This window comes from Oceanobacillus halophilus (assembly GCF_003628505.1).
Lineage (GTDB): Bacteria > Bacillota > Bacilli > Bacillales > Amphibacillaceae > Oceanobacillus > Oceanobacillus halophilus.
In genome coordinates this window covers 346,029-403,699 of record NZ_RBZP01000001.1, presented here as the reverse complement: position 1 = coordinate 403,699, position 57,671 = coordinate 346,029, and the positions used below count along the sequence as shown (strand labels likewise).

Here is a 57,671-nt window from a genome sequence, read left to right as displayed (position 1 = left end):
ACGGAACCTACCGAAATCACTGGCTTATTCGTAATTCGTTTCGTCCAGCCAGCTAAGTTTAGTGATTTATCTTCATCTATAAATTCAGGCTCCCATATTCGTCTAGTGGAGCAATGGAAAATATCTACTCCAGCCTCAACCAAGGGGGTGAGCAATTGTTCAAGCTCATTCGAATTCTGAGCTAGTTTCGCCTTGTAATCGGTTCCTTTCCATTGTGAGTAGCGAAAGACAATTGGAAATTCTGGTCCGACTTGTTTCCGACATGCACGTACAATTTCTGCCGCAAATTTTGCTCGCTCTCCTATATCTCCGCCATACACATCCTTACGCTTGTTTGTTAACTCCCATAAAAATTGATCTATTAAGTAGCCATGTGCTCCATGTAATTCAATTCCATCGAAACCGATGCCCTTTGCATTTGCTGCAGCTTCGGCGTATGTATCAATCATTTCCGTTACTTCATTTTCCGTCAATGCATGTATTTTTTCATTTCTTTTGCCTCTTAAAGTAAAACCGGACGGACTCACAGGAGGAGCGTCAATATTTGGTACACTGCCAGCTTTTCGTGCGGCACCTACATGCCATAATTGTGGAATGATTTTTCCACCTGCTTCATGGACTTCCTTCACTACATTCGCCCAACCATTTAAGGCGTCCTCGCCATAAAAGTGAGGAATATTTTCACTCGCTACTGCAGCTGGATGGTTGATTGCTGTCCCTTCCGTTATAATGAGTCCAATCCCATTTTCTGCACGATTGCGGTAATACTGAGCAACATCTTCTCCTGGGACACCATCTGGTGAAAACATTCTTGTCATAGGAGCCATCACTAACCTGCTCTTCAACATTTCCTTTCCAAACGGTACAGAGTGTATTAAGGTATGACCTGCAAATTTTTGATCCAATGCGAACCCTTCTTTCTATAAATATATTTATTGTGTAACCTTTATTCTACAATTCTACTATACAAAGATAAACAAATAAGTCTTTTATATTTATAAAATTATTAACATTCCGTTATTTCTAATGAAATTATCGCAATATACACAGCTGAAGATGGAGAAGTAATGTTTCCATCATGAAAATTATTAGGGAGTGCTAGGGAATGAATATGCCAAAAGAAGTTAACTTATTTTGGCAATGGATGATGTTAAACGATATGTCAAGCGGTGCTGTATCCTTATGGTACAGCTTGCAGGTGATGAAAATGAAGGTTGGACCAAGTAGTAGATTTAATGCTCCGAACAAGCCGTTAATGCAGTTGTCCGGGTCATCGAAGACAGAAATTTGGGATGTAAGAAAAGTGGTTGGACTGACACCTTTTTTGGGTCCTATTAAAAAAATTCATAATTGGTCATAGTCAAGTGTAAGTCTTGCGGAATTGGCAGGCACGACTCAAAATCGTGTTCCTTCTGGAGTGCCGGTTCGACCCCGACCACCGGTATCAAATCTAATCCAACAAACAAAATAATTGCTTATCGCTTAAACAAGACAGGATATAAAACCCTGTCTTGTTTTGCTTTTAAAGAAAGATTAATTTATTAAAAAGATGTCACTTTATACGAAAGGTCCTTATTGCAGTATCTAATTATGGGTAGTAAGGGTGTTTTAGTATAGAATTTTCTGAAATCAATATTTACTAATCGAAATATTGTAGTATAATTAACGATATATATCATATGATTTATATCAAGAAAGGAAGTAAAAATGGCTCCAAAGAAGAAATTTTCTAGAGAACAAATTATAGAAGCTGCATTCAAAATAGCTAAGAAAGAGGGGATGTCTAATATTACGATTAGAAAAGTAGCGGAGCATTTAGGAAGTTCGATAGCCCCTATCTATGTCAATTTTAATAATATTGAAGAATTATCGGAAGCTGTTATGGAAAGAATCATTACATTAAGTTATCAATTATTAGAAGAAGTGAGCTCAGGTCAGCCATTCCATGATATTGGGATAGCTAGCCTCCGTTTTGCAAAAGAATATCCCGTTCTCTTTCAGGATCTTGTCCTGAAGCAAAATAATTTCACTCAAAACTATGATCAAGATATGGGGCAGGGGTTGTTAGAGCAAATGAAAGGGGATAAATATTTGGAAGGCTTTTCTGAGGAAGAGTTACAGTCGATTTTCTTGAAAATGCGAATCTTTACTACCGGTCTTTCTGTCATGGTTGCTGGTGGAATGCTTCCAGAAGCGTTTCATGAAGAAAAAGGAGTAGAACTGTTAGATAGTATGGCTAAAGATGTGATTTCATCGGCATATTTACAAAAGAAGGAGAAATGATTTCAATAGGTTACTAATTGCTGCTCACTTTTGTGTACTTATGATACTTCTATATACGCTAAATCGAACACTTCCAACACTTAGTGGTCTTCTAAAAAAAGGGGGGACTCACCTGTTTTGAGAATGTTTAAGACAATCATTGTTGTTTTTATTTTATTGGTTTTTGTCATGGTTGATAGTCGCTCTGCCATTGCAGCTGAAGCTAGTAACTTATCAGATATGGAACATTTTATGAATGAATTTTTAAGGGATAAAGTCGACGAAGAACATATTCCAAATTTGGCTGTTTCCGTTGTTTCTAATGGGGAAATCATATTTGAAAAGGGATATGGTTTTGCCGATATCAGGGAGGGAGTAAAGGTAGATCCAGAAACAACGATGTTTCGAATAGGATCTGTATCCAAGCTCTTCACTTGGACGGCAATCATGCAGCTTGTCGAGCAAGGTAAACTTAGTTTGAATACAGATATTAATCAATATCTAGACGTTGAAATTCCGGAGAAACTTGCAGTGGGCTCTAATCAGACAAAACCAAAGCCAATCACGCTAATGGATTTAATGACTCACACACCCGGTTTTGAGGATTATTCAAGTTCTATCTTTAGACTTTCCGCTGAAGAGATGCCTCCACTTTCTCAATATGTTCGTGAATATAGGCCAGAACGTATATTTCCTGCTGGTGAAGTACTGGCTTATTCAAATTATGGTACGGCTTTAGCTGGGTATATTGTAGAACATGTTTCCGGAATGCCCTATGCTGAATACGTGAAGGAGAATATTTTTAAGCCACTGGAAATGGACTACAGTACCTTCCGTCAACCATTACCAAAAGATTTTTCTACGAATCTAGCACAGGCCTACAGATATATCGATGGGGAATTCAAAGAAGGTAATTTTGAGTTTGTTCCTGCGCCTGCAGGGGGAATGAGCAGCACGGCTACTGATATGGCTACGTTTATGCAAGTTTATCTTGAAGGTGGAAGTTTACATGGAGAAAAGATTCTAGAAAAAGATACCGTTCAACAAATGTTTCAACAACAATTTACCCATCATACGCTTTTAGATGGGGTGGCATTAGGGTTTATGGAAAAGACAGTGAATGGAAAAAGAATTCTTCATCATGCTGGAAGTACGGCATTGTTTGATACCGGACTTTATTTATTACCTCAAGAGAATATCGGTCTATTTATCTCCTATAGCGGTCATAACTATCTCACTCATACAGAGCTTTTCCAGGCTTTTATGGATCATTATTTCCCTATCGAGAAAAACGTAAGCATCCCTTCTACAAATGGGGAGAATACAGCACAATATGTTGGTGAATATCATCAAAATCGTAAAAGCATTACCAATGCTGATAGGATTACCAGCCTCATTATGGGAACTATTCAGGTTCAACTAGATAAGGATGGTTATTTATTAGTAACTCAGAATGGCGTAAACAATCAATTTGTTGAAATTGAACCAGGAATTTATCAAAACACAAGACAAGAACCACCAATGGATGCTTATGGTGAATTTAATATGATTGTCTTTCAAACAGATTCCCATGGGAATACGATGATAACAACCGATGGCCCAATGACATATTCAAAAGCACCCTGGTATGCTTCAAGTGGCTTTACGTTTTCATCTCTAATCCTGGTTATTCTATTTTTTTTGGGAAGTATCGTATCTTGGGGAATCAAAGCATTAATCAGAAGAAAAACATCTCCATGTAAACGAACCATTTTAGGGAAGGGATTGGCCATTGCAACTGGGCTCCTACTTTTATTGTTAGTAGTAGGGGTTGCAATATCTGGAGAAGTAGATCCAATTTATCAACTACCCAAAGAAGCACTAGGTATTACACCTGTATGGATGCCCATTTTAGATAGTATTCCTTATCTTTTAACTATCCTAGGAATTACTATGCTCATCTTAACCATTAGTCTTTGGCGAAGAAGATATTGGAGTATTTTTGGTCGTCTTTACTATTCTTTATTAAGTATTCTCAACTTGTATTTGATTTGGATTTTTTGGTATTGGAATTTGTATTAGCATAGGGATAGGATTATCGATATGTAAAATGATTCGTAAGTCAATCCAATAAGCACAGCATATATATACATGCTGTGCTTTATGAGTTGATTTCTTAATCACGCGTAAATAATAAAAGAAACGCTTCAATTTTTTATAGGATGGAAGATTATTTTGAAGATATAAATAGTGGATACCTTCATAAAAATTTTGCTATAAGGCTATGTGGAGTTGAAAAGAAGCAAACGATTTAATTTGTAAATTTTTACCACCTATAAGCACCCTCACATGTGTTCGCTTGTGGTTCATAATAGCAATGTTCCTTATATTGGCCTGCAAATGGTTGATCGTACCATGTAGGTGGACAAGGGGCATAGGGATTAAAGTACCAAAGTGAATATTTGGATGGATGTTCTCGCCAATAGTCTAATGTTTGTTTGGCCAATCTTTTTTCTGCCGTTCTTGCTCTGTTATAAAAAACGTTTCCCTTTTGTACCGCTTCAAAGGAGTAGTTTCCACCTTGCACTTGATAGATGACATCCGATACGGTCTTTAAGTCTTGAAAATCCAAACAATCTGCTTTTAAACGATTAACGATAACATTACCTACCATGAGCATCCCTTGTTGTCCTTCACCTTCTGCTTCTGCTCTCATCATCCTTGCCATTAAAGCAACGTCACTGTCTGTATATTTGACTCTCGCCACTTTTCATCACCTCTACAAGAATTGTATGAGAAAATACAATAAAGATGTAGATTATCTTAAATTACTTAAGATGATTTTTAAAGGGACTTGCAGTTATTTTATGATATATTCGTCTTTGTAAATACATAAAAGGGCTTATTACGGTTAATCTAATATTGCCTATTGTTGTTATCATTTAAGTGAAACAACAATATCTAATTCAACCTAGTGAGACGGAGGGAATCAAATGGTTAAAGATTCTTATGCCCCAAAAGAAAAGAATAACAAAGCCAAACGCCCAGATGAACAGAGAAGAGCAAAAGGTAAATCCAGTGCTCGAAATACACGAAACTAATAGTAGCATATTACAGTAAAGATATGGCCTATCAATCAAAGAAAATTGATAGGCCATTTTTATTTTGTCATAAACTACCGGTGGCTACTGTAAGGTACTTCGATTATAAATTTTCCTTCTTATGGAAACAATAAAATTAACAATTGAAGAAGGGATGATACTGTCGTGACCGATTTTCAACTACCGAAATTCCCAGAACCTTCCTGGCGTGATACTGTCAAATTACCATCTTTTCCATCTATCAAGGAAAATGTAGAAGCGGATGTTGGTATTGTCGGTGGAGGGATTACAGGAATAACAGCAGCCTATTTACTTTCCAAACAAAATAAAAAAGTAGTTTTATTAGATGCAGGAGAGCTTTTAAATGGAACTACTGGCCATACTACTGCAAAGATCACAGCTCAACATGGATTAATTTATGATGAGTTTATTTCCCATTTTGGCATTGAAAAAGCTTCCTTATATTATGAAGCTGCAACAGAAGCTAAAAAATTCATCGAAGAGACTGTTAGCGAATTGGGAATTGAATGTGATTTTAATCAAGAAGATGCCTACATATATACGAATTCTGACTCCTATATCCTTCAGCTGCAAAAGGAGAAAAAGGCCTATGATGAAATAGGCATTAAGAGTGAATTAGTTGATGAAATCCCACTGAATATTCCTGTAAAGTCAGCATTAATTATGAAGAACCAAGCACAATTTCATCCATTAAAGTTCCTAAAGGCACTTGTAGAAGCGTGTGTGAAAAATGGGGTACAATTTTTTGAAAATACGACAGCGGTTGATATCGAATATAATAAAGAGCCAGCTATCTTAACAAGAGAAGGGAAGCGGATTACTTGCAATCACATTATTGTTGCATCACATTTTCCATTTTATGACAAACAGAGCTTCTATTTTTCCCGAATGTACCCTGAACGTTCTTATGTGGTAGCGGTAACTAGTGATGAAAAATATCCCGGAGGAATGTATATTAACGCCGAGTCCCCAACGAGGTCTATTCGATCAACCAAGGATGATGGAAAGGAACTTTGGTTAATTGGTGGGGAAAATCATAAAACTGGTCAAGGAAAATCTACCATGGATCATTATGAGGCACTTCAGAAATTCGCAGAGGATCACTTCCATGTTCAACAGATGGAGTATAGGTGGTCAGCCCAAGATCTAACAACATTAGATAAAATGCCATATATCGGGCCAATTACAGAAAACGAAGAGGCTGTATTGGTTGCAACAGGTTTCAGAAAATGGGGGATGACCAATGGAACGATTGCTGCAAAGGTTTTAACCGATAGAATCTTAAATGAAGAGAATAAATACCAGGAATTATATAGCCCTTCTAGATTCCAGGCAGATCCTGCTGTGAAGAAATTCATGGAAATAAATGCCGATGTAGCCAAACATTTAATTAAAGGTAAGTTGGAATATACGGGTAGCAATATAGATAATCTGAAGGCAGATGATGCTACGGTAATCCGCGTTAAAGGAAAAAGAACAGGTGTATACAAAGATAGCGAAGAAAAGCTCCATATGGTAGATACAACCTGCACCCATTTGGGATGTGAAGTCAAATGGAACTCAGGAGACAGAACATGGGATTGTCCATGTCATGGATCTAGATTCTCTTATACTGGAGATGTTATTGAAGGACCTGCAAAAAAGCCATTACCTAAACGAGAAATAAATTAAAGGCTGAGTGACTTAAGTAGTGAGCATAGATGAGTCTACAAAATGCAGTATGAGGTAGTAGGCTCATCTACTACATTGAACTCTCGTATATTGGGATACATCTTTTCACAAAGATTGTTGCTATGGAGTAGGGGATGCTTCATGTAAAGTTTAGGTTAAAAATCACCTTTTAATTTTGTAATAATAAAATATGTACTATAATAGAATCAGTTTATTCTTGAGAGGTTATGAGATTTACCTCAAGGTAAAAATAGATTCTAGAAATAAGAAGGTGTCAAAATCGTTTTGAGAATAGCAATCGTTACAGAAACTTTTTTACCTTCCACAGATGGGGTAGTTACTAGACTTACCCAAGCAATTAAATATTTTCGAACAATCGGTCACGAAGTATTAGTCATTGCTCCAGATTTAGGTGTTACTGAATACGAGGGAGCGCGCGTGGAAGGGATTAAACCGATTACATTACCATTTTATCAATATAAAAAATTTGCTTTGCCATCTAAAAAGGTAAAAACATTGTTAGAAGAGTTCCAACCGAATATTATTCATGCAGCAAACCCTGTATTAATTGCAGCATCTGCTGTTAATTACGCAAGAAAACTAAACGTCCCATTACTTGCTTCATACCATACTCATATACCCAAATATTTGGACTATTATAAGATTTATAAACCTGGGAAACCAATCTTATGGAAATATATACGAAAGCTTCATAATGCTGCGGATTTAAACCTGTGTACATCCGAAACAATCGAAAAAGAGTTAGTAGAGCAAGGGATTCAAAAACTCCATGTTCTCCAGCGTGGAGTAGATACTGTGAATCATCATCCAGAGTTTTACAGTAAAAAAATGCGAAATCGTTTAACACGAGGAGATCAATCAAAGAAATTATTATTATTCGTAGGTAGACTAGCTATTGAAAAAGAAATACATAAAATAAAACCCTTGTTAGAAGAAAGAGATGATATAGCCTTAGCTATTATCGGAGATGGCCCCGCACGCAATTCTTTAATGCAACAATTCAAGGGAACGAATACCATTTTTACAGGATTTTTACATGGGAAGGAATTATCCCAAGCCTTTGCTTCAGCGGATGCTTTCGTTTTTCCGTCTGTCACAGAGACGTTAGGTTTGGTTATTCTTGAGGCGATGGCTTCTGGATTACCAGTCATTGCAGCTAAAAGCGGTCCTACCATGGAACAAATCAGAGATGGTGAAACCGGCGTGCTTTTTGAAAATGAAAACATAGAAAGTTTGATGAAAGCGGTCAGTGTCATAGAAGATGATGAAACGTTACAACAAATGAAGAAACATGCGAGGGAAGAAGCTGAGAAATACGCTTGGGATAATGCGTCACAACAACTTCTAGAGTTTTACGAAGCGACAATCGACGCCCATTAAACTAAACACAGTCTTGCTAAGAACTTAGTAAGGCTGTGTTTTTGTTTCATAATCTAGTTTTAGGGGGGAAGAATAAGTCTGTAAAGTAATAGAAGGAGTGATACGTCGATGCTTGATGACAAGACAGTAGAAATTGTTCAATCAACCGCCCCTGTATTAAAAGAGCATAGCAAAGAGATCGGATTAAAATTTTATGAACTGCTTTTTTCTAAAGCTCCTGAACTATATAATTTGTTTAATCAAACTAACCAAAAGCTCGGCATTCAGCAAGAAGCATTAGCATATTCGGTGTATGCAGCCGGGGAACATATTACCAATCTCGACGCAATCATGCCTGTAATAACGAGAGTTACCGAAAAACATCGAGCCATCGGTGTTCGTGCCGATCAATATCCTTTAGTTGGAGAAACGCTACTGGAAGCAGTAAAAGATGTTCTAGGAGAAACAGCGACAGATGAAACTATGGATGCATGGGGCAAAGCATACAATTATATTGCTGATGCTTTTATTGAGATTGAGAACAAATTATATGAAGAAGCACGCGAACAACCTGGTGGTTGGGATGGTTTTCGAGCATTCACCGTACAGAAAAAGGAACCAGAAAGTAAAGAAGTAACCTCTTTTTATCTAGTGCCTGCAGATGGGAAGAAGATTGCTACTTATCAACCTGGGCAATATATTACAGTAAAGGCGCGTATACCAGGAGAAGAGTATACCCATATTAGACACTACAGCATATCTGACGCACCTGGAAAGAATTATTATCGAATAAGTGTAAAAAGAGAGGATGCAAGTAATAATGCACCGGAAGGCATAGTATCCAATTTCTTGCATGAACAAATAAATGAAGGTGATTCCATTGATATTTCTGCACCAGCTGGAGACTTTGTGCAAGATAATCAGGAACAGGATTTTCCCTTGGTTCTTATCAGTGGAGGAATTGGAATTACACCGTTAATAAGCATGTTAAATACAGTTACAGTGGAACAACCTGAGCGTGAAGTCATATTCATCCATGCAACCACAAACAGTCAAACACACGCGTTTAAGGATCATGTAAAGCAATTAGCTGAAAGTCATTCTACATTAAAATCTATCGTTTGTTACGATGCACCAACAGATGTTGATCGAAACAATGGCAATTTTGACAAAGAAGGTTTTATTGATTTAGATCTAATAAGAACATTTGTTCCTAATAAAGATGCGATGTTTTATTTTTGCGGGCCAATACCATTTATGAAAGCTATTAACGGCGCGTTACAACAATGGGATGTTAATGAAGAACATATTCATTTTGAAGTCTTTAATCCGATAGCAATACTTGGAACGGAATAGAACGACATACATAAGCAGCAAAGTCAATTTGATTTTGCTGTATTTTTCTAATCGATTTAATTTAGCGCTGAAATTGTAAAACTACCAAATATAAAGAATCGTATCGATAAGTTAAAAATTCCATTCAACTAAATATATCAGTTAAAATTTTAATTTTGTCTCACTATCACAAGTATACTTTAATTATGAGATATTTTTAATTGTTATTGCTACAACTTCTTATAATAAAGATTATGTAAACTAGGAAATTCATAATAAATAACAGTGGATTATTAAACCATCTATTTATCCCTATCTCCTTTCAACTAAGGGTTAAATCACATTCCAGAAGTAAAAAAGCTCCGCTACCTTTTCTGATAACGGAGTAACCCGATTGAATTTAGTATTTAAAATGCTGCTGTCCAGCCACCATCTACTGTGACCACCGTACCGTTCACAAAACTAGCTTCTTCAGTAGCTAAGAATAAAGCAACTTTTGCAATTTCTTCAGGTTCACCCATTCGTGGCATAACATCTTGAGCCAATTTGGTGCGACTTGCTCCAAATTCATTAATATTTAGCATTGTCGAACCAATGTTTGTTTTTACACCGCCTGGAGCAATTGCGTTACAGCGGATTCCTTTGTTCGCGTACATAAAGCCAGTATTTTTCGTCAAACCAACAACAGCATGTTTTGATGCTGCATATGTTGCCCCCGCATGAGCACCATTAAGCCCACCTGTTGAAGCAGTATTAATAATTACTCCTTTTTCTTTTTCCAAGAATATTGGCAATGCCTTGCGAATGCCGCGCATGACAGCTTTTGTGTTTATATCAAAAATCAAATCCCATTTTTCATCAACAATGTCACCAGCCGGTTCCATGTTGTCCATAATTCCAGCGTTATTTACAAGGATGTCTAGTGTTCCATATTCACTAACTGCTGTATCAATCATATTTTCTATATCCGATAATTCTGCTAGATTTACTTTAAGAGCTTTAGCTTTACCACCATGACTGATAATATCTTTTGTAACCGCTTCTGCACCTTCTATATTAATATCAGCCAAGAGAACTTTTGCCCCTTCTTTTGCATACAATTCTACAATTGCTTTACCCATACCGGATGCTGCTCCTGTAACTACCGCTACTTTTCCTTCTAGTTTCATTGTATATTCCCCTTTTATATCTATTTTTTTTTAACATTAAAGAAAGCGTTATCATAGTATAATTTAAGTGTAATACTCTGAAGTAATAAAATCAACCTACAAAACTAGAAGCAGTATTCTAAAAACATATACCGAACTATATGGCTGAACATTTAACCGAGATTCTAACTTATCATTCCGATAAAGCTATGTTAGATACTTCTAACCTTTTAATGTAACTATTTGAGTTTCTAATACCTTGTTCTAAGACAAGTATGACTTGGATAATTTATATTAAGGAGGTTTGAGATGAGACATTTAGATTGGCAACTATTACTTTTTACTGGAGGATCTTTACTACAAGAGGCGTGGATTTATTGGGGATTGCCAAAACTATATTATTGGAACACGAATCAACTCATTTATAACAAGGATGATGATGAAACTACTCCTGCTGCTTAAACTATTTGTTTTTTAATTATTCATCATAGAAAAGTCCAGGATGGTACGTTTCCAACTTGGACTTTTCTCTGTTAATGCTGTTAAGAACCGGTGAACATTTGTACCCAGGCACCTTGATAGTAACCGACACCAATTGAATCAAATTCAGGCTTTAAAATATTTGCCCGGTGTCCGGATGAATTCATCCAGGCATTCATTACTTCTTGCGGTGATTTTTGTCCTTTTGCAATGTTCTCTCCTGCTGTTCGATAACTGATTCCAAATGTCTTTAACATATTAAAAGGTGAACCATAATTTGGGCTATTATGGGAGAAGTAATTGGAATTGATTAAATCCATTGCCTTTTTCTCTGCTACATTCTTAATATCAGCTCGATGCATTAATGGGGATAAGCCATGCTTTGCCCTTTCTTCATTTACCAAATCTGCTACCTGCTGTTCAAAGGATGCTGGGCTTTGCGCATTCCCTCTTAGACGTATGGTTGATCCAATCTGCATATTTGTCGGCTGCACGTTAGGATTCAAGCGCATTAGCTCTCGGTAATCTAATCCATAACGTTTCGCGATAAACCAAAAGGAATCTCCTTTAGACACCTTATAATAATCAAATGGTGGTTCATTAAACATTTTTATTTCTGCTTGTGCACTTACTGGAAAAGCAAGGGTCACTGCAAACAGCAATATTAGAAGCTTTTTACGCATTTTAACTCCTCCAGGTAATTAATTAATCACGTTTATTTTCTTCTTAAAACCTGTAAGGATGTACGGAGAATAATGGAATAACTGGAAATCACTTGGTTGTCGGTTATACAAGGTAAATTGAAAATGCTTATCTTTCCTATTTGGAAGAAATAAATGAGTTGAAAAAGAGGAATTTTATGAGTGGAGTTTAGGGGCAGATGCATGAGTAAAAGCTTTTAAAGTTTTGGTGCATCCTTTTGTTACATAGAACGCCTATGACCGTCAGTATAGTTGACGTCCATAGGCGTTTGGACATGGTTAATACATATTTATATTCAATGATTGAATGAAAATGCATAATTTTAAATCTAGTTTAAATGGAGAATTTCTTTAATATCTGATCAACGGAACTACCATATATTTCACCGAATAGGTTAAGATGGACTAGTAAATAATAGAGTTGGTATAATTCTTTTCTATCTTCATAATCGGTCGTTAACGGGAATGTTGATTGATATGCTTCATAGAACTGTCTGGAGAAACCACCAAATAATTCTGTAAAAGCAATTTCAAATTCATGATCTCCATAAAGTATAGAAGGATCAATTAGAAATGGATAACCACCCTTTAATCAGCCTCTTCTCCCTATTTCCCCTTATGGTTCCCCTATTCCTACCGATACTTAATTGTCCCTTTAATCGATAGTCTCGATAATATGTTATCCAGCTATGAACTATTTTGTTATTCTGTTTTAGTTTACCGATATAACTTTCTTTGTTATACCCATAACCAGGTCCTTCACATTGATGAAGCTTTGCTACCTGTTCTCCAAGTAATGTTTCTGTATGGTTCTCTTTTTCTCCTTCTATCCATTCCATCCATAACATTGGAACCTGGGACACTTCATATACTCCGTAAACTTTGGGCACACGAATGGATTTTGTTTCTCTAATTTTATTTAACCCTTCCGCTTCAAAGTTAAAAAACGCAGGACTTACCTCTCTATTCAATTTAACAAAGTATTGGTCGTTATCTATTGGAACATAAAAAGTTTCATTTATATCTCCACCAGAAACTTTCATTACTTGAATATCTTCTCCATGGTATCCCATTTTCCTAAGTCCTTGTTGAATAACCCTTTTCATATAACCACCTATCAATTATATATTATGCCTGAATTCATCATGATTTAGTGTGACAAATCCAGGCATAATGCTCATCATGTATTAAATATATTTACTACCCTCACGTACACTTAATTTAGAAAGGGAATGGTTATTAATAAATTGTTGTACGGAACTCGGATTTGTTTTTGAGTACTCTCTTAAAGCCCAGCCAATAGCCTTTTGAATAAAAAACTCTTTCCTATCGGCAAAATGTTTAATGTATCGATATAACAATTCTTCATCTGTATCTTCTTTGTATTTCAGTTGGAATAAAAGAGAAGTTCTTTGGCCATAAATGATTACCATATGCCCATCCTTCTATTCTGTCATCTATGATAGCTGAATTATCTTTAGCTATTTTTCCAACAGCCTTTTGAGCAAGGTTATCAACGGTATCCCACCATGATTTAGTTGTGATTAGTTTTTCCATTAGTGAAATATGTTCTTCATCCAATTTTTTCAAAGAACGATTGATATAATCGAGTGCTGCAAGTTGGTATTCTCTTTCCTTTACATCCCATAAAGAAAGAACAAATTCATTAGAGAATGGTTCGTTTAAGATGCCAGTTTCGTTATAAAATTGTTTCATTAACTGACTTCTTAGTGGTGATTTAATACCTAAAAATGAAAATTGATTTCGCATGTATTTTTCCATAGGTACTGCATTCTCATTGTTACGGTGCCTTTCGAATAAGGAAACAATAAGGGATACTCTATTATCATTCATGATGTTATTTACCCCTCATCAAAAAGATTCATGCTTAAATAACGTTCACCTGTATCTGGCGCGAGACAGACTACTTGTTTTCCACGTCCAAGTTTTTTAGCAACTTCCATTGCAGCGTATACAGAAGCTGCTCCAGAGGGACCAATAAATACCCCCTCTAATCTCGCTAATTTTTTTAGCGTATTAATTGCATCATCATCTTCAATTTGAATAATTTCATCGTAAATATGTGTATTTAATATTTTAGGTACGAATCCTGGGCTTGTACCGACCAACTTATGTTTTCCAGGCTTTCCTCCAGAAAGTACTGCTGACCCCTTAGGTTCTACTACTGCGACATGTATGTCTGGAAGTTTTTCTTTTAAGGTTTCTCCAGTTCCCGTTACTGTCCCACCTGTTCCTGCTGTACATACGAATGCGTCTAATTTTCCATTCATTTGATCGTATATTTCAATTGCAGTTGTTGTTCTATGAATATCCGGATTTGCTTCATTCTCAAACTGCTGTGGAATAAAGCTTCCGGGAATGTCTTTTTGCAGTTCTAAAGCTTTCTTGATACAACCAGGCATTTTCTCTTCACTCGGGGTTAATACTATCTCAGCCCCGTATGCCTGGAGAATATTTCTTCGTTCCATCGTACTATTATCCGGCATGACTAAAATTGCTTTATATCCTCTTGCAGCTGCATTCATTGCTAATCCGATACCAGTATTACCGCTTGTGGGTTCTATTATTGTATCACCTGGTTTAATCAAACCTTTTTCCTCAGCTGCTCTTATCATATTAAAAGCGGCACGATCTTTTACACTTTTACTAGGGTTAAACATTTCTAATTTTACATATACATCTGCTGCATCCTTTGGCACAATCTTATTTAATTTTACAATTGGAGTTTCACCAATTAATTCCGACACATTGTCTACAACTTTCATAAACTCCCTACTTTCTATAACTGTTTTCGTGGTTCTATTTTTCAGTGAGGTTTGTTCTCAAATGGAAATTATTAGTAATCCTAGCTTCAGTCATTTTAGAAAAAGACAGATAACCTCTTCCATATAAATAAACATATTTAAGTATAATTATAAAGATATATATTTGGCATTTCCATCATTTGCTTTTATCTTTGAAGATAAATCTAACTTGTATAGGATATTGACTCCTTCTTCGTCGCATATTTTCGGACTGTTGACGAATTATAATGGTATATCGTTTTTAGGAGGAAAGATAATGAAAGCAGTCACATATCAAGGGAAATACAATGTAGGTGTAAAAAAGGTGGCAGATCCTGTTATAAAAGCACCAGACGATGTTATAGTTAAGATCACTTCCACAGCTATTTGTGGTTCAGATTTGCATATATATCAAGGGAATTTCCCCATACCAATGGATTACATTATTGGACACGAACCAATGGGTATTATAGAAGAAGTTGGTCCTGATGTAACCAAGGTAAAAAAAGGAGACCGAGTAGTGATCCCTTTCACAGTAGCTTGTGGAAATTGTCCATACTGTAATCATCATCTAGAAAGTCAGTGTGATAATGCAAATCCACACTATGACTCAGGAGGTTATTTTGGTTATACAGAAAAATTCGGTAACTATCCAGGTGGGCAAGCCGAATATCTTCGTGTCCCTTTTGGGAATTACACTCCTTTTCTCATACCAGAAGATTGTGAATTAGAGGATGAACAATTATTATTTATATCAGATGTATTACCAACAGCTCTTTGGAGTGTGGAAAATGCTGGGGTAAAAAAAGGAGATACAGTGATTGTCCTAGGATGCGGCCCGATTGGACTAATGGCACAGAAGTTTGCATGGCAGAAAGGTGCCGAAAGAGTGATTGCTGTAGATTATATAGATTATCGCTTAAATCACGCAAAAAGTGTTAATAAAACAGAAATATTTGACTTTACAAAAGATAAGGATATGGGAGAAACGTTAAAAGAGATTACCAAGGGTGGAGCAGATGTGGTCATCGATTGCGTTGGAATGGATGGAAAAAAATCACCGATGGAATTTGTAGAACAAAAGTTAAAATTACAAGGTGGTACTCTTGGTCCGATTCAAATCGCAACAAAAGCAGTCAAAAAAGCAGGAACGGTTCAAATAACAGGAGTTTATGGGGGCCTTTATAATATGTTTCCACTTGGACCTTTCTTTACTCGAAATATTACGTTAAAAATGGGACAAGCCCATGCAAGAAGCTACATGCAAGAGCTTTATGACCAAGTGGTTTCTAATAAAATTGATCCAACAGATATTATTACCCATACGCTTCCATTAGACAAGGCGGATGAAGCATATGATATGTTTAATGGAAAAAAGAACAACTGTATTAAAGTTGTCCTTAAACCGTAGTTTTAATCAATTTTGATAAGTGTTGGAAGTCAAGTTCCTCAAATTTAGTCTGAACTTTCGTTATATCATACTGCCATACCGCTTCATCCAAAGAGCAACTAACTGGAACGTCGCATTTTATTTCTGCAAGAGTCCTTGATAAATGAAGCATATCCAGGTTATTTTTTATCTTTGTTTGAACTCCTTTTGACAAGTGCTCTATATTTTCAAGTAAATTATCAATGGTTTCATATTCCTGGAGTAATTTAAGTGCTGTTTTCTCCCCAATCCCCTTTACTCCAGGGTAATTATCAGACGTATCTCCCATTAACCCTTTGATATCAATTACTTGTCTTGGATGAATTCCTTTTTTCTCATAAAAATTATCTGGAGTAAAAACTTCATAATTACCTTGTCCTTTTCTCATAATAGCAACATGAATTCCGGTATCTACCAACTGTAGGATATCCTGATCACCTGTTAGAATAATCACTTCATTTTCTTTAGCATAGCTTTTAGCTAAAGTTCCAATACAATCATCCGCTTCGAAGCTTTCTAAGCCTATGTTAGGCATATCAAAAGCCTCTACTACTTCTTTTATCAAATCAAATTGTGGAATTAGTTCTTCTGGTGGTGCATCGCGATTTGCTTTATATCCATCATATAACTCCGTGCGAAAAGTCTTGCTGCCCATATCCCAACAGCAAATAACATGAGATGGCTCAAATTTATCTGCAGCATCTAAAAAATATCGCATAAACTGGTAAATACCGTTAGTAGGAATTCCTTTGCTGTTTTTCATAAAGTTTCCTCTAAATGAAGTAGCAAAGAAACCACGAAATAATAACGCCATACCATCTACTAATAAAATTTTATTTCTCTTCATGAAGTCACTTCCTCTATTCCGTGCTTTTGCAATTCTGTTAGCACTTGATGTTGTTTCTCTGTTAATACGGATAAATCTAATCCAGATTCCATCATTTCTTCATAATTTCTTATCTGCCTATCAATTGATTGATTTGCTACAAATTTCATCTCCTCAATCAAGCGATTCCACTGTTCATTATAATTATCTACCATCATAAGCTTGTTTTCTTCTATATAGGTCTTTGCAAGCGGTGAAAGAATATCAAACATTTCTTCCTTCATTGTCTCTTTCTCATTTTTCTCAAAGAAAGCTTTTGTTCCTTTGAATTTCGTTATTACTTTATCAAACAAAGATAAGTCTGTCTGAGAGAAGTCTTCTTTATAAACAGGAGTTTCCAATTCGCTATCTTGCCAATTTGGCAATTCAAATAGTTTATCCGTTTCCATGCTCTTCTTCTTCATTGAGTCATAAACTTCATTACCTTGTTCTATAACGAATGCTTCAATTCTAAGTGACACTGCTTGAAGTTCCTGATAAAGCTCATATCCCACATATTCTATGAGATTCTCGAGATTCTCTCTTAACTGAATGATTGCCTTTTTGCCCGACTCGGTTACAGTCGTTGGATTAAAATACTCTTTAAACATATCATGGAAGCGAATCGAGAGTCTTTCAAGAACATAATAAAGCTGCTTATCTATCTTATCATGAATTCGATCATCATAGATAGACGTTTCAATATTTACCAATTCTTCCGTTAGTTTTATTCGCTTATCGTATAATTCACTTTTTCTACTCTCTTTAGCTGCTTCATCTAAATTCATGGACTCTATATAACTGTTCATTGCATGATATGTTCGCTTTATATCCCATAGTGCAGAATCAATCGTAAGTGCAGCAAGATCAAAGTTCATAAATTGATAAAACTTTTCTTCAAATGTAGCCATTTGGTCATTTAGAGTTTCTTGGTTTTGCTTCTCATTTAATGAACGCTTACTAGATACAGGATATAACCTAGGTAATCTGACACCAAGTGCTTGCAATTGTTCTTGAACATAATTAACAACTAAGGAAAGCTCCCCCTCATCCTGTGCTAAATCTGCAGCATTAACGATGAAAAACATCTTATCTAGTTGAAAAGCCTCCTTTACTCTTCCTAGTTGCATGATAAAGTCTCTATCCGCACGAGATAATGCATGATTATAATACGTTACATAAAGGATTGCATCTGCATGTTTTATATACTCAAATGCTACATTCGTATGACGTGCATTAACTGAATCAGCACCTGGTGTATCAACAAGTGTAATTCCCTGTCTCGTTATAGGGCAATCATAATAAAGATCAATTGATTCAATATAGCAAGCGGTTGTCTCATCAGTAACATAAGAGGCAAATTCCTCTATATCAATAATTTGTTCTTTTCCTATATAGCTTTTATTTGCATCATAACCGTTAATTAAGGCTTTAAGATATGCTTGGTACATTTTGTTTAATTGCTTACTCTGATGTATATTTTCATCCTGTACCCACTGTAATAAGGAATCAAATTCTTCAAAAGAGGGAGAGTATTTCTTCGTAATCATTAATAAATCTTTAGCTAATGCCTCTTTACTTTTTAATGTAACAACTACCGTACCATGCTTATATTTATTGGAGACAGGACGAATCCGGTTAACTGCTGCCGTAGTCGGATTGGGTGAAACAGGTAATGCATTCTCACCAATTAGAGCATTTGCAAAAGATGATTTACCTGCACTAAAAGCGCCAAATAAAGCAATCGTATACGAGCGGTTGGTTAGCCTGTCATTTTTATCTGCCAAATCTTTCTGCAATGCTTCGAATCCCGGTAATCCCTTAATTGCCTTCATTGTTTTATCAACACTGTTTATTACTATTTCTACAGGTAATCTATTATCCTGTTCTTTCTTGTCTAATAATACCGTTTCCTGATTCACTGACTTCTCATTCTTTTTAATAGATACTTCCTTATTAGTAACTACTTGTATTTCTTTGTACCTTGCATTTTGAGCAGACTCCAATAACTCCCAATCATCTTCATTTGGTTGTGGTTGTTCTATAGTAGACTGAAGAAGAGATAGTCTTATATTATAATCTCTTTTAAGTTCTTCTTTTTTTAAATTATATTGTTGAGCATGCTCTAATTCCTGAAGTTGCTCTTTGTATTTATTTTCTTTTTTTCTATTTTTTTCCGTTACTATTCCTTTGATAAGTTCTATCAAATAGTTTGTCCTTTGTTTATATTTCGTCTTCACGTCATTTGTTACTTCTTTGGTATAATTAAGAATATAATCGCCATTTACCTTTGCACCAGGATTAATCAGTTCAAATAAATCATCTGCTTGATAGTTTAGACGGAGTGACTGAACCTCTTTTAAAATCGTATCATCTGTAATGTGATACTCGTTTAATAACTGAGCAAATTTATCCCTTAGTTTCCATTGTATAGAAGCTTCCATATTATCCTGTAAAGGTTGTAAAAACTCTGTTAATCTCTTCTCCCTCTCTGCTTCTGTTTTTTTCTTCGAGGCCAAAAATCCAACCTTAAAATTGCTTTGTTGTGATTCAAGGAAAGAATGCGCTTTATCTCTAAGAGTTGCAGGCATAAGGTAAGCATTGTTTAACGTACTCTGTAACACATCATTAAAAGTCTTCTCTAAATTAATCAATTCCTCATCCAAATTTTTGATTTTAAAGGTAAGCTCTTTCATTTTCACCAGACTATTTTCTATTTCTTCTTCATCCATGTCGATAGTCAAAGAAGACTCGTATCTGTTTTTTAGAAATTGTTGATGTTCTGCTACTATTTGTTCTGTAGAATGATTAATGATAACTTTTTCATTTTCGCTTCGATCCATTAATTGAAAAAGTATTTCTTGTATTCTATCAAATTGATTGTTTTCTACTTCCGGAACCGTTAAGGAAGAATAAAGAATTTCCATTGGTTCTATATTCCATTGTTTAAAGGTTTGACTAATACTTTGCTTGAATTGTACGAAAGACAATTCATTCTCATCATGTTTGTCAATTTGGTTAATAATCACATAAAATGGGATTGATTTATTTTGTACAGATCTAAGAAATTGCAAATTCACCTCAGATTGTACATGATTATAGTCCATCACATAGAACAATACATCTATTAAATGGAGGGAGGATTCTGTCATGATTCGGTCTGCATCATCTGCAGCATCGATACCTGGAGTATCCATCAGTGAACATTGCTTTGGTAAAATAGGTTTCGATGTATTTATTTCTATTTTTTTAATTTCGTTCTTGTTTTTCGAATACTCTTTTATCCTATCCATATCATAGGGTTCTTTAAATTCCAAAACATCCCCATTATGTAAATGGACGTTTGCTTTTCCTTCGCCTGATGTAATTTTTACTACATTTGCACTCGTAGGAATTGGACTCTTTGGCAAAATATCCTCTCCCATAAGTGCATTAATCATCGAGGATTTTCCTGCAGAAAAATGACCTGCAAAACTAATCATGAGTTCATTTTTATCTAGTTTTTCATATAAATCCAAAATTTTCTCAGCATTCTTAGTATCCTCATTATCTAACATCGTCTTATAAAGTACTGCTAAGTGTTCAAATCGTATAACATTTTGATTGATTCCCATTAATTCTATACTGTTCATAGCTGCCCCTTCTCCTTATCCCTAACTTATGAACTATTATACGGAACTTAGCATGTTTATTCTAGAAAAAATTCTTATTACTTTTGGTTAGTTTACATAATAAAATTATTGTTAATTTAATTTACCTGCTGCTACGGTATTACACGAAGCTTCCATAGGCGGTAGTGTGAGCTCAAGAAAAATTTAATCATAGATTTTATTGTTACGACGAACTTTGAATCAACCCCAACCTAGCAAGAAAGTACCAAACTTACTAAAAGCGCTTTTTAAATACAAAAAGAGCTGCCAAATAGACAACTCCTTTTCCCATTTCTCACACTAAATTCGATCGTTTCGTACCAAAGTTCTATTGATTAAACTATTAAACAGGGTAAACTCCATGTTTTCTCTCTGTAAACGTTACGTTTTTTGCTTCATATATGGAATACCGGTTGAATAGTTCAGCTCTCAATTTATCAGGATCGATAATATCATCAACGACCATTTCAGATGCTAATCGATAAATATCTATCTCTTCACGATACTCTTCCTGTTTTTCCTTGACGAAACTCTGTCGCTCCTCCTCTGACAGTTCGGAAATCTTATTCGCATATACGGCATTTACTGCTGCTTCAGGCCCCATGACGGCAATTTGAGCATTTGGAAATGCTAAGACACAGTCCGGATCAAACGCAGGACCCGCCATGGCATATAAACCTGCGCCATAAGCTTTTCTAACAATGACTGAAATTTTAGGTACGGTTGCTTCACTCATTGCCGAGAGCATCTTCGCACCGTGACGAATAATTCCTTGTCTTTCCACCTTAGTACCAATCATAAATCCAGGTACATCCGTTAAGAATAGCAGCGGGATATGGAAAGCATCACATATTTGAATAAATTTAGCCGCTTTGTCCGCAGAGTCGGTGAACAAAACACCACCTTTTACACGTGGCTGATTTGCTATGATTCCGATCGATTTGCCATTGATTCTAGACAATCCAGTAATTAGTTCTGGTGCGAAATTCTTCTTTATCTCACAGAAACTATCCTCATCTATAATGTGATTAATTAAATCGTACATATTAAAGGCTGCATTTTGATTTTTTGGTATTAATTCATCAATAGTTATTTCCTGCTTTTTTGGCTCACGTGCTTCTTGATCTTGTGGTTTCTTGCGGAAATTTTTCGGGAAAAAGCTTAAGTATTTTTGTGCATATGAAATTGCTTCTTCCTCCGATTTTACTAATACATCGCCAACTCCTGAAACAGAAGTGTGCATCTTGGCACCGCCCATTTCTTCTAGGGAAACTTTTTCCCCAATTACTTTTTCGGCCATTCTTGGTGAACCCAGATACATGGATGCATTTCCGTCAACCATTATGACAATATCACAAAATGCTGGTATATAAGCACCTCCTGCAGCAGAGGGACCGAATAATAAACATACTTGAGGAACACGACCAGAAAGCTTTATTTGATTATGAAATATACGTCCGGCTCCGCGTCGTCCAGGAAACATCTCGATTTGATCAGTAATTCTTGCACCTGAAGAATCAACTAAATAAAGCATGGGCAATTCTAATTTCATTGCTGTTTCTTGAATACGAATTATTTTCTCCACTGTTCTTTTTCCCCATGATCCCGCTTTTACTGTTGAATCATTAGCCATGACACAAACATCTTGACCGTTTATTTTCCCTATTCCTGTTACCACTCCATCAGATGGCAGGGAATCGTCCATGCAATTAGCAAAAAATCCGTCTTCCAAATTGATTCCTTTATCAAATAATAACTCCAAACGTTTACGAACAAAAAGCTTTCCTTTTACTTCATTGGCTTTGTGGTATTTTTCTCTACCACCTTGTTTAATTTGGTTTTTTTTGTTCTGTAGTTGTTCCATGGAAGACATCATTCAACCTCCTATCCATTATTCTCCTATATAAATAGGTTTCCTCTTTTCACGAAATGCTTGAAGTCCTTCTACTCTATCCTTTGTTGGAATTGTTTCTTTATATGCCAAATGTTCAATGGTTAGTCCAGTAGTTATGTCTGTCTCTATCCCACGGTTGATTGCTAGTTTTGCCTGTTTTAGTGCGATGGGACCATTGCATGCAATAGACCTTGCTAATAGAATGGCTTTTTCAAGGACTTCTTTTCCATCTGCAATTTCTTCAACAAGACCAATGGATAATGCCTCCTCAGCAGTAATCGTTTTTCCAGTGTAGATCATACGTTTGGCTTGACCTAACCCTATTAATCTTGGTAATCGTTGAGTGCCTCCTGCACCAGGAATAATAGCAAGTGAAGTCTCTGTTAAGCCTAATTTTATATGGCTTGCAGCTATACGAATATCACACGCAATCGCTAGTTCTAATCCCCCACCAAACGCTCCTCCATTTAATGCAGCTATTACTGGCATAGGCAGTTTTTCCACTGAAGTAATCGTTTCTCCTATATAGTTGACTGCTTCTACTACTTGTTGGTCTGACATTCCCTTTCTCTCTTTTAAGTCTGCTCCAGCACAAAAGGCTTTTTCCCCAGCTCCGGTAATGATGGTGCAATAGATGCTTGGGTTCTTTGCTAACTTATCAATGGTTTCGTTAAATATGTGAAGAAAGGGTTTTGACATGGCATTTGCCGCTTCTGGTCTGTTTAAAGAAACAATTGCAATATGTTCTTCCAATATATTCAAATCTATCATGTCTAAGGAGAACCCTCCTCTATAAGATCATTTAAAAAATTGGCAGAAAAATACTTACTCAAGGGATTTATTCTATTACGGCAATAACATCATCTTCGTTGACAAAATCCCCCTCTGCTACTTTTAACTCTTGTACTGTTCCAGTTATTTCCGCGGTAATCGGTATTTCCATTTTCATCGATTCTAAGATAACCATCTCTTGACCCTCTTCTACCTGTTCCCCTTTTTGAACAACTATTTTCCATACATTCCCTGTCATACTTGCTTTTACTTCTGTCATGAGTACTTCCTCCTTTAATGATTAATTGTTGATAGATAATGTTCCTCAACAAAAGCTGTAGTAATTTTTCCATGTTGAAAGGCTTTTGTATTTATTATTTTTAATAGCATAGGAATATTTGTTCTAATGCCAACTACTTTATATGCTTCCAATGACTGATTTAATAAGGAAATAGCATCCTCTCTAGTAGGTCCTTTTACTATTAACTTAGCAATCATTGGATCATAGAAAGGTGTGACCTGATAGTTATCTTTCACTGTTGTTTCATTTCGAACGTTCTCACCTTCAGGCACTTTCATCGACTGGATGAGTCCTGGAGAAGGATAGAACGTAACTGGGTCTTCAGCATAAATACGTACCTCAATAGCATGACCTGATTTTTTAATGTCAGCTTGTTGAATGGATAGGTCTTCCCCGTTGGCAATTTGAATTTGCGCTTCTACAATATCCTGTCCAGTGATTTCCTCTGTCACAGGGTGTTCCACTTGAATTCTTGTATTCATTTCAAGAAAATAATAGTTCTGATCCTCATCTACCAAAAATTCCATTGTTCCAGCGCTAGTATAACCTATTTTCTTAGCGGCTTTTACTGCTGCTTCTCCCATTTCCTTTATAGTCTGTTCAGAAATAAAAGGGCAAGGTGCTTCTTCGATAACTTTTTGATTCCGTCTTTGGATGGAACAGTCCCTTTCAAATAGATGAACAACATTCCCATAATTGTCAGCTAATAACTGTATTTCTATGTGTTTGGCTCTCTCCACCTTTTTCTCCACAAACATGGAACCATTACCGAAAAATGCATAAGCGCGCTTGGAAGCAGTCTCAAAGGCCTTTATTAACTCCTCTTTAGAATGTACAACCTGCATACCTATTCCTCCGCCACCAGCTGAAGCTTTTAGCATAACTGGGTAACCAATTTCATCTGAAAATTTTACCGCTTCATCTACAGAGGTAATCCCATTCTCTGTTCCTGGGATGATAGGTATCCCTGCTTCTTTCATTGCCTTTCTCGCTTCTACTTTATTGCCCATTAATTTGATAATTTCACTTTTTGGTCCTATAAAAGTCAAGCCTTTTTCTCTGCAAGCTGCAGCGAAAGTCTCGCTTTCGCTTAGGAAACCATACCCTGGATGAATAGCATCTGCTCCAGTCTCTTTGGCTGCCAAGAATATCTTTTGCATATTCATGTAGCTCTCATTTACAGGAGATGCTCCCAGTAAAAAGTATTCATCCGCCATTTTAACAAAGGGAGCCTCTTTATCCGCTTCTGAATAGACAGCAACCGTTTTAATTCCGATTTTTTGACATGTTCTGATAATTCTTGCGGCAATTTCACCACGATTGGCAATAAGAACTTTTTTAATCATATATTCTCTCCTATTTATAAATATGAGATGTAAAAGTTAACATCCTAGTTGCCTTGCGATAACAAGTCTTTGAATCTCTGAAGTCCCTTCACCTATTTCTAATAGTTTGGCATCACGTAAATATCGTTCTACTTCAAATTCTCTCATGTACCCATTACCACCTAATATCTGTATAGCTTGATTGGCACTTCGAAAAGCTGTCTCCGTAGCAAAAAGTTTAGCATATGCCGCTTCTTTGCTAAAAGGTTTACCTTGATCTTTCAACCATGCAGCTTTATATACTATATTTCTAGCTAATTCCACTTCCATCGCCATGTCTGCCAACTTAAACTGAATGGCTTGAAATTTAGAGATGGATTTTCCAAATTGTTTTCGCTCCTTAGCATAATCTAAAGCTTTGTTTAAAGAAGCTTGTGCAATACCTAATCCTAATGCTCCAATCGAAATTCTACCACCATCTAGTGTTTGTAAAAATTGTTGAAAACCTTTGTTCGGTTCACCCAATACATTTTCTTTAGGAACACGAACATTTTCCAAAATAATTTGAGCGGTATCTGATCCTCGAACTCCCATCTTTTCGTATTCACTTGTAATCGATACACCTTTGGTATCAGCAGGTACAATTATGGAAGAAATTGCGTTTTGCCCTTGATTCGTTTTTCCTGTTACAGCAGTTATAATTAAGGTCTTAGCATAACTCGCATTAGTAATAAAACATTTTTCTCCGTTTATCACATAATAATCGTTTCCATCGAGAATTGCTGTGGTTTTGGTACCACCAGCATCGGATCCAGCATTCGGTTCGGTTAACCCAAATGAAGCTAATGCTTTCCCTTCTGCTAACGGTCTTAGATACTTCTGTTTTTGTTCTTCGGTACCAAAATAATAAAAAGGGCTTGCACCTAATGAAACAGCTGCCGCATAACTCAAACCAGTACTTCCGCAAGCGCTTCCAATTTCTTCTACAGCGATAGCGTAAGAAAGGGTATCACCGTTAGAACCTCCATACTTCTCTGGAAAGGGTATTCCCAGTAATCCCAATTCTCCCATTTGATTAAAGATATCTTCTGGGAAGGCGGCATTCTGATCAATTTCTATGGCTCTGGGCTGTATAACTTCTTCAGCAAATTCACGGACCATTGATTGAATCATTTTCTGTTCTTTGGATAATTCAAAATCCATTGCTATACACCTCTTTTTGTTCATACTTTCTTTATTTATAAGAAGATTAAACTAGGCTCATACAGAATACTGAAAAACCTAGTTTAATCATCTAACACCCTATGTTTGTCCTGAGGTTACTAATAGCAGAATAATTTTAATTTTTCAAACCATACATTCTAGTCTATTATAAACTTATTCATTTGATTCATCAAACGGCTTCTGATATGGTGTCTCCTTCCAAACTTCCAGTACTTCTCCATGTGTATCACTATCAATTACAAAGGAACCATTACTATAACGGTCACTCGCTTTAAGCTCAAGTGGATAAATATGGTGAACCTCTCCATTTTCAGTCAGAAATTCTAGACTTTCATTTTCATATAATATATGGAACCCTACGATACGATGTGGTTTATTTTTTAATTCACGTAACATTATCAAACCACGTTTTGCACGGCTTGTTTTCTCAAATTCTTTTAATTTCATTCGTTTGCAGGCACCTCGCTGCGTTACTATTACAAGTGATGGTTCTGATAACTCATCAAATACCTGACCACTTACCACATACTCCCCATCTTTCAACTGAATAGATTTTACCCCTGCAGCTCTTTGTCCGACAATATTAATTTCAGATTCATGATACCAGAGTCCATATCCCTTATTGGATGCAATAAACACCTCTGAATAACCATTCGTCTCAAATACATTAACTACTTCATCATCACCTTTTAGATTTAAGGCAATGAGGGCTTTAGAATGTCTGGAAGCATTGTACAGTTTTAATTCGCTTCGCTTCACCATCCCGTTTTTTGTAAAGAATACGAGATAAGAATCGTCCTTGAATTCTCGAATAGGGAAACATTGTACAATATGCTCTTCTTTTTCTAACGAAGCTATACTGGATATATGCTGACCCAGATCTTTCCAGCGGATATCTGGTAACTCATGAACAGACATTAAAATATATTTTCCTTTATTTGTAAAAATTAACACCTTGTCTGTTGTATTGATTTCCATTAAAGATATGAGGTGATCCTGATCTTTTATGGCTAAATCTTCCCCGTTAGAAGCACTATAAGATCTTAGGCTAGTGCGTTTTATGTAGCCATCTTTTGTAACAGAAACGAGGACATCTTCACTAGCAACGACGACTTCGATATCAATTTTCAGTTCTTCTATTTTATCCTCAATGATTGTCCTTCTTGAATCAGAGAATTTTTTCTTAATTTGACGCAAATCTTGTTTAATGGTTTGTAATAGCTTTTTCTCACTACTTAATATTGCTTCATATGATGTAATTTGTTTTCGTAATTCATCTGCTTCTTTTTCCAGTTGAGTAATGTCCGTGTTGGTTAAGCGATACAATTGCAACATGACAATAGCTTCGGCTTGTGCTTCCGTGAAACTATATTCATCAATAATTCGTTTTTTTGCATCTTGCTTATCTTTAGAAGAACGAATCGTCGCAATTAAATCATCCAAAATCGAAATAGCTTTCATAAGTCCTTCCACAATATGTGCTCGATCTCTTGCTTTATTCAAATCAAAGGTTGTTTGTCTCGTTACTACTTCTTTTTGATGAGCAATATAGGAATCTAACATTTCTGGTAATGATAATAATCGAGGTGTTCGATCTTTAATAGCGACCATATTAAAGTGATACGTTACTTGAAGGTCAGTATTTTTGTATAAGTAATTTAGTACTCCTTCACTATTAACATCTTTTTTTAACTCTATAACGATTCTGAGTCCAGTTCGATCCGTTTCATCACGAACTTCAGCTATCCCTTCCACTTTACGGTCAAATCTTAATTCATCAATTTTTTTGACCATATTTGCTTTATTTACTTCAAATGGAATTTCATCAATAACAATTTGTTCCCGATTTCCACGAATCGGTTCAATTTTTGTTTTACCTCGAACAACTACCTTACCTTTTCCGGTTTCATAAGCTTTTTTAATTCCATCGATCCCCTGGATAATACCACCAGTCGGGAAATCAGGTCCTTTGATGACGTTCATCAATTCATCCACAGATACATTCGGCTTATCTATTCTCTTAATGACACCATCAATTACTTCTGCTAGATTGTGCGGTGGAATATCCGTTGCGTATCCAGAAGAAATTCCAGTTGATCCGTTCACCAGTAAATTAGGAAATTTAGCTGGTAAAACAGTCGGCTCTAATGTTGTTTCATCAAAGTTCGGAATATGATCAACCGTCTCCTTGTCAATATCACGAAGCAACTCAGATGAAATGGCAGAAAGACGCGCTTCGGTATAACGCATAGCTGCTGGCGGGTCCCCATCAAGGCTTCCATTGTTTCCATGCATTTCGATTAATTCATTACGCATTTTCCAGTCCATACTTAATCGCACCATTGCTTCGTATACAGAAGAATCACCATGTGGATGGTAATTCCCTATAACGGTACCGACTGTTTTTGCAGACTTACGAAATGACTTTTCGTGTGTGTTCTTTTCCACGTGCATCGCATATAAAATCCTGCGTTGAACAGGTTTCAACCCATCTCTCGCATCTGGCAGAGCACGATCTTGAATAATATACTTACTATACCTTCCGAACCTGTCGCCGATAACTTCTTCTAGCGGAAGGTCTAAATACTGTTCAGGTTGTGACAAATCAACCCCCCCTTAATTCTTTGAGATTTTATCATTTTCCAATATTGATTCGTCTTCTTCTAATCCAAATTCAACATGGGATTCAATCCATTTTCTGCGTGGTTCTACTTTATCACCCATTAAAGTTGTCACTCTTCGTTCGGCCCGGGCTAAATCGTCGATTGAAACCCGGATTAAGGTACGTGAATCTGGATCCATCGTTGTTTCCCACAATTGATCAGCATTCATTTCTCCTAGACCTTTATAACGCTGAATGATATAGCCATTTTTAAACTTATTTACGGCGTTTTTCATTTCATCCTCATTCCAAGCATAAACAATTTTTTCGTTTTTCCCTTTTCCTTTGGAGATTTTAAAAAGTGGAGGAAGCGCAATATAAACTTTCCCGGATTCAATAAGCGGGCGCATATAACGATAGAAAAATGTAAGAAGTAATACTTGGATGTGAGCACCATCTGTATCAGCATCGGTCATAATAATAATTTTATCATATTGGACATCATCTAAATTAAAGTCTGCACCAACACCAGCCCCGATTGTATAAATCATGGTAGAAATCTCTTCATTTTTAAAAACATCCTGAAGTTTTGCTTTTTCCGTATTGATAACTTTACCTCTTAACGGAAGTATTGCTTGAAACTTTCTGTCTCTTCCTTGTTTAGCAGAACCACCAGCTGAGTCTCCCTCCACTAAATACAATTCATTTCGTTTCGGGTTTTTTGACTGGGCAGGTGTTAATTTTCCACTCAGAATGGTGTCTCTTTTACGTTTTTTCTTTCCAGTTCTCGCTTCTTCTCTTGCTTTTCGTGCCGCTTCTCTTGCTTCTTTTGCCTTAATGGATTTCTTTATTAGCATGGAGGCAATTTCAGCATTTTCTTCTAAAAAGTAAGAGAGGTGTTCGGAAACTACAGCATCAACAACTGACCTCGCTTCTGACGTACCTAATTTCCCTTTGGTTTGTCCTTCGAATTGGAGTTTGTCTTCTGGAATTCGAACAGACACAACAGCTGTCATACCTTCACGAATATCTGAGCCATCCAAGTTCTTATCTTTCTCTTTTAATAATGAGACCCGTCGCGCGTAATCATTGACAGTCCTCGTAATTCCAGTACGTGCTCCAGATTCATGTGTCCCACCATCTCTGGTGCGAACATGGTTTACAAATGATAACATGTTTTCTGCATACCCATCATTGAATTGGAAAGCAAAGTCAACTTCTATCCCTTGCTGTTCTCCTTCAAAAGATACAACAGGATGTAGGGCATCTTTTTCTTCGTTTAAATACTGTACAAAAGATTCCAGTCCATCGGGATAATGGAATGATTCTTCTTGTTCATTACGTTCATCTTTCAGTTGAATGGTAAGTCCCTTTAATAAAAAGGCTGATTCTCGTAGACGCTCAGATAATATTTCATAATCATAAGTAGTCATGGAGAATATGGCCTCGTCTGGCTTAAAATGTATAACAGTACCAGATTTCCTCGTTTTCCCTTTTTGTTCCAGTGGGCTAACAGGTATCCCGCCATTTTCAAAACGCTGGTAAAATGTTTTTCCTTCACGATAAATGGTTACTTCCAGCCATTCTGATAAGGCATTAACTACTGATGCACCAACTCCGTGGAGACCACCACTCGATTTATAGCCACCCTGTCCAAATTTACCTCCAGCGTGAAGTACGGTAAAAATAACTTCTGTAGTAGCTTTACCTGTTCGATGCATTCCTGTAGGGATACCTCTCCCATTATCTTCTACTGATATACTATTGTCTTTATGTATGGTTACATTGATTTCATTCCCATAACCAGATAAAGCCTCATCAACGGCATTATCAACAATTTCAAATACCAAGTGATGCAATCCCTTACTATCTGTGCTTCCGATATACATACCTGGTCTTTTTCTAACGGCTTCTAAACCCTCTAGTACTTGAATGGAATCATCTGTATATTGAGTAGATTGTTTAGTCAATAAATCTTCTCTCCCCTCAAAAACTGCAACTTTCACTATTAATCATAGAACAAATGTTTTATATTGTAAATTACCTGACAATAATAATGGTGTGCGTAAACGCAGATAGAATCGAATATAAGTATACTATAAAATTATCGCCAATGCATAGGAGTTTCGGAACAACGGGTTGGCAATATGGGAAGTATCAAGCGTTTTTCCAGCAAGAATCTATAAACGCCTCTCCCTTAATAATAATCCAAACTAACATAATTACCACAGTTCCGTTTCCTAACATAAGGGAAAAATATCCTATCACAATTGAAAAAAGGATAACTGCAAGAGTCATCCTTTTTAATCTTATTTATTAACTAATACAGCATGAACGACTTTAATACATAAATCCATAATAACAGTAAAATCACGTTCTTTTAAATAATGAAAGGCTTCCTCATTAATGATTCCTTGTTGTGCCCAAAATATACGTGCATCCGTTTGAGCTGCTTCTTTAGCAATATCTAGTAAAAATTCAGGTCTTCGGAACACATTTATAATATCGAATGATTCCGGAATGTCGGATAATGAAGAGTAAGCTTTTTCACCTAGTACCTCATCAATAGATGGATTAACTGGGATAATTCGATAACCATTTTCTTGCATGATTTTGGAAATTTGATAAGAAGTTCTTTCAGGGTTATCTGATAACCCAACTACAGCGATCGTTTTGGAAGTCTCTAAGATGTCTTTCAACTCTTCTTTTGATGGATTTTCCCATGCCATTATAATAACTCCCTTCTAAATGATTCGTTCATTAAGAAAAATAGTTTTTTTTGAGCTAAAAATGCTTGTGTTCACTTCTATGTTCATATATCTTAATAGTTGTTACTCTTTACTATAGCATAAGTAAATAGAATGATAAATTATATTAATCGTACATAAGTAAGCTTTTTCATTGTTATTCATGCTAAAATGAAGGTAACCAATTAATTATATGTTGAAGGTAGGATGATTTATGGAATATGTATTATTTGCACTTATTGCTTATTTATTAGGATCAATACCATCTGCACTTATTGTCGGGAAAGTTGGATATAAAATAGATATTCGTGAACACGGTAGTGGAAATTTAGGAGGAACAAATACCTTTCGTGTATTAGGGAAAAAAGCTGGTATTATTGTTACGCTATCGGATATTTTAAAGGGGACAATTGCGGTAATCATTCCATTATTATTTGATGCCGAGGTAAACAGGCTAATTATAGGAATTTTTGCAGTATTTGGTCATACATATCCTCTATTTGCTAAATTCAAAGGGGGAAAAGCTGTTGCAACATCTGGAGGAATTATTCTCGGTATTAACCCACTATTATTTATTATTATGATTTTTACATTTCTTGTGTCCTTGTATATATCAAAATACGTTTCTCTCTCCTCTATGATTACAGGTGTAGTATCAGTCATTGTTTCTCTATTCTTTCAAGATATAGGTTTAATAATTGTCATTTTCATACTTGCTGCTTTTGTTTTTTATCGCCACAGGGAGAACATCAAACGGATTAAAAATGGAACGGAACCAAAAATTAAATGGATGTAGGTAGACTTTTATTTTATTTAAAATCATTCAAAAAGGTGAGTACATGAAATATATTTTTATCGGTTTGATAAAATTTTATCGAAATGCAATAAGTCCATTTACACCAGCTTCATGTAGATTCTATCCAACTTGTTCTGCATACAGTTTGGAAGCTTTTCAGCGATTCGGCGTCTTCAAAGGTGCCTATTTAAGTATAAAGCGTATAAGCAAATGCCATCCCTTTCATCCTGGTGGAGTGGATTATGTGCCAGACAAACAGCCTAAAAAGAACGAAACAAAAGGAGTTTAAATTTCCTTACGTTTCGTTCTTTTTTATAATCGGATACCCGCTATAAGGTAACCCATTATAAATATCCTAAAGCAGATTAAATCGTTTGATTTGTTCCCATTGATTTTCTTGTAATAAAATATTTGCTTGATACTCTCCAAATAAATCATAGTGTGGATATTTTTCATCTTGATGTATCCACGTTGGATCTAACCCATACTTCTCTCCCCATGCAATTAACTTAGGAACATCCTTACAACCAACTTTTGTAACAGTATAACTGCCTGGGAAACGATTATCCATCCAATAGTGGGTTAAAATACCAATCTCGCCATTACTCACTTTTTCCTTCCATGCTTTTAATTCCTCTCGCTTTAAACCAAAAGCCATGAATTACTCTCCTTTTATTTGCATTACATATTTTTCATGCCAATCAGGGAATGACCTTCTTAAGGACAATGGTCTGAATGACTCCTTATGTACGATAACATGTTTGGTAGTTCCGCTTACTGCAATCTCACCATTGGAATTAATAATATGATAACCATAAACCGTTCTTAATCCATCATACTCTTCAAGCCAAGTTTCAACAAACGCATCTTCTCCATATTTGATTGGTTTTTTAAAGGATAAGTTTGCATCTATAACAGGGGAAACAACATTTTCTTGTTCCATCTTAGCATAACTGAGACCTAGATTTTCAATATATTTTGTTCGCCCAATTTCAAACCACACAAGATAGTTTGCATGGTAAACCACCCCCATCTGATCTGTTTCTTGATATCTAACTTCTATGGGAGTTCTTACTGTAATGCTTGCTTTGTTCAACACTTCTTCCTCCTGCCTATTTATTTACATACAATCTTATCATGAAATTTGCTATTTAGTGAAACAAATCAATGGTCTTAAAGAAGGACTCTTTTCGTATATTTCGTTGTTTTTGCAGTTTTATAGTTAATAGAAACTGTTGAAAAACTGAATTTATAGTTATGTGTATAACCCCGCTGCGGAAATACACTTCGCTTTCCGTGGGGAGCTGGTGAGCCTCCTTCGTGCTGAAAAGCCTGTGCAGAGCCTAATGAATAATAGACAAGCCCCAAATCATACTCGATTTAGGGCTTATACATTAATACATATTGTTTTAATTCTGAGATTCATCCTTAATTTCTTCCCGCATACCTTGAATAGCTTCTTCACGTCGTTTGTTTTTAGCCATTATTTGCTCTCTGTCATTGCCATGTGAATGTTCCATTGTTTCTTCTGCTTTTTCCATGTTTTGGATAGTATCTTGCACCATATTTTGAAGCTTCTCTACATTATCGCTGCGATCATCTGGTTTTGGTTGATGGTGTTGATCAGTCATTTTTATTCTCCTTTCTTCTTTAAACTACTTTTATTTTTTCTTAAAATATTTAACCTATACATTAAAAAAATAGGGCATTCGCTAATTTTTTGCTTTGTCCCACATAAAAAATGTCTCTTCCTAATAATTAAGAAAGAGACTACGTTTTAATAAAGTGTGTGTATTATAAACTTTTATCTTGCTTCTTTAAATTTCTGTTCTAATTTTTGATCAATTTTGTCCATTAAAGCTCGATCTTCTAAGATTTGCTTACGATTTTCCTGCACCAATTCTTCAAAAGTTAACTTTTTCTTCAAAGAAATAGCGTTTCACTCCCTTAATCTTTTAAAAGAAGTATGGCCATTTCTTTCTAATTTTATAATAATTTCCATAAATTAATTTAATTCTTCAGCCATTTCAACCATAAATTCATATGTCATTGGTCCAATTTTTCTTGGTTGTTGAACGACGCCATCAGTTCCTATAAAATACGTTATGGGTGCAGCAACTACCTTGTAATCATCAGAAACTATACCTTTTTGATCTAAGGGAATCGTATATGTGTATCCAAATTGATCGATATAATCATATACGTCTTGTTTTTTATTTTCCATTTCAGTTAGATTAACAGCGATAATCTCCACTTCTTCTTGATACTCCTCATAAAATGCTTGCATATCAGGCATTTCTTCTTTACATGGTGGACAATATGTATACCAGAAATTTAAGAAAACCTTTTTACCTCGATAATCAGAAAGCTTAGCAACTTCTCCACTTACTGTTTCTAATTCAAAGTCTGGCGCCAGTTCACCGGATTCTATTCCAGCACTTTCAATTGGCGATATGGAGGCACCCTCTACACTCGTATCCCCAGTTACATCGATTTCATTACTAATTTCATTTGTGTTACCCTGCTCAAAAATGTTGGTTATTAATATGAAAAATAGAACAATCATTACAGAAATACCCAGAACCTTTTTAAACATTTAACCTCTCCTTAGACGTAGTAACAAGCATTGTAATTAAATGGTATTTCTGTTTCTTATGTTTGTAAAGGTTTTAACCGTATCGTTCGCAAAATGTTCAATATAGCGTCAAGATTACGTTACGCTACGACAGAACTACCTTACAGCAAAAAATGTGTCTTTCTTTTAAGTAAGTGATTTTCTTCCGACGAGTTTGTAAGATTGTAAGTAACTAAGTTGTATTTTTTATCATTTGTTGCTTTTTTAATGTTTTACAGTTGTTAGAAACTCCCGATTTATTTAATTAAAAAAATGTTCTTCACAATCGCTACGGAAATACACTCCGCTGTGTGTCTGCTCTACTTGTATAAACAAGAAATATGCTATTTTAAGGATTTTAATGGTTTTAAAACGTAATTTCTAGAGCTATAAGCCCAAAGTAATCTTGAGCGCCTATTTAGCGGAAGAATACGGAGACTCCTCGAAAATAAAGTGCAATTTTCTTCGTGCGATGTAATGCTGACGAATCCTTCCTTGTCCTGCGGGAAAAGCACGTGTCTAGACCTGAGCAGCAAGGGGACTACTTGATTAAGCTTCTTTGGCCCTTGCGCCGAGGAAGCCTACTTCGAAGCGTTACCAGTAGACGCAGGCGCAGTTCTGGTTTTTCCGCGAGGAGGCAGAGGCCGTGCCCGCGAACCGCAAGTATTCTGCCGGAGCAAATGATCGCACATATCAAACTTAAGTGTGAGCGAGAGCTACATTATTCTGAATTTAAGATATTAACAATCTATATAAAATGTAAAATAAACTCATGGTTAAAAGCAACAATAATTTTAAAAAAGAGCCTATATCTGGATATTGTCAAAAGAAAAATCGCTCCTGTACAAAATGTACAGGAGCGATTTGTTAATGGAACTTATGCTCCAACTGCTACTTTACTGCGAAGTACCATTTGTAAGATACCACCATGACGGTAATAATCTACTTCTACTTCACTGTCAAATCGAGCAACAGCATTAAAAGTAGTTTCTTTACCAGTTTCTTCGTCAACTGCAGTTACTTTGACCAAGTCACCAGGTTTAACACTTTCATCAATTTCAACGTTAAAGGATTCTTTACCATTAAGTCCAAGTTTATCTGCATTTTCACCTTTTTCAAATTGTAATGGTAATACACCCATCATTACTAAGTTAGAACGGTGAATACGTTCAAAGCTTTCAGCAATTACCATCTTAACGCCTAAAAGATTCGTACCTTTTGCAGCCCAGTCACGGGATGATCCCATACCATAATCTTTACCAGCTAAGATAGTTAATCCAGTACCATCTTTTTGGTATTTCATTGCCGCATCATAAATTGGCATTACTTCACCTGTTGGCCAGTAAGTAGTATACCCACCTTCAGTACCTGGAGCTAACTGATTACGGATACGAATATTAGCAAATGTACCGCGCATCATTACTTCATGGTTTCCACGTCGTGAACCATAAGAGTTAAAGTTTCTTGGTGAAACGCCTTTATCTTGTAGATATTGCCCTGCTGGCATATCTTTTGCGATCGCACCTGCAGGAGAAATGTGGTCCGTTGTTACTGAATCCCCAAATTTACCTAGTGCACGTAAACCATTTAATGGTTTAACCGTTCCTGCATCTTTCGAAAGCCCTTCAAAGAATGGCGGGTTTTGAATGTAAGTAGATTCATTATCCCATTCAAATATTGGTTGATCAGTTGTATCAATTGCATTCCATTTCTCATTAGAATCAAATACATTTTCGTATTCTTTACGGAAGATTTCTGGCGTTACTACTTTTTCTACTTCATCTTTAACTTCTTGCATAGTAGGCCAAATATCATTCATGTATACTGGTTTTCCATCTTTATCTTCACCAATTGGATCTTTCGACAAGTTAATATCTACTGTTCCAGCTAATGCATAAGCGACTACTAATGGTGGAGAAGCTAAATAGTTAGCTTTTACAAAAGGATGGATACGTCCTTCAAAGTTACGGTTCCCTGATAATACGGAAGAGGCTAATAGATCACTATCTTGAATAGCTTGCTCAATATCTTCGCGTAATGGGCCAGAGTTACCGATACATGTAGTACATCCATACCCAACTAGATTAAATCCTAATTGATCTAGGTAATCTTGCAGTCCAGCATCTGCTAAGTAACGAGTAACAACTTTAGATCCTGGTGCTAGAGATGTTTTAACATATCCAGGTACTTCTAATCCTTTTTCTACTGCTTTTTTAGCTACCAATCCAGCACCAAGCATTACGTAAGGATTGGATGTGTTTGTACAAGATGTAATTGCTGCAATAGCAATGGAACCTGTTTTCATAACGGATTCAGAGCCATCAGGATTTTTAATCGTTACTTCTTTATCAAATTCAGACTTATCTAAGCCGAAGCCTTGGTTACCTTCTGGTGCAGTTACTGCTTTATTGAATTCATCCTGCATTCCAGATAAAGGTATTAAATCTTGTGGTCGTTTTGGACCAGAAAGATTCGGTTCTAATTCGGATAAATTTATTTCTACAACTTCCGTATATTCTGGATCAGCTTGATCTGGAGAATACCATAAGCTATTAGCTTTACAATATTTTTCAACTAATTGTATTTGTTCTTCGCTGCGTCCAGTTAGACGTAAATAGTTTAATGATTCATTATCTACTGGGAAAAATCCACAAGTTGCCCCATATTCAGGCGCCATGTTAGAAATGGTTGCTCGATCTGCAAGTGGCATATCTTGTAGCCCTGGACCAAAATATTCGACAAATTTTCCAACAACATTTTTCTCGCGAAGTACTTGTGTTACTTTTAATGCTAAGTCTGTTGCTGTAGTTCCATTCGGAAAGCTTCCAGTAAATTTAACACCGATAACTTCTGGTGTTGGAACATAAGATGGTTGTCCAAGCATTCCTGCTTCCGCTTCAATACCACCAACACCCCAACCAAGTACACCTAAACCATTAATCATGGTTGTGTGTGAGTCTGTACCTACTAATGTATCAGGGAAAGCATCATATTCACCGCTTTCATTTTCAATACCATGAACAACATTAGCAATGTATTCTAAGTTCACTTGGTGTACAATACCTGTTGCAGGCGGAACCGCACGATAGTTGTCAAAAGCTTTTTGAGCCCAATTAAGAAACTCATAACGTTCCGCATTTCTCTTAAATTCTAAGTCCATGTTAGCTCGGAGTGCACTTGCAGTACCATATTGGTCAACTTGTACGGAGTGGTCAATTACTAAGTCCACTGGAACTTCAGGATTGATTTCATCCGCTTTTCCACCTAAATCGACCATCGCTTTTCGTAACGATGCTAGGTCTACTACTGCAGGAACTCCTGTAAAGTCTTGTAAAATTACACGTGAAGGTTTAAAAGGTACATCTGAACCTTGTTCTTTCGTTCCCCATTTAGCTAGACCTTTCACATGATCATCTTTAATTTGATGTCCATCATGCTGACGAACAACAGATTCTAGAAGTACTCTTACAGAGAACGGCAACCGTCCTATTGAACCTATACCCGCTTCTTCAAGAGCTTTTAAATCGTAATAGTTATACTTCTTACCATTTAAATCAAACTGTTTTTTTGCTTTAAATACATTGTCTTTCCCCATATTACTGCCCCTTTCTTTCATTTCTGTCAAACTTCAATCAATGGATGGAATTATCGACAAAAATTTTCCCTATGCAAATTCTTAAAAACTATAAAAATACTTATTAAGAATTCCTACACTTATATATTATAGGAATAATAGCTATTAGACAAATAATTATAGTTTGTCAATATATATTAAAAACTTATGTAATCTGATAAGTTTTACTTATCAAGATAAAACAAACGGTTTAAACTATTGAATCGACCTTTTAACACTTTACACACTATTGCAAGAGGGTTTATATATCATTCTTTAATTTGTCATCCTTTAGACATAATTAAATCTCCTTGGATAACAATAAGTTATAGTTATAACCCTATTCACTAAACTTCTACATTTAAAAAGGCTCTTTTTTAAAAGATTGTTGTTTTTAACCATGACTTTACTTTACGTTTTTGTATAAACTTTTAATATCTTTAATTCATAATAAATGCTTAACACCCGCTACGGAAATACACTTCGCTTTCCACGGGCGCTGCTGAGCCTACTCCGAGCTAACGCTCTCCGTAGTCTCACCTAGGCTTTTCTTCCGGCAGGACAAGGAACGCTTCGGCAGGGTTACATCGCACGCAGAAAAAAGTGGTTTTCTTTTTTCAAGGAGTCTCCGTGTATTTCCTCCGCTAAGCTTCTGCTTCACTTGATTTTAAGTAAATAAATTTATTTTATACGAGGAACAACTATCCCAAACGTGACATTATGGACTTTAGCTATAAAAATATCTAGGCCATCTAACATAGCGGAGGCAGAATACGTAGACTCCTCGAAAATAAAAACCAATTTTCTTCGTGCGATGTTTCGCTGACGAAGCCTTCCTTGTCCTGCGGGAATAGCACGTGTCCGAAGACCCCGCAGCGAGGGAACTCCTTGATTAAGCTTCTTTGGCCCTTGCGCCGAGGAAGCCTACTTCGAAGCATTACTAGTAGACGCAGGCGCAGTATGCTTTTTCCGCGAGGAGGCTGAAGCCGTGCCCGCGAACCGCAAGTATTCTGCCGGAGCGAATGGTAGCACAAAACATTCATAAGTGTAAGCGAGAGCACTATTCTATTCTTAATTAAATATATCAGGAGTTCCTATCAACTGTAAAACTCCTAAAAGCAACAAACTATACGAAAAGAGCCTTTTAAAAAAAACATCTATCATAAGTAGATGTTTTTATAGCCCCTCTCTTGGAAAGACCAATTTAAATGTACTTCCTTTGTATTCATTTTGCGTAATTTTCAGTTCTCCATGATGTTCTTCCAAGATTTGCTTGGAAATCATGATTCCTAATCCTGTTCCATTTTTCTTAGTGGTGAAAAATGGTTCTCCCAATTTTTGGATCATCTCTTGAGGTATCCCCGGTCCTTCATCTGTTACCATTATCTCAATTTGATTGGAATCAGATAAAACACCTAAAGTTATTTCTCCTGGTTGCTCCATAGCCTCAATTGCATTTTTAACGAGGTTTATTAACACTTGTTTAATTTGTGATTTATCACAGTATACAGATTCTGTTATTGGTTCTTTAACAATAAGTTCAATATTCTTCAATTTTGCTTGAGAATGAAGAAGACTTACTGTGTCATCAATCATCTCTTTGATAGATTCTCTTTTTTTAAGATCTGTTAAAGGTTTGGATATAAATAATAGTTCAGAGGTAATTTTTTCCATCTTTTCTATTTCTTCAATCATAATCTTATAATATTCTTCTTTTCGATTAACCCCTGCTTGTAATATCTGTAAAAAACCTTTGATTGACGTTAAAGGATTTCTAATTTCATGTGCAATTCCCGCCGCAAGCTGACCCGCCACAGACATTTTTTCCGAACGTACCAGCATTTCTTCCATTTCTTTTCGGTCCGTAATATCTCTCAAAGTAATTAAGTAATAAGTCTCTTGTGTTTCATTATCAATTACCTTGCACATTAAACAATCCGTTGCCATTCTTTTGCCACTTCTATGTATTAAATCAAGAGTAAAGCTTTGATTCTTGTTTACTATATTTTCATACCGATTACATACATAATTTCTTTCTTCAGGGGTTAATCTCTCAGACCAATTTGTCCCAATCATTTCTGATTTACTATAACCCAATAATCTTTCGATGGAACTTGAAACAAAAATAATCTTACCTTTATTATCACATACCATAATAACCTCGTTTTGGTTATTTTCAATCCAGTCTAATGTGGATAAGGGCAGCATTGCGTAATTTGAAATTTCTTCTACTTTCTCATCAACTAAGCTTTTTGAATAAGAATGGCCTAGTTCACAGTTGTCGGGATTAACATTTCCAAATTTCATCGAACCCCCCCTTTTCAATAGTATTATCTTTTACCTATTTATACTATATGAAAAAATCTATCAAATATGATACTTGTTTGTCTAAACCAACAATACTATAATTAAATATGTAAATGAAACCTATTATTATGTAATAATACTATAAAACACAGGAAAAATAAAATAAATATTTTATAAAAAGAGATATAACTGAAAAATCAGGCAAAAAATTCATATTCAGAATTAGGTGAAATAATGGAAATTATCTTAGTATTGTGGGGTTTTTTACTAATAGGTTTACTTTCAATTGGCGGTTTTTTCATGTTTCGAAAGTTTTTAAAACAAATTCCGAAAGAAGATGGAAAGTCGGTGATGGATTGGGAGATGCATTACCTGGAAAAGACAAAAACTATGTGGCGGCCAGAAGAAAAACAGTTATTGGAGGAATTAGTCTCTCCAGTTCCCGAACTTTTTAGAGATGTAGCCAAACAAAGTATTGGAAGTAAAATCGGTGAAGTCGCTTTAAAGAAAAATTGTGATATTATCACACAAGAAGAAGTAATTCAAGGATATATTCTAGCAACTCCAAAACGAGATCATAAATTCTTAAGAAAAAAATTAAAAGAGAAACAAATTGATGTATCTCCTTATGAGCATCTGTTTTCTCTATCAAAAGAAAACTATACAGATAATTGGCGAACAAAGTATAAAAGCCAGAAGAAAAACACGCCCAAGTAAGTTTAGGCGTGTTTTTCTTCTGGAATTGTTTTTTTCAATTGTAAAAATTGGTACAACATAGTAACTCTCCATGTAACAATCATACCCAATGCCAATAAAAAAAACATTCCTGAGGTCTCCCCAAATGAGATATAACTTCCAAGAATTAGTTTTACCACCAATCGAAAGAGTAATAACCCAAATAAAATAAATGGAAATGCACGCGATGGAATCAGATAGATATCTTTATCTCTAATTTCAAATTTGGATGTTTTAATAAGAAAAATAGAGCAAAGTATTCCAACTAATAGTGCTTCTCCTACCTGCAACCATTCAACTTGAAAGACAGGAAAAATAAACATAAACATACCAGTACTCATCATTATTGGAGGCAGGATAATTTTTTTTACGGAAACGGGTTTTTTTGCTGCTTTTAACCGAACAAATATCATGAACACTGCCATTGTGGCAAATAATATGGTACTTGAGATTATCCAAAACATTTTCTACCACTCTTTCTAGAGCCTTCTTATATTATAAAGAAGAAAAGTCCACTAACAATAATATAAGTGAGTGGACTTTGCCTACTTTGTTCTATATCACATGAATTTTATAAGATATAACAAATTACGTATTTGAAACTGACTGTTTGGAATTATAAATGAGTCGATTCATGGTTTCGATCACTTGATTTTCATCAAAAGGCTTTATTAAATAATCTTTTGCACCTGCCTCTATCGCTTCATTAATTACCTTTTGTTGCCCCATTGCAGAACAAATAATTATATTGGCTTTTTGATTATGCTTGATAATTTCACGAGTTGCTTCAATTCCATTTACACCAGGCATGGTAATATCCATTGTTACGATATCAGGCGATAGTTCTATGTACTTGGAAACTGCTTCTTCCCCGTTTATTGCTTCCCCAACAATTTCATGATTAGCTTTTTGGAGCATCTCTCCTAATGTCATCCTCATAAACTTCGCATCGTCTACCACAAGAATTTTTGCCATGTGAAGCCCTCCTACCAATTATTGGTCATCTGCAACAGTTAAGATAATTGTCATCATTACTCCTACTACTGTTAAATATACCCCTAAATCGAAGAGCATTGCGGTAGCAAGTTCTACTTCACCAAATAATGGAAAATGAAAATATCCAAAACTATGTGATAAAAATGGAACCTCAAAAAGAAAAGAACCTGCACCTGTCGCCACTGCAACTAATAAACCTATAGGAATTAATTTTATATAATTGATAGGCAACATTTTTGTTACGGTATTAATACCGTAAGACATATACAACAGCAAAATGGCACCTGTAGTCATTAAACCACCAATAAATCCTCCACCAGGTGCATTATGTCCAGCAAAAAATAGGTAGATTGAAAAACCCAATAGTAGAAATGCTATTAAGGATGTGGTTGTCCGTAAAATAAGATTGTTTGGTCTTGTCATAACATAATCTCCTTAATTTGAAAGTCTACTTTTAGTATACCACGTCAAAATTCCCTTTAAAAGCCTGAGAAACCAAAGAGACCAGCAAGAAAGGCAGTTAATTTTGTCATCCAATCAAAAAATAAAGCAATACCAGTACCAATCATGATATATCCACCTATTTTAACCAATTTAAGGCTGTGTTTTTTAATCCAACTAAACTTACCAATAAATAAAGCTAATAATAAGAATGGGATCGAGAAGCCTAAAATATAACTAATCATCATGACCATACCAACATCCGGGTTAGTAGCAGCCAGAGATAGAACGATAGCTAAAATAGGACCTGTGCATGGAGTCCATCCTAATGAAAAAGCCATCCCAATAATAAAGGAACCAAAAAAACCAGCCGGACGATTCTTGAATGTGATTTTCCGGTCTTTCATTAAAAATTCAAAATTAAATACTCCAACAATAACCAAACCAAAAAATATGATTAAAATAGCACCAACTTGCCTAATAATATCTTGGTAAGTTAAAAGAAATTCTGATACAAAGGTTGTAGTGAATCCAATCATAATAAAAATACTAGAAAATCCTATTAAGAAAAATACTGTGTGTAGCATTGCTTTTTTATTTATTTTTGTATTTTCATTCTTAATTTCGCTAACGCTCATTCCAGTAATATATGATAAGAACACTGGAAATAGTGGTAATACACATGGCGATATAAACGACAAAAACCCAGCTCCAAAAGCAAGGAAAATGTTAATCTCCGACATAATAACCCTCCTCTGCACCTTATTGTAACAGACTATAGGTGATTTGGAAGTAATAGATTTTGACAAAAATGAAAAATATTCCAAGGTATTGATAACATGAGTTATAAACTCAATATATCTTGATTATCTTAGATTCAACAAAAAAACTCTTATCATCGATCATAATGATAAGAGTTTTTTGTGTGTACAATGGATAATATGTCAATGTATGATTCCTATTTTTTATCCACTTGATTATTCATTGCACGCATCATTTGATTAATTTTCTTCTGGGACGGTTTTTGACCCATCTGCATCATTAAGGTACGAAGCATTTGCTCATTAATCGGAGGATTCTTTTTCAAGTAATCCATCATATATTTCCTTGCAAGGAAAAAACCAAGAGCAACACCAGCTATTAACGCTGCTATAGCAATTAGTACGACCCAAATAGTAGCCATTTCAAGTTTCCTCCTTCGTGTTGTCTCTTATACAGTATATTAAATCATTAACAAGAATACAATACTTGATTCCTGAGCTCATCTCTTGGAAGTTTCACAGGAGAAATCCATCCATAGTTTTGGTATGTATCACTGACGACAAATAGGTATGGGTGAAATAGACGTAATACAGGAAATAATAATTCTTCAGCATCTTGTAATGACCCACTTTGAAATTTTAAATGTTTTTCTCTTATATGTAAAGAAATATAGTGCCTGTTAGAAGATATTTCCATTAAAGAATTTTCCATTTGAATATTCACATGGTCTTTCGAGTGTTTTTTTATATGATGGATTAAGCTTTTCACATGAAAATCTTGAGTAACATACATATATTGATTTTTCAAGTCCAGTCTATTCTGGTTGTTTCGGTATTCTTTAATAAATCGATATAAAATATCACTCTTATGAAAGTAATGATTTGCTATTTCCTCTTTAATCCAATAGATAGAATACTCATACATCTAGAATACCTCCCCTTTATATTCTATTATACGGATTCTATTTAAAAAAGATGTCACATTTTCAAAGCAAATCACCACTAGTTTTGTCGAAAAGACAAAATTCATCCTAAAAAACTTAAAAATAGACAAAAAGATGGCTCCTAGAATAGGAAACCATCTTTTGGTTAGTTTTATTTCACTAAAGATTCTACATGCTTCACTACGTTTTCTACAGTGAAACCATATTCAGAAATCACTTTATCGCCATTTGCTGAAGCTCCAAAGGTATCAATACCTAATACGATTCCATTATCTCCTGCATATCTATGCCATCCAAGAGAAGATGCCATTTCAATTGCTACACGGTTTTTCACCTGTGGTGGGATAACTTCATTCTTATAGGATTCATCTTGTGCATTAAAGCGATCCCATGAAGGCATACTTACAACGCTAGCATCAATTCCTTTTTCTTTCAATGCTTGTTGAGCATCTACAGCCAGTTGTACTTCAGAGCCAGAAGCTAGTAGAAGTGCATCAGGAGTAGCTTTTTCTGATTGACTTACTACATATGCTCCTTTTTTCACACCTTCATACGCTTTTTCTTTGGTACCCTCTAGAGTTGGTAGATTTTGTCTAGTTAAAACTAGAGCAGTTGGTGTATCAGTTGATTCAATAGCTAAACGCCATGCTGCTTGTGTTTCGTTACCATCAGCAGGACGAATCACAGACAGTCCTGGCATTGCACGTAAACCAGCTAACTGTTCGATTGGCTCATGAGTTGGGCCATCTTCTCCAACAGCTATAGAATCATGTGTGAATACATATGTTACAGGCATATTCATGATGGAAGCTAAACGGATGGATGGTTTTAAGTAATCACTAAATACAAAGAACGTACCACCGAATACTTTTAATCCTCCATGTAATGCCATACCATTTAGTGCTGCTCCCATTGCATGTTCACGAACACCAAACCAAATATTTCTTCCAGAATAGTTATCCCTAGAAAAATCAGTTTCTCCATTAATATACGTTTTATTTGATCCAGCTAAATCAGCACTACCACCAAAGAAGTTTGGTACAGCTTTAGCTATTCCATTTAACACTTCACCAGAGGACGCTCTTGATGCAAGTGAAGAACCAGTTTCATAAACAGGGAGTTCATTTTCCCAGCCTTCTGGAAGTTCACCTTTCATTGCAAGTTCAAATTCATTTGCTAGCTCAGGATATTTCTCTTTATATTTGTTTAGTACTTCATTCCATTCTGCTTCTTTTGAAGATCCACTATCTACAATTTTTTCTTTAAAATCAGCATAAACTTCTTCAGGTACATGGAACTCGTTATGTGACCATTCGTAAAACTCTTTTGTAAGTTTCACTTCATCTCCACCAAGTGGTGCGCCATGTGAAGCAGATGAAGCTGATTTATTTGGTGAACCGTAGCCAATTACAGTTCTTACTTCGATCAATGTTGGTTGATCAGTATTTTCTTGCGCTTGCTTAATCGCATTACGAATTTCATTTATATCATTACCATCTTCTACACGAAGAACTTGCCACCCATATGCTTGGAAGCGTTGGTCTATGTTTTCAGAGAACGAACGATTTAGATCTCCATCTAAAGAAATATCATTAGAATCATAGAGTGCAATCAATTTCCCTAATTTTAAATGACCTGCTAATGATGCAGCTTCATGTGAAATTCCTTCCATTAAGTCTCCATCACTTACTAGCGCATATGTGTAATGATCAACTACAGAAATATCTTCTTTGTTAAATCTTCCAGCTAAATGCGCTTCTGCCATTGCCATACCTACTGACATTGCAATACCTTGTCCAAGTGGTCCAGTTGTTGCTTCTACCCCATCCGTATGATGTACTTCTGGATGTCCTGGTGTTTTAGAACCCCATTGACGGAAGTTTTTTATATCTTCCATTGATACATTGTAACCTGATAAATGAAGTAAACTGTATAAAAGCATAGAACCATGGCCTGCTGATAGTACAAAGCGGTCACGATTAAACCATTTTGAGTTTTTAGGGTTATGGTTCATAAAATCAGTCCATAAAGTATAGGCCATAGGGGCTGCACCCATTGGTAATCCTGGATGACCAGAGTTCGCCTTTTCTATAGCATCAATTGATAGTGTGCGAATCGTGTTGATAGATAGATTTTCAATATTCGACATTTTTTTGCTCCTTCCACTTATGATGTTAACTACCCTATCTTATTCTATATTGAAATTAACTTTGCTACAAGTATTATTTGTTTATTTCTTAAACAAAAAGATAAATTGTTTATTTTTAGTCAAAAAACGCTACAAAATTAATGTTTTTTATTCCTTTCTTGCATATCCCTTACTTTTTTAGGTGTAACATCGTTACCTCTCGGATCTATAACCGTCATGGACTTCATCTGGTTTTTAAAAGATTTTCTCACATTTTTCAAGTACTCTTCACGTAAGCTTCGTTGTTCTTCCTTTTCGTTATTGGAGAGTCCTTCATTTTTGGACTTTTTAGCCAGTTCATTGATTCGATTTAATTTTTCTTTAGAAAGCATACATCGTTTCCTTTCTTTAAGCTGAAATAAAAAACAAGAACATTGTCGATGTTCTTGCCATAAATCTTACTATTCAACAACTAGATATTCAAGTGTTTTGGTATTCCTGATATCTTCTGTGCACAGTTGCTTTCGAAACATTGTAGCCCATTCCATTTAACGTTTTGGTTATTTCATCAAATGTAAGTTTATTCTGACGTAACCTAACTACTTCGTCAATGGGAAAAGCAATCCTTTCTCTTCCAGCAGCCATATGCTGATTGGAAAGGTTTTTCGTAGGATTGTATCCTTGGGACACAGCGCGTTTCATCCCTCTTTTTATTTTTGCGTTATGAATTTTACGCTGATATTCTTCTACTAAACCTACTATTTGCAATACCATGGAATCGGATTCTGATAATACTAATTCACCGTCATGAATTGCAGTATAGATTGGTATATTTAATTTATGTAATTGATGGAACAACGCAATTTTAGTATTACCTCTTCCAAGTCTAGTCTCATCTTGTATCAGTAAACAATCCGCTTCCTTGTTTGCAAACTTATCTAGCATGAGAAAAATTCCTTCACGGTCTATTTCATAACCACTGACTTTTTCTTCGATAGAATCAACAACTATTAATTCTTGACGGTTTGCAAGTTTAAGTAATTCTTCCTTTTGCCGAGCTAAAGAAGTCTCTTGCGTTGATTTATCTGTGCTTACTCGGCAATATATGATAGCTTTCAATTTTTCTATCTCCTTATTATCCGCTAATTATAATAGAAACATATAAGAAGCCTAATGTTAATGCAAAAGAAACTAAATAAAATAAATCTGTTTTTGTAATATTACCAAACATAGAAAAGTCCCCCTTTTAATCAATAGAACTTCTGTTCGTATAATGATATTATCACACGAACATACGATCTTGTCAACGGTTTTTTCGAACGAATGTTTGCGTAGCCTATCATAAAATGGTAAACTATCAATAATAAATCCTATGCGCGAGGTGTATAATAGATGACAAAACTTTCAAATAGACAACAAATGATATTGGAATTCATAAAAAATGAAGTAAATGAAAAAGGCTATCCGCCATCCGTGCGCGAAATAGCAGTTGCAGTTGGTCTAGCTTCCAGTTCAACTGTTCATGGTCATCTGGAAAGATTAGAAAGTAAAGGATACATACGAAGAGACCCTACAAAACCAAGAGCAATTGAAGTATTAGATCAAAGTGATGAGGGAAATATTCCTAGAGAAGAAGCTCGTTATGCACCTGTCATTGGTAAAGTAACAGCAGGATTACCTATTACAGCAGTTGAAAATATAGAAGAGTTTATTCCACTGCCTACTTCCAGTGCAAGTCCAGATGATAACTTATTTGTTTTAATTATAGATGGAGAAAGTATGATTGAAGCAGGTATTCTTGATAAGGATATGGTTATTGTTAAACAACAAAACACAGCAGATAACGGAGATATTGTTGTTGCGATGACCGAAGAGAATGAAGCAACTGTAAAACGTTTTTTCAAAGAAAAAGATCACATTCGTCTTCAACCCGAGAATGCAACCATGGAACCGTTAATCTATCAAAATGTTACCATTCTAGGTAAAGTTATCGGTTTATATCGCAATATACACTAAGAGATTTTATAAACGAGAAAAAGGAGCAAACACCATAAATGGCTTTGCTCCTTTTTTTAGTAGATTAATATATTGTAATATACTGTTCTCTCTCCCAAGGATGTACTTGAGTACGGAACATATCCCACTCAATTTCTTTTGCTTCCACAAAATGTTCATAAAGATGGTCACCAAGTGAATTCTTAATTACTTCATCTTTTTTCAGCTCATTTAGCGCAATTGCTAATGTACTAGGTAAATTTTGAATTCCAGCTTCCTCCCGTTCTTCATTAGACATAACATAAATATTACGATCTACCGCTGCTGGTGGAGTTAATTTATTTTCAATTCCATCTAGGCCAGCAGCTAATAATGAAGAAAGTGCTAAATATGGATTAGCAGAAGGGTCGACACTACGAGCTTCCACACGAGTACTTACTCCTCGCGAGCTAGGAACACGTAACAGTGGACTTCTGTTAGAACCAGACCAAGCAACATAACTTGGTGCTTCATACCCAGGCACTAGACGTTTGTAAGAATTTACTGTTGGGTTTGTAACAGCAGTAAATCCTTGAGCGTGTTTCATTATACCAGCAATAAAGTGAAATGCCGTTTCACTTAATTTCATATCTCCATTAGCATCATAAAATGCATTTTCTCCATTTTTAAAAAGCGACATATTAACATGCATTCCTGAACCATTCACCCCAAACAGTGGTTTTGGCATAAATGTTGCGTGCAGGTTATGTTTTCGTGCGATTGTTTTAACCACTAATTTAAATGTTTGAATATCATCTGCATGTTTGACTGCATCTGAATATTTAAAATCAATTTCATGCTGACCTGGAGCAACCTCATGGTGAGAAGCTTCAATTTCGAATCCCATTTCTTCTAATTCAAGCACAATATCACGGCGACAGTTTTCACCTAGGTCAGTTGGAGCTAAATCAAAATATCCACCTTGGTCATTTAGTTCTAAAGAAGGTTTGCCTCTTTCGTCTAATTTAAATAAAAAGAATTCTGGCTCAGTCCCAATATTAAATGCATTAAACCCAAGTTCCTCCATTTTTTTCAGGTTCCTCTTAAGATTATATCGAGGATCACCTTCGAAAGGAGTACCATCCGTGTTATAAATATCGCAAATAAAACGAGCAACTTTTCCTTTTTCTGATGTCCATGGAAACACTACAAAAGTATCTAAATCAGGATATAGGTACATATCTGATTCCTCGATACGTACAAACCCTTCAATAGAAGATCCATCAAACATCATTTTGTTATCCAAAGCCTTTCCTAATTGACTAAGTGGAATCTCTACATTCTTAATTGTTCCAAGCATGTCAGTAAACTGCAAACGAATAAATTTAACATTTTGTTCATTAATTTGTTTTACTACGTCTTCCCTTGTGTATTTTCCCATTACACGCCTCCTAGGTGATTATAATTAGAATTACCAACTGATCTAAAAAGTAAAATCAGCGATTAGTAAAAAACCTTGATAATTCCCCTTGTCTTAAATTAGATTGGCCTAATTTTCCTGGCTGTTTTAATTCGTTTCGTAGGATTTTCCTTAATTCTTTTTCTGTTAATTCCGTCTCCTTCGTTGTCACTTTTTTCTCTTTTACGCCTTTAGATTCCTCTAACAATAATTTGATTCCCGCTAAATTTAGACCTTTATCTAATAAATCTTTAATTTCTAGCAATCTATCAACATCGTTAAAGGAGAATAAACGTTGATTCCCAGCCGTTCTGTCAGGAAATACTAATTTATTTTCTTCATAGTACCTTATTTGTCTGGCTGATAGTTCTGTCAATTTCATGACTGTACCTATGGAAAATAAGGGCATCGAACGACGCTCTTTATCATTCAAAAAATGACCCCCTAGACCTTATCTGTTTACAAGTATATTTAATGTAATAATAGATGTCAAGACGATGTTAGGTTTCCTTACATATAAATAGAATTCAAATATCTAGAGGCTGTGAAATACATTGTAATCCTTTTTATATATGTAGATATCCTACTTCCATCAAATGTTTTACCGCTTCTGTTAACGCAATCTTTACATGTGCGTAAGTTAATCCACCTTGCACATAGGCCGTATATGGTTTACGTATGGGGCCATCTGCAGACAGTTCAATACTAGCACCTTGGATAAATGTACCGGCCGCCATGATTACTTCATCCTCGTACCCCGGCATTTCACTTGGATATGGCGTAACATAGGAATTAATAGGTGAATTTCTCTGGATTGCCTGACAAAAAGCAATCATTTGTTCTGGTTGTTCAAAAATGACCGACTGAATTAAATCTGTCCGTTTCTCTTGGTAAGCTGGCGAAGTTTGAAAACCTGCTAACTCTAAAAATCTGGCTGTAAAAATGGCTCCCTTTAATGCCTCACCAACAACATGTGGTGCTAAAAAGAAACCTTGAAACATTTCCTGAAGCATATTAAAAGTAGCACCTGTTTCTTTCCCTAACCCCGGTGCAGTTAAGCGATTCGCACAACGTTCAATTAGATCTCTTTTTCCCGCAATATATCCTCCAGCTCTAGCAATACCTCCACCTGGATTTTTTATTAGAGATCCAGCTATTATATCCGCTCCTACATGAAGAGGTTCCTTTTCTTCCACAAATTCACCGTAGCAGTTATCCACAAAAATGATGATGTCCTTATTGATTTCTTTAATAAAATCAACCATCTCTCGAATCTCTTCTATTGTAAAAGAGGGACGGCTAGCATATCCTTTTGACCGTTGAATACCAACTACTTTCGTTTTCTTTGTAATGGCGGTAGATACTTCGTCAAAGTTAACTTTACCCTCATCCGTTAATGGAATTTCATTATAGTCAATATTAAAATCCATTAAAGAACCTGTGTTAGTCCCTCGAATGCCAATTACCTCTTCTAAGGTGTCATATGGCTTTCCCGTAATGTAAATTAATTCCTCATTAGGTCGTAGTATTCCAAAAAGGGTGGTGGTTATTGCGTGTGTACCCGAAACAATCTGTGGTCTTACAAGCGCATCCTCACCACCAAAAACCTCTGCATATACTGATTCTAATCCTTCTCTTCCCAAATCATCGTACCCATAACCACTAGTTGAGTGGAAATGACTGTCACTGATTCGGTTATTTACAAAAGCATCTAATACACGTTTTTGGTTATTTTCAACTATTTGATTTATTTCTAAATGAATTGGATTACAATCCGACTCTGCATTTTTAACAATATTTTCAATCATATTTCAGCTTACTCCTTAGATGATATTCACCATTTATTTTGTTTTCTTAAATTTCTTTATCCTCATTATTGTGACTTACTAAATAATTTAAAGAATGGTGTGGTGGAACATAACCATTTATTATATACTTGTTTAGTACTTCATCAAAACTATTATCCTCAATGATTGTATCACGTTCTAATTTTGCCATCACTTTTCCATCACTCGAATCAATTTGCACATGATAATAGTTCCATGCTTCTTTAAGCAAGGACTCCGTTTTTAAAAGCAATTCCTGTAAATCTTCTTTTTCATAAGCACTTATGAGTATATTAGGGTGATACAAGGGAATAAACTCTTCTTGACCTAAATCTTTTTTATTATAGACTGTCAACATTGGTATGGTATGGGCATCAAGTTCTTCGAGAAGTTTCATTACAGTTTTTTGTTGCTCTACTTGATTCTCCTGGGACATATCTACCACATGCAATAAAAAGTCAGCTTCTTTTACTTCTTCCAAAGTGGATCGAAATGCCGCGATTAAAGAAGTAGGTAAATCCTGAATAAATCCTACTGTATCCGTAATTAACGCTTGAAAACCAGATGGTAATTGTATCTTTCTTGTTAAGGGATCTAGTGTAGCAAATAACTTGTTTTCTTCCAGCGATTCACTGTCCGTTAATCGATTAAAAATGGTGGATTTACCGGCATTAGTGTAACCGACAATAGCTATTTGAAAAACATCATTTGATTTTCTCCGATTTCTATACTGTTCACGTTGGCGGACTACCATTTTTAGTCTTCGTTTAATATCAGTAATACGATTTCTAATGTGACGTCTGTCTGTTTCCAGTTTTGTTTCTCCAGGACCTCTTGTACCAATCCCAGCCCCAAGACGTGACATTTCGACACCTTGTCCAGCAAGTCGTGGTAGCATATATTCTAATTGTGCAAGTTCAACCTGGAGTTTCCCTTCTTTTGTCTTTGCTCTTTGTGCAAAGATGTCTAGAATAAGTTGACTACGATCAATGATTCTAACACCTAAATAATTTGTTAAATTTCTTAATTGACCTGGAGATAACTCGTCGTTAGATATAACAAGATCTATTTCAGATTCTTCGACTTCCTGCCTAATTTCATCAATTTTTCCACTCCCAATATAGGTAGCAGGATGAATTTTAAGACGGTTTTGAGTCATCACTTTGTGAACTACACCACCAGCAGTTTTTCCTAAAGATATTAATTCATCTAAAGAAGATTGAAAGCGCCATTCGTCTTGTTCTGGTTTTTTGACTGCAATAATTAATATTTTCTCTTCTAGCATTAATACAACCTTCTCTCTATATCCTCATTGTTTATTAAGGCTCTTTTCTAATGGAATGTTGCTACATATAGTTACGTCGCATTTTATACAGACTATTGATATCTTTAATTCAGAATAGTATTAGGAGTTTCTATCGACTCCAACACATTTAAAAAGCAACAAAATTTACGAACAGAGCCTTTATTAAATATAATTTCCAAAATCTATAGTTTCATCATAACAAGAAACCGTACTTTTATAAAAAAATTACTTCTCCAGTTTTTATTACACTGGAGAAGTTGTATTCATCTCTAAAATTGCTGCAATTCATCTAGTTGTAAATCACTGCCTGTTAAGTAGATTAAATCATCGGAAGAATAACGATTAAGTTCAAGTAATCGAACGGCATGAACTCGAATAGAGTGTTCAATTACATTACGTATATATCGTGCATTCGCAAAATTCCTTAGCCGCTCTTGTGTTTTCTTATATAGATGGTTCCTTAATTCCCATTCCGCTTCTTTCGTTAATTTGTACTCTCTTTCCGCAGCCATCTGTTTAGCTATTTCAAGTAGTTCATTTACTTTATAGTCTTCAAAATCTAAAATAAAGGGGAACCTTGATTTCAACCCTGGATTTAATCGTAGAAAACGCTCCATTTCAGCTGGATATCCCGCAAGTATCAATACAAAATCGTTTTGATTGTCTTCCATATGTTTTACCAGAGTATCAATTGCTTCCTTGCCAAAGTCTTTTTCACCACCACGAGCTAATGAATAGGCTTCATCAATAAACAACACACCGCCTATTGCCTTCTGAATAATGGCGCGGGTTTTTTGTGCAGTTTGCCCAATATACTCGCCAACTAAATCTGCTCTTTCAGCTTCTATAAAATGCCCTTTTGACAATAGATTCATATCAAAATAAAGCTTTGCCAGTTTTCTAGCAACTGTTGTTTTTCCAGTACCTGGATTCCCTTTAAATAACATATGCAACACTTGCTTGCTATCCTTTAAACCAATCTCTCTACGTTTTTCATTTATAACTACGGTAGCATATATTTCTTTAATGGTAGCTTTTAATTTATTCATTCCAATAAATGTAGAAAATTCTTCATCTATATTTTTAAATGGATTATTCTCCTGGGAACGTAGATGATTACTGTCTTCTACTTTTACTTTTTTATTGTCATGTAATATGATATTTATTTGGCTATTCTTATAACGATTTTTTTGCGATTCCACACCATCACCCCTTCAGTCACACATAGTATACGCACCAATCAAATAAGTTGTGACAAATGCCTATACCGAGCGCCGGGGTAACTCTTAAACAACTAAAAAACGGACGATTTCTCGCCCGTTTATAATTTTATTCTTTTTCAAGAGTAATGTTCTTTACTGGTGCAAAGGTTGAAATTGCATGTTTGAAAATAAGTTGTTGTTTCCCTTCTGTTTCCACCAATACAGTAAAATTATCAAACGCTTTAACAATGCCCCTCAATTGATAACCATTGGTTAAGATTACAGTGACTGAGATATGATTCTTTCGTAATTGATTTAAGTATTGGTCTTGAATGTTTACAGATTGTGCCATCGTGCTTCCTCCTCTTTTCTATCTATACTTAATTAATTCTATTTATTTTTCAAAATTCCTGCTAAATCATCTAAAATCATAGGAAACTTTTCATTTCGATTTGAATTAGTTACGTCATACCAGGTAATGTCCATTTTATTCTTGAACCACGTATACTGACGTTTAGCAAATCTTCTGGAGTTTCTTTTCAAAATCTCAATACATTCCTCGAGTGATTGTTCGCCTTCAAAATAAGGAATAAATTCCTTATAACCAATTGCATTCATCGACTGAGATTTGCTATAACCCTTACCAATTAACGTCTTTACCTCTTTCAATAAGCCACTATTAATCATTTGATCAACACGTAAATTAATGCGTTTATATAATTCTGCTCTATCCATTTCTAACCCAATTAACACTAAATTATACGGAGACTCTGCAGTTTGATTTTTTTGATACTCCGTCATGCTCATTCCGGTTGTTTCATAGATTTCCAACGCACGAATAACACGCCTATAATTATTTGGATGTATCTTTTCTGCTTGTACTGGATCAATTTTCTCAAGGTACTTATATAAGGGTAATGGACCTTCTTCTTCCATTCTTTTTTCTAATTTCCTTGTGATAAACTCATTTCTCTTTTGAGTTGAAAAGTTATAATCATATAAAGCCGCTTGTATATATAATCCGCTTCCACCAACAATAATTGGTAGTTTATTGCGACTAGATACTTCCTCTATGTAGCGTTGAACATATTCTTTAAAATCAGCAACTGAAAATCCCTCATCTGGCTCTTTAATATCTATCATGTGATGAGGGATACCTTCCATTTCATCTTTTGTTATTTTAGCAGTTCCAATATCCATGCCTCTATAAATTTGCATGGAGTCCCCACTTATTACCTCCCCGCCAAATCGTTTTGCCACTTCAATACTTAGGTTAGTTTTACCTACAGCGGTAGGCCCCATAATTGCAATTACGGTTTTTTTCATTAGTATTCCCCTAATTCCATTATTTATTCCTGAGTGTCATATGCGCGATAACTATTTAGCATCCAAACGTATTTCTCCAATTTCCCTTGGATGGTAATGAGTAAGTCAGCCGATGGTTCATCTTCATGCTTTTCTGCAAGAGGAATTCCTTCCTCTTTAATTTCATCGATAATTTGTTTGTAATCTTTTGTCAGCTGATCTATTATTTCATTTTCCTTATCATCCGCATTCGCTTCTGTTAATGTCGTTTCTTTTAAATATTTAATCATTGTAGCTAATGGTTTTCCATCAATAGCTAATATCCGTTCCGCTATCTCATCTAGATCACTTGCGACCATTTCATACATTTCTTCAAACTTTTCGTGTAAGGTGAAAAAATGTCTTCCTTGAACAAACCAATGATAACGATGCAATTTCACATACATAACAAAATAATTGGCTAAAGTTTGATTCAAAAAATTAATTAATTCCTGATTTTTATTCTCCAATTAGCACACCTCTACATTCTAGAATATTAGTACTGCGGTTACCTTTTACTAGAAAATACTTAATATACCTCTGTTAAACTGAAGGCCTTTTATTATATCTTTACCCTAGAGGTGTGCTGTTTATACTTCATTACATAACACGCTTGAACATTTTTTCCAACTCATAGGTGGAGAAATGAACAATTATTGGTCTTCCATGTGGACAGGTAAATGGGTCTGTTGTATTTCTAAGATCTTCGAGTAATCGGAGCATTTCATCGTTGTTTAGATAGTGATTTGCTTTGATGGACCGTTTACAGGACATCAAAATTGCTGCATCTTCACGTATAGACTCAATATTAATTCTTTCTTCATTCATAATTTGCTCAACCATTTCTCGAATAACTTCTTCTTCAAACCCATTTGGAAACCAATTTGGATGAGAGCGAATAACATAGGTTTGATTGCCGAATTCTTCAAAGAACAAGCCTACTTTTTCCATTTCTTCTTTATACTTATCAATAAAGATGGATTCCTGTTTGGAAAATTCAAAGGTCATTGGGAGCAGTAATTCCTGTGATTCTTTAGGTGGTTTCCCTAACTTATCTCTAAAAAACTCATACTTAATTCTCTCTTGAGCTGCATGTTGATCAACCATGTATAGCCCGTTTTCATTTTGAGCCAAGATATAGGTTCCTTGCAATTGGCCGATTGGATACATTGCTGGAATTCGCTGACTAGACGAATTAGCGAATTCTATTGTTTTTGTCTCTTCCTGTTTGTTTGATACTTCTTCATTTTCATCCATCGGTTCCGTAATACTAGAAGTTGGTTGAATTGGTTCAGAAAGAGAACTGTAATTTGTAGCAGCTGTTTGTATATCGTGAGTAGCTGTTTCTTTATTTTCAGCCGTATTCATTAGACTAGGTTCATTTACCACAGTAGAGCTTTCAAAATTCATCATATGTTGGTAAGACTTCTCTTTTGCTTTTGGCTTCTGTGTTTCCATTTCAGGTATTAATGTAAGCTCCCTAAACTTATTTCGGATAAGTTCTTCTAGTTCAGAGAATAATTCTTTATCCTTAC

Annotated in this window: 54 protein-coding genes and 1 pseudogene (2 of these 55 cut by a window edge); 12 read left to right on the top strand and 43 right to left on the bottom strand. The window is 35.5% G+C overall.

Going from position 1 to position 57,671, the window contains the following annotated elements; all coding sequences use genetic code 11:
• Window positions 1-848, bottom strand: the 5' portion of a protein-coding gene (locus tag D8M06_RS02005) for an NADH:flavin oxidoreductase (protein WP_121203076.1). The gene continues 220 nt to the left of window position 1, outside the view; 848 of the gene's 1,068 nt are visible here — the first part of the coding sequence; it begins with the start codon at window positions 846-848; the stop codon falls past the left edge of the window.
• A 257-nt stretch (window positions 849-1,105) separates the two neighbouring features.
• Between D8M06_RS02005 and D8M06_RS02000 the strand changes: the two genes are divergently transcribed.
• The 3 genes from D8M06_RS02000 to D8M06_RS01990 all read left to right on the top strand — a co-directional run bounded on the left by D8M06_RS02000 (window position 1,106) and on the right by D8M06_RS01990 (window position 4,323).
• Entirely contained in the window at window positions 1,106-1,360 is a 255-nt protein-coding gene (locus tag D8M06_RS02000) for a hypothetical protein (RefSeq protein WP_121202681.1), read from the top strand.
• A gap of 347 nt (window positions 1,361-1,707) precedes the next feature.
• Window positions 1,708-2,283 (top strand): TetR/AcrR family transcriptional regulator, encoded by a 576-nt coding sequence (locus D8M06_RS01995; protein ID WP_121202680.1) that lies wholly within the window; start codon window positions 1,708-1,710, stop codon window positions 2,281-2,283.
• 123 nt (window positions 2,284-2,406) lie between these two features.
• Window positions 2,407-4,323 (top strand): serine hydrolase domain-containing protein, encoded by a 1,917-nt coding sequence (locus tag D8M06_RS01990; RefSeq protein ID WP_121202679.1) that lies wholly within the window; start codon window positions 2,407-2,409, stop codon window positions 4,321-4,323.
• 244 nt (window positions 4,324-4,567) lie between these two features.
• On the opposite strand, the gene D8M06_RS01985 is transcribed toward D8M06_RS01990, so the two are convergent.
• On the bottom strand, window positions 4,568-5,008 hold the full coding sequence (locus D8M06_RS01985) for a cell wall hydrolase (protein WP_121202678.1): 441 nt from the start codon (window positions 5,006-5,008) through the stop codon (window positions 4,568-4,570).
• Between the two features lie 499 nt (window positions 5,009-5,507).
• On the opposite strand from D8M06_RS01985, the gene D8M06_RS01980 reads away from it, so the two are divergent.
• From D8M06_RS01980 to hmpA, 3 genes are all read left to right on the top strand, one after another.
• On the top strand, window positions 5,508-7,034 hold the full coding sequence (locus D8M06_RS01980; RefSeq protein WP_121202677.1) for an FAD-dependent oxidoreductase: 1,527 nt from the start codon (window positions 5,508-5,510) through the stop codon (window positions 7,032-7,034).
• A gap of 285 nt (window positions 7,035-7,319) precedes the next feature.
• A complete protein-coding gene (locus tag D8M06_RS01975; protein WP_121202676.1) occupies window positions 7,320-8,435 on the top strand; it encodes a glycosyltransferase family 4 protein in 1,116 nt (371 codons plus the stop codon).
• Between the two features lie 108 nt (window positions 8,436-8,543).
• Entirely contained in the window at window positions 8,544-9,770 is a 1,227-nt protein-coding gene (gene hmpA / locus D8M06_RS01970) for an NO-inducible flavohemoprotein (protein WP_121202675.1), read from the top strand.
• Between the two features lie 386 nt (window positions 9,771-10,156).
• On the opposite strand, the gene D8M06_RS01965 is transcribed toward hmpA, so the two are convergent.
• On the bottom strand, window positions 10,157-10,918 hold the full coding sequence (locus D8M06_RS01965; protein ID WP_121202674.1) for an SDR family oxidoreductase: 762 nt from the start codon (window positions 10,916-10,918) through the stop codon (window positions 10,157-10,159).
• Window positions 10,919-11,206: 288 nt separating this feature from the next.
• Here D8M06_RS01965 and D8M06_RS19940 point away from each other — a divergent pair, with 288 nt between their 5' ends.
• The gene (locus D8M06_RS19940) at window positions 11,207-11,359 is read left to right on the top strand and encodes a hypothetical protein (RefSeq protein ID WP_170150254.1); all 153 of its coding nucleotides are present in this window, start codon (window positions 11,207-11,209) and stop codon (window positions 11,357-11,359) included.
• Between the two features lie 80 nt (window positions 11,360-11,439).
• On the opposite strand, the gene D8M06_RS01960 is transcribed toward D8M06_RS19940, so the two are convergent.
• The 5 genes and pseudogenes from D8M06_RS01960 to cysK all read right to left on the bottom strand — a co-directional run bounded on the left by D8M06_RS01960 (window position 11,440) and on the right by cysK (window position 14,864).
• Window positions 11,440-12,060, bottom strand: a complete 621-nt coding sequence (locus tag D8M06_RS01960) for a CAP domain-containing protein (protein ID WP_121202673.1) — start codon at window positions 12,058-12,060, stop codon at window positions 11,440-11,442.
• A 352-nt stretch (window positions 12,061-12,412) separates the two neighbouring features.
• Window positions 12,413-12,607 (bottom strand): fructosamine kinase family protein, encoded by a 195-nt coding sequence (locus tag D8M06_RS20245; RefSeq protein ID WP_277749463.1) that lies wholly within the window; start codon window positions 12,605-12,607, stop codon window positions 12,413-12,415.
• 34 nt (window positions 12,608-12,641) lie between these two features.
• Window positions 12,642-13,184: a fructosamine kinase family protein gene (locus tag D8M06_RS20240; RefSeq protein ID WP_277749458.1), complete on the bottom strand. Its 543-nt coding sequence runs from the start codon at window positions 13,182-13,184 to the stop codon at window positions 12,642-12,644.
• An 81-nt stretch (window positions 13,185-13,265) separates the two neighbouring features.
• A pseudogene (locus D8M06_RS01950) lies at window positions 13,266-13,848 on the bottom strand (DNA alkylation repair protein).
• Window positions 13,849-13,940: 92 nt separating this feature from the next.
• Window positions 13,941-14,864: a cysteine synthase A gene (gene cysK, locus D8M06_RS01945; protein ID WP_121202672.1), complete on the bottom strand. Its 924-nt coding sequence runs from the start codon at window positions 14,862-14,864 to the stop codon at window positions 13,941-13,943.
• Between the two features lie 295 nt (window positions 14,865-15,159).
• On the opposite strand from cysK, the gene D8M06_RS01940 reads away from it, so the two are divergent.
• Window positions 15,160-16,293 (top strand): zinc-dependent alcohol dehydrogenase, encoded by a 1,134-nt coding sequence (locus D8M06_RS01940; RefSeq protein WP_121202671.1) that lies wholly within the window; start codon window positions 15,160-15,162, stop codon window positions 16,291-16,293.
• Here D8M06_RS01940 and D8M06_RS01935 read toward each other — a convergent pair.
• From D8M06_RS01935 to D8M06_RS01890, 10 genes are all read right to left on the bottom strand, one after another.
• Window positions 16,283-17,158, bottom strand: a complete 876-nt coding sequence (locus D8M06_RS01935) for a 5'-3' exonuclease (protein ID WP_121202670.1) — start codon at window positions 17,156-17,158, stop codon at window positions 16,283-16,285. The genes D8M06_RS01940 and D8M06_RS01935 overlap by 11 nt on opposite strands.
• On the bottom strand, window positions 17,155-20,808 hold the full coding sequence (locus D8M06_RS01930) for a dynamin family protein (RefSeq protein ID WP_121202669.1): 3,654 nt from the start codon (window positions 20,806-20,808) through the stop codon (window positions 17,155-17,157). The genes D8M06_RS01935 and D8M06_RS01930 overlap by 4 nt, the downstream gene beginning before the upstream one ends.
• A 361-nt stretch (window positions 20,809-21,169) precedes the next feature.
• The gene (locus D8M06_RS01925) at window positions 21,170-22,699 is read right to left on the bottom strand and encodes an acyl-CoA carboxylase subunit beta (protein WP_121202668.1); all 1,530 of its coding nucleotides are present in this window, start codon (window positions 22,697-22,699) and stop codon (window positions 21,170-21,172) included.
• 18 nt (window positions 22,700-22,717) lie between these two features.
• Window positions 22,718-23,491, bottom strand: coding sequence for an enoyl-CoA hydratase (locus tag D8M06_RS01920; protein WP_121202667.1), 774 nt, complete (start codon window positions 23,489-23,491; stop codon window positions 22,718-22,720).
• Between the two features lie 67 nt (window positions 23,492-23,558).
• Window positions 23,559-23,771 carry an acetyl-CoA carboxylase biotin carboxyl carrier protein subunit gene (locus tag D8M06_RS01915; RefSeq protein WP_121202666.1) on the bottom strand — a complete coding sequence of 71 codons (213 nt, stop codon included), beginning with the start codon at window positions 23,769-23,771 and terminating at the stop codon, window positions 23,559-23,561.
• 14 nt (window positions 23,772-23,785) lie between these two features.
• The gene (locus tag D8M06_RS01910; protein WP_121202665.1) at window positions 23,786-25,138 is read right to left on the bottom strand and encodes an acetyl-CoA carboxylase biotin carboxylase subunit; all 1,353 of its coding nucleotides are present in this window, start codon (window positions 25,136-25,138) and stop codon (window positions 23,786-23,788) included.
• Window positions 25,139-25,174: 36 nt separating this feature from the next.
• Window positions 25,175-26,320, bottom strand: coding sequence for an acyl-CoA dehydrogenase family protein (locus D8M06_RS01905; RefSeq protein ID WP_121202664.1), 1,146 nt, complete (start codon window positions 26,318-26,320; stop codon window positions 25,175-25,177).
• Window positions 26,321-26,494: 174 nt separating this feature from the next.
• The gene (gene parC / locus D8M06_RS01900) at window positions 26,495-28,945 is read right to left on the bottom strand and encodes a DNA topoisomerase IV subunit A (RefSeq protein WP_121202663.1); all 2,451 of its coding nucleotides are present in this window, start codon (window positions 28,943-28,945) and stop codon (window positions 26,495-26,497) included.
• Between the two features lie 12 nt (window positions 28,946-28,957).
• Window positions 28,958-30,913: a DNA topoisomerase IV subunit B gene (gene parE, locus D8M06_RS01895; RefSeq protein WP_121202662.1), complete on the bottom strand. Its 1,956-nt coding sequence runs from the start codon at window positions 30,911-30,913 to the stop codon at window positions 28,958-28,960.
• Window positions 30,914-31,252: 339 nt separating this feature from the next.
• On the bottom strand, window positions 31,253-31,672 hold the full coding sequence (locus tag D8M06_RS01890) for a CoA-binding protein (RefSeq protein WP_121202661.1): 420 nt from the start codon (window positions 31,670-31,672) through the stop codon (window positions 31,253-31,255).
• Between the two features lie 232 nt (window positions 31,673-31,904).
• On the opposite strand from D8M06_RS01890, the gene plsY reads away from it, so the two are divergent.
• Together plsY and yidD are read left to right on the top strand one after the other, a co-directional pair.
• Window positions 31,905-32,486 (top strand): glycerol-3-phosphate 1-O-acyltransferase PlsY, encoded by a 582-nt coding sequence (plsY, locus tag D8M06_RS01885; RefSeq protein WP_121202660.1) that lies wholly within the window; start codon window positions 31,905-31,907, stop codon window positions 32,484-32,486.
• A 43-nt stretch (window positions 32,487-32,529) separates the two neighbouring features.
• Window positions 32,530-32,775, top strand: coding sequence for a membrane protein insertion efficiency factor YidD (gene yidD, locus D8M06_RS01880; protein ID WP_121202659.1), 246 nt, complete (start codon window positions 32,530-32,532; stop codon window positions 32,773-32,775).
• A gap of 66 nt (window positions 32,776-32,841) precedes the next feature.
• On the opposite strand, the gene D8M06_RS01875 is transcribed toward yidD, so the two are convergent.
• From D8M06_RS01875 to D8M06_RS01845, 7 genes are all read right to left on the bottom strand, one after another.
• The gene (locus D8M06_RS01875) at window positions 32,842-33,144 is read right to left on the bottom strand and encodes a hypothetical protein (RefSeq protein WP_121202658.1); all 303 of its coding nucleotides are present in this window, start codon (window positions 33,142-33,144) and stop codon (window positions 32,842-32,844) included.
• 3 nt (window positions 33,145-33,147) lie between these two features.
• Window positions 33,148-33,582, bottom strand: coding sequence for an acyl-CoA thioesterase (locus tag D8M06_RS01870; protein ID WP_277749457.1), 435 nt, complete (start codon window positions 33,580-33,582; stop codon window positions 33,148-33,150).
• A 313-nt stretch (window positions 33,583-33,895) separates the two neighbouring features.
• Window positions 33,896-34,117, bottom strand: coding sequence for a small acid-soluble spore protein Tlp (gene tlp, locus D8M06_RS01865; protein ID WP_121202657.1), 222 nt, complete (start codon window positions 34,115-34,117; stop codon window positions 33,896-33,898).
• A 173-nt stretch (window positions 34,118-34,290) separates the two neighbouring features.
• Window positions 34,291-34,413 (bottom strand): FbpB family small basic protein, encoded by a 123-nt coding sequence (locus D8M06_RS01860; RefSeq protein ID WP_241558786.1) that lies wholly within the window; start codon window positions 34,411-34,413, stop codon window positions 34,291-34,293.
• Between the two features lie 78 nt (window positions 34,414-34,491).
• A complete protein-coding gene (locus tag D8M06_RS01855; RefSeq protein ID WP_121202655.1) occupies window positions 34,492-35,082 on the bottom strand; it encodes a TlpA disulfide reductase family protein in 591 nt (196 codons plus the stop codon).
• A gap of 895 nt (window positions 35,083-35,977) precedes the next feature.
• Window positions 35,978-38,695 carry an aconitate hydratase AcnA gene (gene acnA, locus D8M06_RS01850; RefSeq protein WP_121202654.1) on the bottom strand — a complete coding sequence of 906 codons (2,718 nt, stop codon included), beginning with the start codon at window positions 38,693-38,695 and terminating at the stop codon, window positions 35,978-35,980.
• Window positions 38,696-39,889: 1,194 nt separating this feature from the next.
• Window positions 39,890-41,020 carry an ATP-binding protein gene (locus tag D8M06_RS01845; protein ID WP_170150253.1) on the bottom strand — a complete coding sequence of 377 codons (1,131 nt, stop codon included), beginning with the start codon at window positions 41,018-41,020 and terminating at the stop codon, window positions 39,890-39,892.
• 234 nt (window positions 41,021-41,254) lie between these two features.
• Here D8M06_RS01845 and D8M06_RS01840 point away from each other — a divergent pair, with 234 nt between their 5' ends.
• Window positions 41,255-41,737, top strand: coding sequence for a DUF2621 family protein (locus D8M06_RS01840; RefSeq protein ID WP_121202653.1), 483 nt, complete (start codon window positions 41,255-41,257; stop codon window positions 41,735-41,737).
• Between the two features lie 2 nt (window positions 41,738-41,739).
• Here D8M06_RS01840 and D8M06_RS01835 read toward each other — a convergent pair whose 3' ends face one another.
• The 9 genes from D8M06_RS01835 to D8M06_RS01795 form a co-directional block, all read right to left on the bottom strand.
• Window positions 41,740-42,219: a CcdC family protein gene (locus tag D8M06_RS01835; RefSeq protein WP_121202652.1), complete on the bottom strand. Its 480-nt coding sequence runs from the start codon at window positions 42,217-42,219 to the stop codon at window positions 41,740-41,742.
• A gap of 124 nt (window positions 42,220-42,343) precedes the next feature.
• Window positions 42,344-42,730 carry a response regulator gene (locus tag D8M06_RS01830; protein WP_121202651.1) on the bottom strand — a complete coding sequence of 129 codons (387 nt, stop codon included), beginning with the start codon at window positions 42,728-42,730 and terminating at the stop codon, window positions 42,344-42,346.
• A gap of 18 nt (window positions 42,731-42,748) precedes the next feature.
• Window positions 42,749-43,174, bottom strand: a complete 426-nt coding sequence (locus tag D8M06_RS01825; protein ID WP_121202650.1) for a Na(+)/H(+) antiporter subunit B — start codon at window positions 43,172-43,174, stop codon at window positions 42,749-42,751.
• Between the two features lie 56 nt (window positions 43,175-43,230).
• Complete coding sequence (locus D8M06_RS01820) at window positions 43,231-43,935, bottom strand: cytochrome c biogenesis CcdA family protein (protein ID WP_121202649.1); 705 nt, start codon at window positions 43,933-43,935, stop codon at window positions 43,231-43,233.
• A 215-nt stretch (window positions 43,936-44,150) separates the two neighbouring features.
• Window positions 44,151-44,375: a YneF family protein gene (locus tag D8M06_RS01815; RefSeq protein ID WP_121202648.1), complete on the bottom strand. Its 225-nt coding sequence runs from the start codon at window positions 44,373-44,375 to the stop codon at window positions 44,151-44,153.
• 47 nt (window positions 44,376-44,422) lie between these two features.
• Window positions 44,423-44,878: a sporulation inhibitor of replication protein SirA gene (gene sirA / locus D8M06_RS01810; RefSeq protein WP_121202647.1), complete on the bottom strand. Its 456-nt coding sequence runs from the start codon at window positions 44,876-44,878 to the stop codon at window positions 44,423-44,425.
• A 170-nt stretch (window positions 44,879-45,048) separates the two neighbouring features.
• Window positions 45,049-47,046 carry a transketolase gene (gene tkt, locus D8M06_RS01805; RefSeq protein ID WP_121202646.1) on the bottom strand — a complete coding sequence of 666 codons (1,998 nt, stop codon included), beginning with the start codon at window positions 47,044-47,046 and terminating at the stop codon, window positions 45,049-45,051.
• Window positions 47,047-47,183: 137 nt separating this feature from the next.
• On the bottom strand, window positions 47,184-47,417 hold the full coding sequence (locus D8M06_RS01800; RefSeq protein WP_121202645.1) for a DUF896 domain-containing protein: 234 nt from the start codon (window positions 47,415-47,417) through the stop codon (window positions 47,184-47,186).
• Window positions 47,418-47,505: 88 nt separating this feature from the next.
• On the bottom strand, window positions 47,506-48,144 hold the full coding sequence (locus tag D8M06_RS01795) for a YneB family resolvase-like protein (RefSeq protein ID WP_121202644.1): 639 nt from the start codon (window positions 48,142-48,144) through the stop codon (window positions 47,506-47,508).
• A 273-nt stretch (window positions 48,145-48,417) separates the two neighbouring features.
• On the opposite strand from D8M06_RS01795, the gene lexA reads away from it, so the two are divergent.
• Window positions 48,418-49,041 carry a transcriptional repressor LexA gene (gene lexA / locus D8M06_RS01790; protein WP_121202643.1) on the top strand — a complete coding sequence of 208 codons (624 nt, stop codon included), beginning with the start codon at window positions 48,418-48,420 and terminating at the stop codon, window positions 49,039-49,041.
• 64 nt (window positions 49,042-49,105) lie between these two features.
• Here the strand turns inward: lexA and glnA are convergent, their stop codons facing one another.
• The 9 genes from glnA to mutL all read right to left on the bottom strand — a co-directional run.
• Window positions 49,106-50,440, bottom strand: a complete 1,335-nt coding sequence (glnA, locus tag D8M06_RS01785) for a type I glutamate--ammonia ligase (RefSeq protein ID WP_121202642.1) — start codon at window positions 50,438-50,440, stop codon at window positions 49,106-49,108.
• A gap of 55 nt (window positions 50,441-50,495) precedes the next feature.
• A complete protein-coding gene (locus tag D8M06_RS01780) occupies window positions 50,496-50,891 on the bottom strand; it encodes a MerR family transcriptional regulator (protein ID WP_121202641.1) in 396 nt (131 codons plus the stop codon).
• A gap of 133 nt (window positions 50,892-51,024) precedes the next feature.
• Entirely contained in the window at window positions 51,025-52,266 is a 1,242-nt protein-coding gene (locus D8M06_RS01775; protein WP_121202640.1) for a methionine gamma-lyase family protein, read from the bottom strand.
• Between the two features lie 46 nt (window positions 52,267-52,312).
• Window positions 52,313-53,569, bottom strand: coding sequence for a GTPase HflX (hflX, locus tag D8M06_RS01770; protein ID WP_121202639.1), 1,257 nt, complete (start codon window positions 53,567-53,569; stop codon window positions 52,313-52,315).
• Between the two features lie 290 nt (window positions 53,570-53,859).
• Window positions 53,860-54,792 carry a stage V sporulation protein K gene (gene spoVK / locus D8M06_RS01765; protein WP_121202638.1) on the bottom strand — a complete coding sequence of 311 codons (933 nt, stop codon included), beginning with the start codon at window positions 54,790-54,792 and terminating at the stop codon, window positions 53,860-53,862.
• A 127-nt stretch (window positions 54,793-54,919) separates the two neighbouring features.
• Window positions 54,920-55,144, bottom strand: coding sequence for an RNA chaperone Hfq (hfq, locus tag D8M06_RS01760; RefSeq protein ID WP_121202637.1), 225 nt, complete (start codon window positions 55,142-55,144; stop codon window positions 54,920-54,922).
• Window positions 55,145-55,182: 38 nt separating this feature from the next.
• On the bottom strand, window positions 55,183-56,118 hold the full coding sequence (gene miaA / locus D8M06_RS01755) for a tRNA (adenosine(37)-N6)-dimethylallyltransferase MiaA (protein WP_121202636.1): 936 nt from the start codon (window positions 56,116-56,118) through the stop codon (window positions 55,183-55,185).
• A 23-nt stretch (window positions 56,119-56,141) separates the two neighbouring features.
• Window positions 56,142-56,606, bottom strand: a complete 465-nt coding sequence (locus D8M06_RS01750) for a Dps family protein (RefSeq protein WP_277749456.1) — start codon at window positions 56,604-56,606, stop codon at window positions 56,142-56,144.
• A gap of 130 nt (window positions 56,607-56,736) precedes the next feature.
• Window positions 56,737-57,671 carry the 3' portion of a DNA mismatch repair endonuclease MutL gene (gene mutL, locus D8M06_RS01745; protein WP_121202635.1) on the bottom strand. The gene runs 919 nt beyond the window's last position, so the window shows 935 of its 1,854 coding nt (coding positions 920-1,854); its start codon lies off the right edge, out of view — the gene reads right to left on this strand; it ends in the stop codon at window positions 56,737-56,739.

What these genes read in the sequence shown, in the direction of transcription:
- D8M06_RS01775 (WP_121202640.1), bottom strand. Translation starts at nt 52,266, where the DNA reads ATGATTGAAAATATTGTTAAAAATGCAGAGTCGGATTGTAATCCAATT.
- tlp (WP_121202657.1), bottom strand. Translation starts at nt 34,117, where the DNA reads ATGACTGATCAACACCATCAACCAAAACCAGATGATCGCAGCGATAAT.
- D8M06_RS01840 (WP_121202653.1), top strand. Translation starts at nt 41,255, where the DNA reads ATGGAAATTATCTTAGTATTGTGGGGTTTTTTACTAATAGGTTTACTT.
- D8M06_RS01825 (WP_121202650.1), bottom strand. Translation starts at nt 43,174, where the DNA reads ATGACAAGACCAAACAATCTTATTTTACGGACAACCACATCCTTAATA.
- D8M06_RS01830 (WP_121202651.1), bottom strand. Translation starts at nt 42,730, where the DNA reads ATGGCAAAAATTCTTGTGGTAGACGATGCGAAGTTTATGAGGATGACA.
- D8M06_RS01815 (WP_121202648.1), bottom strand. Translation starts at nt 44,375, where the DNA reads ATGGCTACTATTTGGGTCGTACTAATTGCTATAGCAGCGTTAATAGCT.
- D8M06_RS20240 (WP_277749458.1), bottom strand. Translation starts at nt 13,184, where the DNA reads ATGAAAAGGGTTATTCAACAAGGACTTAGGAAAATGGGATACCATGGA.
- yidD (WP_121202659.1), top strand. Translation starts at nt 32,530, where the DNA reads ATGAAATATATTTTTATCGGTTTGATAAAATTTTATCGAAATGCAATA.
- miaA (WP_121202636.1), bottom strand. Translation starts at nt 56,118, where the DNA reads ATGAAAAAAACCGTAATTGCAATTATGGGGCCTACCGCTGTAGGTAAA.
- D8M06_RS01820 (WP_121202649.1), bottom strand. Translation starts at nt 43,935, where the DNA reads ATGTCGGAGATTAACATTTTCCTTGCTTTTGGAGCTGGGTTTTTGTCG.
- sirA (WP_121202647.1), bottom strand. Translation starts at nt 44,878, where the DNA reads ATGTATGAGTATTCTATCTATTGGATTAAAGAGGAAATAGCAAATCAT.
- D8M06_RS01875 (WP_121202658.1), bottom strand. Translation starts at nt 33,144, where the DNA reads ATGGCTTTTGGTTTAAAGCGAGAGGAATTAAAAGCATGGAAGGAAAAA.
- lexA (WP_121202643.1), top strand. Translation starts at nt 48,418, where the DNA reads ATGACAAAACTTTCAAATAGACAACAAATGATATTGGAATTCATAAAA.
- D8M06_RS01855 (WP_121202655.1), bottom strand. Translation starts at nt 35,082, where the DNA reads ATGTTTAAAAAGGTTCTGGGTATTTCTGTAATGATTGTTCTATTTTTC.
- D8M06_RS01910 (WP_121202665.1), bottom strand. Translation starts at nt 25,138, where the DNA reads ATGATTAAAAAAGTTCTTATTGCCAATCGTGGTGAAATTGCCGCAAGA.
- hmpA (WP_121202675.1), top strand. Translation starts at nt 8,544, where the DNA reads ATGCTTGATGACAAGACAGTAGAAATTGTTCAATCAACCGCCCCTGTA.
- D8M06_RS19940 (WP_170150254.1), top strand. Translation starts at nt 11,207, where the DNA reads ATGAGACATTTAGATTGGCAACTATTACTTTTTACTGGAGGATCTTTA.
- D8M06_RS01935 (WP_121202670.1), bottom strand. Translation starts at nt 17,158, where the DNA reads ATGAAGAGAAATAAAATTTTATTAGTAGATGGTATGGCGTTATTATTT.
- D8M06_RS01965 (WP_121202674.1), bottom strand. Translation starts at nt 10,918, where the DNA reads ATGAAACTAGAAGGAAAAGTAGCGGTAGTTACAGGAGCAGCATCCGGT.
- glnA (WP_121202642.1), bottom strand. Translation starts at nt 50,440, where the DNA reads ATGGGAAAATACACAAGGGAAGACGTAGTAAAACAAATTAATGAACAA.
- cysK (WP_121202672.1), bottom strand. Translation starts at nt 14,864, where the DNA reads ATGAAAGTTGTAGACAATGTGTCGGAATTAATTGGTGAAACTCCAATT.
- D8M06_RS01990 (WP_121202679.1), top strand. Translation starts at nt 2,407, where the DNA reads ATGTTTAAGACAATCATTGTTGTTTTTATTTTATTGGTTTTTGTCATG.
- hflX (WP_121202639.1), bottom strand. Translation starts at nt 53,569, where the DNA reads ATGCTAGAAGAGAAAATATTAATTATTGCAGTCAAAAAACCAGAACAA.
- D8M06_RS01995 (WP_121202680.1), top strand. Translation starts at nt 1,708, where the DNA reads ATGGCTCCAAAGAAGAAATTTTCTAGAGAACAAATTATAGAAGCTGCA.
- D8M06_RS01905 (WP_121202664.1), bottom strand. Translation starts at nt 26,320, where the DNA reads ATGGATTTTGAATTATCCAAAGAACAGAAAATGATTCAATCAATGGTC.
- D8M06_RS01890 (WP_121202661.1), bottom strand. Translation starts at nt 31,672, where the DNA reads ATGGCATGGGAAAATCCATCAAAAGAAGAGTTGAAAGACATCTTAGAG.
- D8M06_RS01800 (WP_121202645.1), bottom strand. Translation starts at nt 47,417, where the DNA reads ATGCTTTCTAAAGAAAAATTAAATCGAATCAATGAACTGGCTAAAAAG.
- plsY (WP_121202660.1), top strand. Translation starts at nt 31,905, where the DNA reads ATGGAATATGTATTATTTGCACTTATTGCTTATTTATTAGGATCAATA.
- D8M06_RS01845 (WP_170150253.1), bottom strand. Translation starts at nt 41,020, where the DNA reads ATGAAATTTGGAAATGTTAATCCCGACAACTGTGAACTAGGCCATTCT.
- D8M06_RS01940 (WP_121202671.1), top strand. Translation starts at nt 15,160, where the DNA reads ATGAAAGCAGTCACATATCAAGGGAAATACAATGTAGGTGTAAAAAAG.
- acnA (WP_121202654.1), bottom strand. Translation starts at nt 38,695, where the DNA reads ATGGGGAAAGACAATGTATTTAAAGCAAAAAAACAGTTTGATTTAAAT.
- D8M06_RS01835 (WP_121202652.1), bottom strand. Translation starts at nt 42,219, where the DNA reads ATGTTTTGGATAATCTCAAGTACCATATTATTTGCCACAATGGCAGTG.
- D8M06_RS01915 (WP_121202666.1), bottom strand. Translation starts at nt 23,771, where the DNA reads ATGACAGAAGTAAAAGCAAGTATGACAGGGAATGTATGGAAAATAGTT.
- D8M06_RS01920 (WP_121202667.1), bottom strand. Translation starts at nt 23,491, where the DNA reads ATGATAGATTTGAATATATTGGAAGAACATATTGCAATTGTTTCTTTA.
- hfq (WP_121202637.1), bottom strand. Translation starts at nt 55,144, where the DNA reads ATGGCACAATCTGTAAACATTCAAGACCAATACTTAAATCAATTACGA.
- D8M06_RS01930 (WP_121202669.1), bottom strand. Translation starts at nt 20,808, where the DNA reads ATGAACAGTATAGAATTAATGGGAATCAATCAAAATGTTATACGATTT.
- D8M06_RS01925 (WP_121202668.1), bottom strand. Translation starts at nt 22,699, where the DNA reads ATGTCTTCCATGGAACAACTACAGAACAAAAAAAACCAAATTAAACAA.
- D8M06_RS02000 (WP_121202681.1), top strand. Translation starts at nt 1,106, where the DNA reads ATGAATATGCCAAAAGAAGTTAACTTATTTTGGCAATGGATGATGTTA.
- tkt (WP_121202646.1), bottom strand. Translation starts at nt 47,046, where the DNA reads ATGTCGAATATTGAAAATCTATCTATCAACACGATTCGCACACTATCA.
- D8M06_RS01960 (WP_121202673.1), bottom strand. Translation starts at nt 12,060, where the DNA reads ATGCGTAAAAAGCTTCTAATATTGCTGTTTGCAGTGACCCTTGCTTTT.